Source organism: Halalkalibacter sp. AB-rgal2 (genome assembly GCF_041821005.1).
Taxonomy (GTDB): Bacteria; Bacillota; Bacilli; order Bacillales; family Bacillaceae_D; genus Halalkalibacter.
Genome location: NZ_JBGUAV010000033.1, coordinates 1 through 49,025, shown reverse-complemented (window position 1 = coordinate 49,025; position 49,025 = coordinate 1). Strand labels below are relative to the sequence as shown.

At 36.6% G+C, this 49,025-nt stretch carries 41 protein-coding genes, 7 tRNA genes and 2 pseudogenes; 7 read left to right on the top strand and 43 right to left on the bottom strand.

The features are described from left to right. The first annotated feature begins 592 nt into the window (after positions 1-592). From ACERJO_RS19040 to ACERJO_RS19030, 3 genes are read left to right on the top strand one after another with little or no spacing between them, the layout of a single operon-like run. Entirely contained in the window at positions 593-1,330 is a 738-nt protein-coding gene (locus tag ACERJO_RS19040; RefSeq protein WP_247107529.1) for a MerR family transcriptional regulator, read from the top strand. Continuing rightward, positions 1,327-2,262 carry an ABC transporter ATP-binding protein gene (locus tag ACERJO_RS19035; protein ID WP_373648534.1) on the top strand — a complete coding sequence of 312 codons (936 nt, stop codon included), beginning with the start codon at positions 1,327-1,329 and terminating at the stop codon, positions 2,260-2,262. Before ACERJO_RS19040 ends, ACERJO_RS19035 begins: the two co-directional genes overlap by 4 nt. Next, positions 2,262-2,993 carry an ABC transporter permease gene (locus ACERJO_RS19030; RefSeq protein ID WP_247107527.1) on the top strand — a complete coding sequence of 244 codons (732 nt, stop codon included), beginning with the start codon at positions 2,262-2,264 and terminating at the stop codon, positions 2,991-2,993. Before ACERJO_RS19035 ends, ACERJO_RS19030 begins: the two co-directional genes overlap by 1 nt. Here the strand turns inward: ACERJO_RS19030 and ACERJO_RS19025 are convergent. The 7 genes and pseudogenes from ACERJO_RS19025 to ACERJO_RS18995 all read right to left on the bottom strand — a co-directional run bounded on the left by ACERJO_RS19025 (position 2,974) and on the right by ACERJO_RS18995 (position 9,049). Further along, the gene (locus ACERJO_RS19025) at positions 2,974-3,321 is read right to left on the bottom strand and encodes a hypothetical protein (RefSeq protein WP_373648533.1); all 348 of its coding nucleotides are present in this window, start codon (positions 3,319-3,321) and stop codon (positions 2,974-2,976) included. The two genes, ACERJO_RS19030 and ACERJO_RS19025, sit on opposite strands and share 20 nt — an antisense overlap. Positions 3,322-3,520: 199 nt before the next feature. Continuing rightward, complete coding sequence (locus ACERJO_RS19020; protein WP_373648532.1) at positions 3,521-5,371, bottom strand: FtsX-like permease family protein; 1,851 nt, start codon at positions 5,369-5,371, stop codon at positions 3,521-3,523. Then, entirely contained in the window at positions 5,361-6,122 is a 762-nt protein-coding gene (locus tag ACERJO_RS19015) for an ABC transporter ATP-binding protein (protein WP_373648531.1), read from the bottom strand. Before ACERJO_RS19015 ends, ACERJO_RS19020 begins: the two co-directional genes overlap by 11 nt. A 114-nt stretch (positions 6,123-6,236) precedes the next feature. Further along, complete coding sequence (locus ACERJO_RS19010) at positions 6,237-7,232, bottom strand: sensor histidine kinase (RefSeq protein ID WP_373648530.1); 996 nt, start codon at positions 7,230-7,232, stop codon at positions 6,237-6,239. Further along, on the bottom strand, positions 7,229-7,921 hold the full coding sequence (locus tag ACERJO_RS19005; RefSeq protein WP_373648529.1) for a response regulator transcription factor: 693 nt from the start codon (positions 7,919-7,921) through the stop codon (positions 7,229-7,231). The genes ACERJO_RS19010 and ACERJO_RS19005 overlap by 4 nt, the downstream gene beginning before the upstream one ends. 37 nt (positions 7,922-7,958) lie before the next feature. Then, positions 7,959-8,329, bottom strand: a pseudogene (locus ACERJO_RS19000) (Mu transposase C-terminal domain-containing protein); the annotation flags it as partial. A 384-nt stretch (positions 8,330-8,713) separates the two neighbouring features. Next, positions 8,714-9,049 carry a winged helix-turn-helix transcriptional regulator gene (locus ACERJO_RS18995; RefSeq protein ID WP_373648528.1) on the bottom strand — a complete coding sequence of 112 codons (336 nt, stop codon included), beginning with the start codon at positions 9,047-9,049 and terminating at the stop codon, positions 8,714-8,716. Positions 9,050-9,165: 116 nt separating this feature from the next. Between ACERJO_RS18995 and ACERJO_RS18990 the strand changes: the two genes are divergently transcribed. Further along, on the top strand, positions 9,166-10,194 hold the full coding sequence (locus ACERJO_RS18990; RefSeq protein ID WP_373648527.1) for a zinc-binding alcohol dehydrogenase family protein: 1,029 nt from the start codon (positions 9,166-9,168) through the stop codon (positions 10,192-10,194). A 253-nt stretch (positions 10,195-10,447) separates the two neighbouring features. Then, positions 10,448-11,126 (top strand): annotated as a pseudogene (locus ACERJO_RS18985) (IS3 family transposase); the annotation flags it as partial. Positions 11,127-11,489: 363 nt separating this feature from the next. Here the strand turns inward: ACERJO_RS18985 and ACERJO_RS18980 are convergent. The 15 genes from ACERJO_RS18980 to sigW form a co-directional block, all read right to left on the bottom strand. Further along, entirely contained in the window at positions 11,490-13,517 is a 2,028-nt protein-coding gene (locus ACERJO_RS18980) for an Eco57I restriction-modification methylase domain-containing protein (protein ID WP_247107390.1), read from the bottom strand. After that, positions 13,504-15,048 (bottom strand): hypothetical protein, encoded by a 1,545-nt coding sequence (locus ACERJO_RS18975; protein ID WP_247107391.1) that lies wholly within the window; start codon positions 15,046-15,048, stop codon positions 13,504-13,506. The genes ACERJO_RS18980 and ACERJO_RS18975 overlap by 14 nt, the downstream gene beginning before the upstream one ends. Positions 15,049-15,066: 18 nt before the next feature. Beyond that, positions 15,067-16,767, bottom strand: a complete 1,701-nt coding sequence (locus tag ACERJO_RS18970) for a hypothetical protein (RefSeq protein WP_247107392.1) — start codon at positions 16,765-16,767, stop codon at positions 15,067-15,069. Between the two features lie 18 nt (positions 16,768-16,785). After that, complete coding sequence (locus tag ACERJO_RS18965; protein ID WP_247107393.1) at positions 16,786-17,550, bottom strand: hypothetical protein; 765 nt, start codon at positions 17,548-17,550, stop codon at positions 16,786-16,788. A 230-nt stretch (positions 17,551-17,780) separates the two neighbouring features. Continuing rightward, entirely contained in the window at positions 17,781-19,343 is a 1,563-nt protein-coding gene (locus ACERJO_RS18960) for a Tn7-like element transposition protein TnsE (RefSeq protein ID WP_373648526.1), read from the bottom strand. Positions 19,344-19,347: 4 nt separating this feature from the next. Next, the gene (locus tag ACERJO_RS18955; RefSeq protein WP_373648525.1) at positions 19,348-21,207 is read right to left on the bottom strand and encodes a TnsD family Tn7-like transposition protein; all 1,860 of its coding nucleotides are present in this window, start codon (positions 21,205-21,207) and stop codon (positions 19,348-19,350) included. 9 nt (positions 21,208-21,216) lie between these two features. Continuing rightward, positions 21,217-22,821 carry an ATP-binding protein gene (locus tag ACERJO_RS18950; protein ID WP_373648524.1) on the bottom strand — a complete coding sequence of 535 codons (1,605 nt, stop codon included), beginning with the start codon at positions 22,819-22,821 and terminating at the stop codon, positions 21,217-21,219. Further along, positions 22,814-24,961, bottom strand: a complete 2,148-nt coding sequence (locus ACERJO_RS18945; protein ID WP_373648523.1) for a Mu transposase C-terminal domain-containing protein — start codon at positions 24,959-24,961, stop codon at positions 22,814-22,816. Before ACERJO_RS18945 ends, ACERJO_RS18950 begins: the two co-directional genes overlap by 8 nt. Continuing rightward, positions 24,958-25,779: a TnsA endonuclease N-terminal domain-containing protein gene (locus tag ACERJO_RS18940; protein WP_373648522.1), complete on the bottom strand. Its 822-nt coding sequence runs from the start codon at positions 25,777-25,779 to the stop codon at positions 24,958-24,960. Before ACERJO_RS18940 ends, ACERJO_RS18945 begins: the two co-directional genes overlap by 4 nt. 167 nt (positions 25,780-25,946) lie before the next feature. Next, on the bottom strand, positions 25,947-27,746 hold the full coding sequence (gene glmS / locus ACERJO_RS18935; protein WP_373648535.1) for a glutamine--fructose-6-phosphate transaminase (isomerizing): 1,800 nt from the start codon (positions 27,744-27,746) through the stop codon (positions 25,947-25,949). Between the two features lie 449 nt (positions 27,747-28,195). Continuing rightward, positions 28,196-29,542 carry a phosphoglucosamine mutase gene (glmM, locus tag ACERJO_RS18930; protein ID WP_373648521.1) on the bottom strand — a complete coding sequence of 449 codons (1,347 nt, stop codon included), beginning with the start codon at positions 29,540-29,542 and terminating at the stop codon, positions 28,196-28,198. Positions 29,543-29,568: 26 nt separating this feature from the next. Continuing rightward, the gene (locus tag ACERJO_RS18925) at positions 29,569-30,804 is read right to left on the bottom strand and encodes a CdaR family protein (RefSeq protein WP_247107400.1); all 1,236 of its coding nucleotides are present in this window, start codon (positions 30,802-30,804) and stop codon (positions 29,569-29,571) included. Continuing rightward, on the bottom strand, positions 30,797-31,642 hold the full coding sequence (gene cdaA / locus ACERJO_RS18920) for a diadenylate cyclase CdaA (RefSeq protein ID WP_373648520.1): 846 nt from the start codon (positions 31,640-31,642) through the stop codon (positions 30,797-30,799). Before cdaA ends, ACERJO_RS18925 begins: the two co-directional genes overlap by 8 nt. 282 nt (positions 31,643-31,924) lie before the next feature. Continuing rightward, a complete protein-coding gene (locus tag ACERJO_RS18915) occupies positions 31,925-32,551 on the bottom strand; it encodes a zf-HC2 domain-containing protein (protein ID WP_373648519.1) in 627 nt (208 codons plus the stop codon). Positions 32,552-32,567: 16 nt separating this feature from the next. After that, on the bottom strand, positions 32,568-33,131 hold the full coding sequence (gene sigW / locus ACERJO_RS18910; RefSeq protein WP_247107403.1) for an RNA polymerase sigma factor SigW: 564 nt from the start codon (positions 33,129-33,131) through the stop codon (positions 32,568-32,570). Positions 33,132-33,667: 536 nt separating this feature from the next. Here sigW and ACERJO_RS18905 point away from each other — a divergent pair. Further along, positions 33,668-34,450, top strand: coding sequence for an SHOCT domain-containing protein (locus ACERJO_RS18905; RefSeq protein WP_373648518.1), 783 nt, complete (start codon positions 33,668-33,670; stop codon positions 34,448-34,450). A 189-nt stretch (positions 34,451-34,639) separates the two neighbouring features. On the opposite strand, the gene ACERJO_RS18900 is transcribed toward ACERJO_RS18905, so the two are convergent. The 7 genes from ACERJO_RS18900 to ACERJO_RS18870 all read right to left on the bottom strand — a co-directional run bounded on the left by ACERJO_RS18900 (position 34,640) and on the right by ACERJO_RS18870 (position 35,260). Then, positions 34,640-34,712 (bottom strand) — tRNA-Ala (locus ACERJO_RS18900). A gap of 10 nt (positions 34,713-34,722) precedes the next feature. Then, positions 34,723-34,794: transfer RNA gene (locus ACERJO_RS18895), tRNA-Gly, on the bottom strand. Between the two features lie 11 nt (positions 34,795-34,805). Beyond that, positions 34,806-34,878 (bottom strand) — tRNA-Lys (locus ACERJO_RS18890). 32 nt (positions 34,879-34,910) lie between these two features. Beyond that, positions 34,911-34,985: transfer RNA gene (locus ACERJO_RS18885), tRNA-Gln, on the bottom strand. A gap of 11 nt (positions 34,986-34,996) precedes the next feature. Continuing rightward, a tRNA-Tyr gene (locus ACERJO_RS18880) sits at positions 34,997-35,081 on the bottom strand. A 20-nt stretch (positions 35,082-35,101) separates the two neighbouring features. After that, a tRNA-Val gene (locus tag ACERJO_RS18875) sits at positions 35,102-35,177 on the bottom strand. An 8-nt stretch (positions 35,178-35,185) separates the two neighbouring features. Continuing rightward, positions 35,186-35,260 (bottom strand) — tRNA-Glu (locus ACERJO_RS18870). A gap of 292 nt (positions 35,261-35,552) precedes the next feature. Between ACERJO_RS18870 and ACERJO_RS18865 the strand changes: the two genes are divergently transcribed. Continuing rightward, a complete protein-coding gene (locus ACERJO_RS18865; protein ID WP_373648517.1) occupies positions 35,553-36,236 on the top strand; it encodes a hypothetical protein in 684 nt (227 codons plus the stop codon). Positions 36,237-36,424: 188 nt separating this feature from the next. Here ACERJO_RS18865 and ACERJO_RS18860 read toward each other — a convergent pair whose 3' ends face one another. From ACERJO_RS18860 to ACERJO_RS18795, 14 genes are all read right to left on the bottom strand, one after another. Next, positions 36,425-37,570, bottom strand: coding sequence for a peptidoglycan-binding protein (locus ACERJO_RS18860; RefSeq protein ID WP_373648516.1), 1,146 nt, complete (start codon positions 37,568-37,570; stop codon positions 36,425-36,427). After that, on the bottom strand, positions 37,570-37,794 hold the full coding sequence (locus ACERJO_RS18855) for a phage holin (protein WP_373648515.1): 225 nt from the start codon (positions 37,792-37,794) through the stop codon (positions 37,570-37,572). Before ACERJO_RS18855 ends, ACERJO_RS18860 begins: the two co-directional genes overlap by 1 nt. Then, the gene (locus ACERJO_RS18850; RefSeq protein WP_373648514.1) at positions 37,791-38,072 is read right to left on the bottom strand and encodes a hypothetical protein; all 282 of its coding nucleotides are present in this window, start codon (positions 38,070-38,072) and stop codon (positions 37,791-37,793) included. The genes ACERJO_RS18855 and ACERJO_RS18850 overlap by 4 nt, the downstream gene beginning before the upstream one ends. Before the next feature lie 307 nt (positions 38,073-38,379). Then, complete coding sequence (locus tag ACERJO_RS18845) at positions 38,380-38,814, bottom strand: hypothetical protein (RefSeq protein WP_373648513.1); 435 nt, start codon at positions 38,812-38,814, stop codon at positions 38,380-38,382. Beyond that, the gene (locus ACERJO_RS18840; protein WP_373648512.1) at positions 38,811-43,343 is read right to left on the bottom strand and encodes a phage tail protein; all 4,533 of its coding nucleotides are present in this window, start codon (positions 43,341-43,343) and stop codon (positions 38,811-38,813) included. The genes ACERJO_RS18845 and ACERJO_RS18840 overlap by 4 nt, the downstream gene beginning before the upstream one ends. A gap of 33 nt (positions 43,344-43,376) precedes the next feature. Beyond that, the gene (locus ACERJO_RS18835; RefSeq protein ID WP_373648511.1) at positions 43,377-44,072 is read right to left on the bottom strand and encodes a distal tail protein Dit; all 696 of its coding nucleotides are present in this window, start codon (positions 44,070-44,072) and stop codon (positions 43,377-43,379) included. Next, a complete protein-coding gene (locus ACERJO_RS18830; RefSeq protein ID WP_373648510.1) occupies positions 44,069-45,619 on the bottom strand; it encodes a phage tail protein in 1,551 nt (516 codons plus the stop codon). The genes ACERJO_RS18835 and ACERJO_RS18830 overlap by 4 nt, the downstream gene beginning before the upstream one ends. 108 nt (positions 45,620-45,727) lie before the next feature. Beyond that, on the bottom strand, positions 45,728-46,288 hold the full coding sequence (locus tag ACERJO_RS18825; RefSeq protein WP_373648509.1) for a Gp15 family bacteriophage protein: 561 nt from the start codon (positions 46,286-46,288) through the stop codon (positions 45,728-45,730). Positions 46,289-46,298: 10 nt separating this feature from the next. Then, positions 46,299-46,679, bottom strand: a complete 381-nt coding sequence (locus tag ACERJO_RS18820; RefSeq protein WP_247107414.1) for a hypothetical protein — start codon at positions 46,677-46,679, stop codon at positions 46,299-46,301. Between the two features lie 94 nt (positions 46,680-46,773). Continuing rightward, entirely contained in the window at positions 46,774-47,211 is a 438-nt protein-coding gene (locus ACERJO_RS18815; RefSeq protein WP_373648508.1) for a phage tail tube protein, read from the bottom strand. Beyond that, entirely contained in the window at positions 47,204-47,596 is a 393-nt protein-coding gene (locus ACERJO_RS18810; protein ID WP_373648507.1) for a hypothetical protein, read from the bottom strand. Before ACERJO_RS18810 ends, ACERJO_RS18815 begins: the two co-directional genes overlap by 8 nt. Before the next feature lies 1 nt (position 47,597). Continuing rightward, a complete protein-coding gene (locus ACERJO_RS18805; RefSeq protein WP_373648506.1) occupies positions 47,598-48,122 on the bottom strand; it encodes a DUF4355 domain-containing protein in 525 nt (174 codons plus the stop codon). 144 nt (positions 48,123-48,266) lie between these two features. Further along, a complete protein-coding gene (locus ACERJO_RS18800) occupies positions 48,267-48,680 on the bottom strand; it encodes an ArpU family phage packaging/lysis transcriptional regulator (RefSeq protein ID WP_373648505.1) in 414 nt (137 codons plus the stop codon). Positions 48,681-48,811: 131 nt separating this feature from the next. Beyond that, positions 48,812-49,025: XtrA/YqaO family protein (locus ACERJO_RS18795; RefSeq protein ID WP_373648504.1), on the bottom strand; the 214-nt coding region annotated here is incomplete at its 5' end.

Sequence of the window (49,025 nt, the reverse complement as noted above, 5' to 3'; positions counted from 1 at the left end):
TCCTAAAAACTTATTCCGTAATGACTATTATTCTTGATTTCATTTTACTAGATCTTTATAACTTTAGATAAACTGATACTGAATTGTAACGCATAACTTCATTATGTAGGAATAGAAATCGTACGACCTATACAGTGAGAATATTCACTTGATTGTTTATGAGATTGAATCCTCATTGAACAAGGATTGGAGGGATATTGAGCAAAAGGATCCAGCCTCGGTACTGTATCCTCCGTTAATACCTAAATCGTCTGCCACCTATATGGTACATCTTAATAAGCATGTTATCTTTCTTATTCTAAATAGTTGTTTTCTTAGAAAAATTCAAACTAACCTCTTACGGATATCATACCGAAGAGGTTAGTTTGAATCCACTTTATTTTTGTAGCTTTGAAACAAAATTCGATCAAAAACACCTCTCAAACCCATATATACCGTATATAAGTAAGATTCCATTTTGAAAACACTTTCTAATGTTGATCTTCAACAATGGCCCGAATCAAGAAGGGGGCTGATAAAATTTTTCATTTACCTATTGAACAGCACGTAACGTGCTGTTTTATACTATAGAAAATAAAGGTGAGGTGAAGTAATGTACACGATTGGAAAGCTCTCGAAGAATACCGGTGTTACTGTGAGGACATTGGATTATTATGATGAAATTGGTTTGATTAAACCTTCATCAAAAACGGAGGGAGGGCACCGCTTATACAGTGAGGATGACGTTATGCGGCTGGAACGAGTTTTAGCTTTAAAATATATGGGATTTTCACTGGAGCAAATTAAAGATATCCTGGAAAATTCCACTTCGACCTGGCAGGAGTCGATCCAGCAGCAACTGGAATTGATTAAACGGGAACAGGAACGTCTGCAGGTCCTGGAGCAATCACTGCTTGGTGTCTCGTATTCCATTGAGATCGAAGGTGAAATTAACTGGCAAATTATTTTTAGTATTATTCAGCTGTATCAACAGGATCCTGAAGATGCCTTACAGCAATATAAAGATTACTTGAGCGACGATGAAATGAAAAAAATCATGGATATGAATGTGCAAAATATGAGTGAGGAAGACATAAGGAATTGGATGAAGGTCATTCATGATATCAAAAATAATCTTACCATTGACCCGGCTTCAGAAAAGGCACAACAGATGGTGGAAAACTGGTTAAATCAAGCAGAGGAAATGTATGGAAATGACGAAAAATTACTTGGAGATATGTGGGGAGCACTGCAGAATTTAAAGGAAGGCATTGCTTTTTACCCTATGAACAAAGATGTTATCCAATTTATTGAAAGTGTTTTTATTGCAAAGGAGGAATTAAAAAAATGATTCTCGATATAAAAGGTGTTACGAAGGTTTTTCGTGGTAAAGAAGAATCCAAGAATGTTGCCAATGACAATCTCACATTTACGATTAATGAAGGAGAAATATTTGGCCTTCTTGGACATAATGGTGCGGGAAAAACGACGTTAGTTAATCAAATATTAGGACTGTTAACACCTGATCATGGTGACATTCATTTGCTGGGGGAATCAGTCATGCAATCACCTGCACGTGCTAGGTCCATTTGTTCCGTACAGCCACAATCCCAAGTATCATTGGGCTTACTTACTCCAAAGCAGGCAGTGACGCTCATAGGGAAAATGCGATTGGGGAAAAAGTTTGAACCAAAGCGTGTGGAAGCACTTTTTGAAGCATTGGATATGGGGGCTTGGGCGAATACAGAAGGCGAAAAGCTGTCGGGTGGAGTGCGAAGGCTGACAGCCTTTTGTATGGCGGTGATTGCCCCAGGTGAGTTAGTTATCCTTGATGAGCCAACCAATGATGTTGATCCGGTTCGCAGAAGTTACCTTTGGCAGGTGATACGTGACTTGACGAAAAACGGGAGCGCCGTTATTTTAGTAACGCACAATGTTCTGGAAGCGGAAAAGACAGTGGACCGTGTGGCTATTATGGATAAAGGAAAAATATTGACACAAGGGGATCCTTCGGAAGTAAAAAGTTTAGTAGCAGACCGGATGCGAATTGAACTTAGTCTGGAAAAGGAATTTAAAAATATCGAGGTTCCTGGCTGGGCACTTTCCCCGCATCAGAACGGAACCCGACTTATTTTCTCTTTAGATCCATCAAAAGTATCCTCCACGATTGATTGGGCAAAGAATCAGACAGATAAAGGCCTTGTTATAGACTATTCCCTGTCTCCAACTACAATTGAGGATGTTTATATTGAATTAACTTCTAAAAAGGGGGTAGTTTCTTAATGAATATGGTCAGCCATTATAAGTATGTTTTTCAAATGCAGCTTCTTAGAAATGCCGGGTTTTTTATATTTATGGCTTTATTACAAATACTAATATCCATAGGGATTGTTATAGGATTTTCCTATCTTATACCAAACCCCGATACGGAAACAATTCTATTTTTAGCAACAGGAGCCCCGACGATTATTTTGATTATTGCAGGAATGGTTATCCTGCCTCAGCAAATTGGTACGGCAAAGACAGATGGATATATGGAGTACATGCGTACCTGGCCTGTGAGACGCTCTGTTATCCTTGGGGCAGATACAACCATATGGTTATTGATTACCTTGCCGGGAATAATCGTTTCATCTATTGTTGCACACCTCATGTTCACTCCCGGATATGATATCTCCTGGACGGTCGTTCCGGTATTACTCATGATTGCATTAACTTCAATTGGTGTTGGATATGGATTTTCCTATCTGTTGTCACCTACAGCATCAATGGGTATTTCCCAGGTTGTTGTATTTGGAGCACTTATGTTTTCACCGGTAAATTTCCCAATGGATCGGCTGCCCGAATGGCTTCAGTCACTTCATGAAGTGTTACCCATTTATTCGATGGCAGAAGTGATGCGCGCTTCACTGGCTGCATCTACCTTTGATGCAACGATGGGAAATTATATTAATTTAATGGTATGGTGCATTTTAGGGTTTGGTGGAGCTATATTTATTTTAAATCGGAAGTAACGGTAAAAAAATATTCCATTTCAGATGAAAATAAGTGGGAAAGGGACTTGGAGGGAAGTCCTTTTTCTGTTTCTGGATGAAAATCATGAATTTGGTTAAGTAATTCAGTTGATAAATAAGGAGAAGAAGCTACAAGTCTCTTTTTTATTCGATTAAAATTTTCTTGTTTAGCAATAAAGAGCTTTAGATCAAATTCAAGATCTGTTAATATTTCTATCATCGTATAAATTTTATCCTTCTCATACTTTTGGTTATCTAATGTCACCCGGGTAAGTCTAAGCCCTTTCCTCCCACGTGCTTCCTTCAGATGCCACGTCACAATAGACACCCTTGCTTTCCACTTTCCTACTGCCTAGCCTGTAGTGAGCCCAAGAAGTTAGACCTATCGGGCACACAAAGAAAAAGCGTCCTCTAAGAAACGAAAGAACGCTTTGTGACATTACATTTAGTGAAACAACTTGTAACTTTTGAAAATAGAGATGAATCTTGCTTAGATTTTTGAAATCAAGATTAACATGTTTTATCACTTACTCTACCAATTTGTTCAAATATGCCTTGCGTATAATAATAAAGCTCAGAGTAAACAACAGCAAAATAATTCCTACACCCACCGTAGTCATCTGGAAAAAAGCTGGTGAAAGTACATCACGAATACTGAATAACACGATAAATAATAAAATCGTAGCAATTGTAAGAGGGACAAAAATCAGTATTGCTAATTCTCTTGTCACAATAACACTAATTTCTTTCATAGATAGCCCGATTTTGCGAATGCCCAAATATTTTTCTTTTTCTCCCGCTAAAGAGGTCTGCAAGTAAAAATAAAGAATACTCATGGCTGCACTTAAAAAAATCAGACTAAGCATAAAACCAATAAAGAACAAGATCCTCTTTACAAATAACTCAACATCATATAATGAAATTTTCGATGCGACATAACTCTCACCTGGTTCTGTCATGATTTGTGATTCTATTTTTTCTGCTACATCCCGCTTCTCTGTCCAGTCCTCTAATTCATAGGCAAACACATGATATTCTGGATAATTGATTTCTTCATAAATCGCATCTGGTATAACATAATATACTGCCCGAAAGCCTGTTGTAAGAATCATTCGTTCTTCTAATCCTACGTTCTGAAGCGGGTCATCCACATAATCCTGAATGGCATCCGTATTTGGAATTATTCCCTCATTTCCTGCCACAACATAATATTCATTATCGTTAAGTGTTATCGCTTGGTGTGTACCAAGTGCATTGAAATTAGCATTCGACAGGAAGCCAATCCTGCGGTCTTGGTCTGTTTTGAACGCAGATTGATACGCATCGAAATCTCCCACTGTTTGCTCAAGGGTTGTCTCCATAAATTCAATATCTTGCTGTTCTTTTTCTAAAGGATTATCTGGAAGTGAAATATATTGAAAGCTATACGGATATACAGCTTCCGTATTTTCTTCGACATTATAATACGAACTGTACAAAACACTCGTCGTAACAAATACTGCAAGCAGTAAAATACTGAGCAAATAAATGACATGAGCGTGTGAATTGCCTTTGGCTTGTAAATTCGATACAAATAACATATTGGTTTTTCTGTAATACGAGGAGCTTTTTTTCAATCTCCGAATCGTAAACCAGATTCCTTGGGTTAATACAATATAAATCGTCATTAACAAACTGATAAACAAAATAATAAAATAACCAATTCCTAAGCTTTCAATGATACCTGGGCTTACTTTAAAAAGTAGTAATAAAACTGTACTCACTAAGATGGATAAAAGGAACCTCCATGGAGTTGGAAGTATTAATTTTTCCTGTGTTACATCTGCTTTTAACAGTTGTACAGCTTCTTCTTTCTTGATAAATCGTGTCGTTATTTTGGAAACAATTAAAAATAAAACACTAAATAAAATGAATGTCATTGCAATAGCTTGTACGGGTACATACATTCCAAAGCTATCTGCCTCTAAGACATTTTTAACGACCATTAAAAACAGAGGAGAAACGATTAATCCAACAACTATGGCTATAATAATTGCAGCAAATGCAATCAGCATATTTTCTCGGAATACCATTTTCTGCACTTGCTTCGTCGATGCTCCAGAAATAATAAAGACGCCAAGGCTTTTCGTTTTCTTCTTTAAAAAAGCCAGCATCGAATAAATAATAAAAATAAAAGAAAAAATATAGACAATCATACTACAAAGAATCATAGTGATTCCAAGTGAGCTATGCGGATCGATTGCATTCATCATTGGATGAAATGCAGTAATCAAAAAAAAGAAAAAGACTAAAATAGAAAAGACGCTACTCAGAAAATAGGAAATATAGGTCCATTTATCCCGTAATATATTTTGAATGACAATATGATTAAAGCTCATGATATCCACCACCCAAAAATGTCAGTGTATCTACAATTTCTTGATAGAATTGCTGCTTGTGGTCACCTCTCTGTATTTCATTGTAGAGCATCCCGTCTTGCATAAAAATCACTCGCTCAGCAAAACTGGCAACATACGGATCATGTGTGACCATTAATAAAGAGGTTTGAAACGTTTCGTGAATGGATTGAAATAGCGTCATTACGCTATTTGCTGCTCTAGAGTCCAGATTCCCAGTCGGCTCATCTGCTAATAATAGACTAGGCTGATGAATAACTGCTCGTGCAATGGCTACACGTTGCTTCTGTCCCCCTGAAATTTCAAAGGTTCTCTTCTTCATTATTTCTTCAATTCCTAAAAACTCAACGACTTCCGCTAAACGGGATGTCATATCCTTTGCACTCACTGCATCGAGTGTCAATGGTAATAAAATATTTTCTTCTACGGTTAATGTGTGAACCAAGTTAAAATCTTGAAAAACAAAACCCAATTCACTACGTCGAAACTTTGCAAGACCTTCATCATTCAGTTCATATGGATTTTTTTGGTTAATTATAATAGAACCATTTGTCGGACGGTCTATGGTTGATATACAATTTAAAAATGTCGTCTTCCCACTTCCAGATGGGCCCATTACAGAGACAAATTCATTACGTTTCAGTTGAAAATCAATTCCTTTTAAAGCTTTATAGTTCACTTCTCCCACATACTCCTTATGGAGTTGTTGAACATTTAAAATGATATCTGACATATATATCACTCCTGTTCTTTCATTGTTACCTTTAATATACCGAAGTAGTCCATTCCTTAATATTTAAAAACATGACGGCAAAGTGACAATATTGACACATTCAAAACGGCTACCTCAATCGGCAGCCGTACTAATACTTTTGGAAAGATCAATGGTGAAAATGGTTTCTTGATGATGAGACGTTAACTCAAACGGATGATCTAGGGTAATCAAAATCCTTTTGACTAAGTATAAACCTATTCCTGTTGCTTCACTTCTTTTCCGTCCTTTTGAACCTGTATAGAACAAATTGAATAAGCGATTGATCTCACTTTTTGGAATGGTTTCCCCTCTGTTATGAATCGATAACTGACCATTCCTGTAATAAATATGAACAGTAGAGTACTTCTCACCATATTTAATCGCATTACTAAGCAGTTGGTAGACAACTACTTTCATCCACTTTCGGTCTGAATAAAGAATAACTTCTTCCGCTATTGTCACCTTGGGAAATAGTTCTTCCTCAATAAAGTAATCTTTTAAATCATTAATAACCTCTTGTATTACTTTCTTTAGTGGCATCGCTTCAATTTTCAAATCAGATAATATTTGGGTAGAGCGGCTATAAGTCAATAGCTGATATAACGAAAAGTTTATTTTATCGCATTCGGCTTTTACTTTCTGCCATTCTCCCAACGATTTGACATCGTTTATTTGATTCGATTGAACAAGCAATTGCATGACAGAAATAGGCGTCTTCATCTGATGCACCGCATGTGAAATAAGTAGCTGCTGCTCCTGTAAAAAATCTTGATACGTGTCCTGTTCTTTTAAAAGTAAGGAGGAAAATCCCTTTAATTGATTGGCATATGCTTTTTCTATTGGAGCATGAGGACGATAGACAAGAAAACCAGCTTGGTCCACATTTTCTTTCTTTAAATGTGTATACATTTTTTTGCGACGAAGATAGCGAATAGCAAGCAGAATCATTAATAAAGTAATGGCTAAAAAACTAAAATAATAATAATGATTTTCAAAACCATCTAATTGTTCAATGATAAAAGGCAAGCAGATAAAAGTGATCAGATACAAAAGAATAAAGCTGAGATGATCCTTTATAAATAACTTCATTCGCCTTTCTCCATTAATTGGTAGCCAATTCCCCGAATCGTTTTTAGTTCTAAGGAGGATTGGACATTTTCTAATTTTTTTCGCAATCTTTTGATATTCACTGTGAGTGTATTTTCTTCTACAAATCCTTCTTCGTCCCATATAACAGAAAGCAGCTGCTGTCTTGTGACAACATTTGGAAAAGCCTCAAAAAACATATTACAAAGCTGGAGCTCTTTTACCGTCAATACTTCCTCCTGTTTCGGTGTAGATAAACGTACTGTGTCCAAATTTAAGATGGTATTACCGATTTGTAATATTCGTCGTTCTGCGTTTTTTGCATACTCTCCATAGGTACGTCGAATTTGCCCATTGATTTTTGCTAATACGACATCCATTACAAAAGGCTTAGTGATAAAATCATCTGCACCATTTTCAATACCATATATCTGGTCTAGTTCGCTCATTCGAGCAGACAGAATCATAATTGGACATGTGGATATCTGCCTTATTTTTCTTGACCAGTAATATCCATCAAAGTAAGGAAGATTTATATCCATAATAACTAAATGCGGTTCTGTTTCTTGAAAAACATCGAGAACTCTTTTAAAATCTTCTATTGTATGACACTCATATCCGTATTTTTTAAGACGATTTTTTAATGTATTAGTAATACTTATTTCATCCTCCACAATTAATATTCTATACATAATATCCCCGCCTCTTTATTCTCAAAATTTTTATATAAACATCGTATTTAAGAATATGTCTATCAATTTTTCTTAGCCTTCCTGTACGATTTTGAATGCCCAATTCCATAAATTAATAGGCGTTGGAACTAATCCTTCGGCAACCATTTCTTTTTCATTAGGGTGTTTTTGATTGTGATGCAGCGCCATTGCAATAATAAGAGACGTAAATTCCTTTAAATTCAGCGTAGCATTTAAGCGATAATCCTGATCTCCACGCTCCCGGTATTCCTTTTGAATTGCTCCAGGTGCTTTTTGCTTGACCTTCCCGTTAAACGTACGGAATTTCCTTTCAACAATCCTTTTCCAATCTCCACGGTAAGCCGTAGTATTCTCAATTTTAATATTAAGATTATTAATTAAGTTGTCTGCCAGTTTTTATACCCTTTAATCTCGTTGACCGACCTAGTGAGGAAACATCTTGAATTTTTATCCATGGCTGATAATCTGCCCCACTGCCCGTTCCCCGACCTTCTTTAATCCATTTTTCGACTTTAGATATTCTATTCTTTTCACCACAAAAAAACCCTTTAGACAATCATATCCAAAGGGGTAAAACGTCGCAACTTTATTTCAAAGCCACAATTTTTGTGTAGCTCTGAAATAAAGTTTGATTAAAAATATCTCTCAAATTCACATTTTTGGGCAAATAAAAAGAATCCGTTTTGAAAAGAAGATTGATCAAAACGGATTCTTTTCTTGTGAATGGGTGTGAAGTTTTTATAAAAAAGTTTGATCATTTTCTATCTGGGGTTATTTTTGCATTTGGTTATACATTTCTCCCCATTTATTCATTTCCGCAATCAGAGGGGTTAATGTTTTTCCTAATTCAGTTAAGCTGTACTCTGTTTTCGGAGGAATCACTGGATAGACTTTTTTGGAGATAATATTGTCTGCTTCCAGTTCAGTCAGCTGCAAGGATAACATTCTTCGTGAACAGCCTGGCATATAGCGTTGCAATTCACTAAAACGACAGACCTTATGCTTGATTAAACGATATAAAATCACACTTTTCCATTTTCCAGATATAATCTGTAATGTACTTTCTACCGGGCAGCCTTCCATGCGATCATGGACTTTTCGTTCCATTTCAAAATCCCCTCTCTGCTGGTTACAAAACGGTTACTTTGTTACATATTTTACACGATTGAAAAACAATTTCATAATGTTAGAATCGGCTTATAAAGAGTTAAGGAGGAATTGGAATGAGCCAGACAATGAAAGCAATTGGACTTTATCGTTATTTACCGATTGATAATTCAGAAAGTCTCTTAGATTTAGAAGTGGAAAAACCAAAGCCAACGGGAAGAGATATGCTTGTTCAGGTAAAAGCTATTGCTGTGAATCCTGTTGATTATAAAGTCCGTTCACCAAAAGACAAGGTAGAGCAAAACCCTAAAATCTTAGGCTGGGATGTTTCCGGCATTGTAAAAGAAGTTGGAGAAGATTGTACGCTGTTTAAGCCTGGGGATGAGGTTTATTACGCAGGAGATTTCACTAGACCAGGTGGAAATAGTGAGTTTCATCTGGTGGATGAAAGAATTGCAGGTAAAAAACCGAATTATCTAGATTTTACAGAAGCTGCTTCCTTACCACTTACGTCTATCACTGCCTATGAAGCGTTGTTTGAGCGTTTAGCGATCAGTCATAACCAAGAAGATAATAAAGGGAAAACAGTTTTAATCATCGGTGCTGGCGGAGGCGTTGGATCAATAGCTGTTCAACTAGCTAAGACTGTTGGCTTAACCGTGGTTGGTACTGCTTCTAGACCAGAAACTGCTGAATGGATAAAAGAGATGGGTGCAGATTTTATTATCAATCACTATGAAGCCTTTTCACCACAGTTGGAGAAATTAAACATAACTAGCGTAAATTATATCTTATGCTTGCATTCTACAGAAAAGCATTGGGAAAATATGGCAGAAAGTATTGCTCCCCAAGGCAAGATTTGTTCGATTGAGGAGACAGACGAAACACTTAACCTAACACTATTAAAAAATAAGAGTGTCACATTTGCTTGGGAAACCATGTTTACCAAATCGATGTATCAGACGGAGGATATGATTAGTCAACACAATCTATTAAATCATGTTGCTGAATTGGTGGACAACAATCTAATCCATGCAACTGTCAACAAAAAATTATCACCAATAAATGCGGAAAATTTACGGAAAGCTCATGCTTGGCTGGAAACAGGAAAAGCAATTGGAAAGGTTGTTTTGAAAGATTTTTAATTAAGAATCAATGTGAAGTTTACTATTAATAGTAAAAGGAGTTATACTAGAACAAAATTACTTTCTGTATTAAAAAGGAGTGTTTACTAATTTTTATTAAAGCAGCACTCTTTTCATTCTAATACGCTACTTCTAGTCGGAATAAAATTTGTTTTTTACCATATTTTTATCAAAAATAAAGTTTAATCTTCACACTTAAAAAATCTCAAAGATACACATAGGTTATAAAGTTGTATTTGGCATGTAAAAAATGTATGAAATGGCATTTAAAATTGTAAGAGGTATTCTCAAAAATGATCATAAAATAAAAGTAAATCGAAAGACCGTACAAAAGATCATGCAGAAATATCATCTTCAGTGTCAAATCAAAGTAAAAAGAAAGGTTTATACGCTGGGGAAAGCAAATTTGTCGTCCCAAATCTTCTAAAACAGGATTTCAAGGCTGAGCACCCTAATCAAAAGTGGGTTACTGATATTACTTACTTACCTTATGGAGAGAAAATGCTTTATCTATCAACCATAATGGACTTATATAATAACGAAATTATAGCTTATAAAGTGAGTGATAAACAGGAGGTTAAGCTTGTCTTAGATACATTAGAAGCTGCATGTAAAGGCAGAGAGACAAATAATGTTATTTTGCACAGTGATCAAGGAGCTCAATACACTTCTTACAAGTTTCAAGAGCTAGCTAAACAAAAAGGCATTACCACAAGCATGTCCCGGAAAGGAAACTGCTTTGATAATGCCGTAATCGAATCCTTCCACTCCTCGCTAAAGTCGGAAGAATTCAACACTCTAAATAGAGTGCGCCTTACAAACTCTATTGTACTAGAAAAGTAGAATCTTACATGTATTATTACAACTATATACGACCATTTGCAAAACTAAATTGCCACAGCCCTGTTGAGTTCAGGACTATGGCAGCATAGGTGTTTTTTCTTGTCCCGTTTTAATGGGTCAGTTCAAATTATATCCAAAGGGGTAAAACAGTACAACTTTATTACAAACGGTATAACTTTCTTATAACCGGTACATCTTTATTTCAAATCTACAATTTGTGTAGAGATAATAAAGTTGTTTAATTTTAACCCATCTAAAAAATATAATACCGTTCAGATAATCAAATGGTATTATAGAAAGTTGTTTAAAAATATTTACTTACTCAGCAACTAATGAAAGATAATTAATAATAAAGTTGTTTAACTTATAGAGAAAAATGCACAAAGTTACACCTGTTTATAGCAAAATAAAAGTGCAGAGTCTTACATACTCTGCACTCTTAATTTAAAAGTTTATTTTTCGGACAAAAAATTTTCAATAATATCTATTTCTTCTTTTCTAAGCCCATATATCCTATATACTAAATCATCCACCTTCGTCTCTTTTTTCTCAATATCACCTTTCATTAATTTAGCTTCTAAGATATTATCAACGAGTGACACCATTTCGCAGTATAAAGTATCTTTTTTATCTAAGAAAATGATTGGATATCTTTTCATAATAGGAGACTGAAATCGGAATCTTTTTGAATTTAAATGGACAGGGTTTAATTGCTTGTGAATAAACAAAGTTAATTTACTATTTAATATCCCCAACAAAAATTTATAATCATCTAACGAGAAGTTAGCTTTAAGCCGAATCGCGTAAATTGTCCCGTTATAAAAGAATCCACTTGTATCTAATGAAAATCTGCATTCAGAAGATAGATCAGGGGTCAAAATTTTTATATTCTTAAATGTATTATGTGAACGTTCTACCCAAAGCTCGTACCATTCTTTACCGTTTCTTTTCTTTATATATTTCCTTTGTTCTAGCTCAGGTTTATGTGCTGACAAATATTTATTTACATTAGGGAAATCTTCTAAATTAATCCTATGAGTCATTCCTGATTTTTCAATATAAGGATATAAAACAAAAGTATCTGAACCTTCTTTATCACCTGTCCATTGATACGTCCATCTTCTTAAATTCTTACCTCTTAACATTGGGAATACTAAATTTTTCTCTAATTTATTTTTATTGATAAATTCATTGGTTATTTGTTTACAAAACACAGAATCTGCCGTACTTTGAAAACCAACTAGTATACTTTCAATATACTCACTTAAATATTTTACCTTAGGGTGTTCATTTATTTTTTTTATTACTCCTTCCATTAATGGAAAATTGTATCGCCAATAACTCCCCAAATTAACTGTACCCAGCTTATTTACAGACAAGGACTCATCTTGTTGCACCACTTTTTCCCAGATGGCAAATTCATTCACTTCTCTTTTAGGTGTTTCAAAAAAATATACAGCAGAAAGAACAGCTGCTTTAAAAGGAAAAATAGCACTTAAATCCAATACTTTAGATAAATAAACGTTATCTTCCACATACTCCCTTATCGCCTGCCCATAAGATGCACTCATAAATTTGTCAGAAGTTACAATTGCTATTTTCCCTCCCTTTTTATTTACAAGTTGAATTGATTTTTCTATAAATAGTGTATATAAATCATATTTGCCTTTTGCAGAATAATATTTCTTTTTATATAACTTTCTTTGGTTTACATTTAAAGAATGATACCTTAGGTAAGGTGGATTAGTTACAACTAAATCATACTGGTTCTCCCTTAGGATTTCACTTTTTTCATTACTCAAACTATCCAATTGATAAATGGGTATAGTTTTTTTCGGGTTATTCTGGCATGAATATTTAAAGATTAGCATCAATAATCGAAGCTTGGCGATCAGACAAGTATTTTTTTGTATATCTACTCCAATTATTTCTCCGCCATATAATTTTTCTATAATATTCCTTTTTAACACAGCATTATCATTAAATTTTAAAAGCAACCTATTTAAATATGCGACTAGAAAGTTTCCAGAACCACATGCCGGGTCTATTATCTTTCTTTCTATGTTTTCTTCCACTTTATATTCATTATAAATTAGGTTAACAAGATCCATTCGGGTATAATGCTCCCCTAATTTTTTTCTCTTTTCTCCTTCTGACAATATCAAATATATAGACCCTAAAATATCTTCGTCAGTTTCAGGAGGAGGATTTTTTATAAGCCAATCTAACATCTTTAACGCAGATAATGAATTCACATTAAGTGTATTAAAAATCTCTTCATTAAATTTACTCATAGCTTCTAATTTAATTTGTTCAATATTGTATGGCTTGTTTAATAATGAAGCTAATTCAACATATTTATTACAATACAAAAGTCCATACAGTAATGAGAAAGTATCTAATTCTTTTGATACAAATTTCTTTAGAAATTGTGAGGCATCTAATATATATGAATTAGTCATTTTACTATTCATATTCATTGGTCATCTCACTCAGCATGGTTATTGTATCCTTTAAATCACTTACCAAACTTTGAAAATTTGTATTAGCACACAAAAATAACGGCCTCTTTAGGGGCGTCTCATCGTGTCCCCACTTTACATCATCTTGCCTAGTTACAGAATCATTTTTATTAAAATAGGCTATCATTATAAATGCTTTGAAAATACGTGCATATCTTTGAGTAATCTTTTTTTCAATGTCTTTTTTTACATTACCAAACTCATCCGCATTCCTTTTTGCTTCGATCGCAACAATATACTCAGAATTTTTCCTATTATCTTTAATTCTAATTAATATATCTATGTCTCTAGAGCTACTAATGGGATCGCCGTCCCTTTTCAAATCAAATTGAGCATCAGTTTTAATATTTATTATTTTATAATTGCTATGTTCTATATTAAATTCTTCCTTCACTTTTTTCACAACTTCTTCTACAAACTCTTGATGCCAAAACATTCTTATATAGTGTAATAAATGATATGTAGGAGCATATATCTTCTCAAAAGAATTATTCTCTATAATTCTTTTAGGGTCTTCTCTATTTTTCTCATCAAAAATAAGACCTAATGATGGATCAATCCAGATACCTTTCTCTGGGAAATTGTTACTAATAAGCCTATGATAAGTAGACAAAAATTTGTTTATCTCTCTATCCGAAGAAATATTTTCAATATATTCTTTCTCGTTCAAGTAACCTTTATTTAATAATCTTTCTAAAACAAACGACATTTTACCTTCTAATGCATTTGCTTTTGTGATCTTCAAGAAAGATTTCATTAGTTCATTTGATGTAATATGTTCTTCAGCTATACGATAGCCTGAGGGTACACTTCTACTCATTAACCAATTCCAATTTATATTATTTTCCCACTTTACATTTTGGATCCACTCATATTTATGCAAATTATCTATAATATACTTTAACATATCATATTTAAATGCTTTTATAGTGACCCTAAACTCACTATTTATTTTCATATAACCAATAATAGCAAAACCCAGCGACAAAGTTCTCAACTTGAATATTGCAATATTACTACAACGAATATTATGGAATAGAGGTATCGGCGAATAATGTTTCACTTCATAATCTACGTTTGCTAGAAACTCAGATTCTTTATCATAGTTTATTACTTCGCCATCTTGAATGCGTACTAAATAATTTATAAAATCCTCATCGCTTATATCTTCCCCTACAATATTAAAACTAAATAAAATCTCTTGCGATTCATAGATTAAAAAATTCAAGGAGTCCTCATCATAGTCTGATTCATCATCAGACTTTTTATATTTTGCTAGGACAATTTGAGCTATCATTAACTTTAGTTTATCTACTTTATCAATACTTGGTTTATTGTTTGAATCAAAGACAATAACCTGGCTTATTAGAAATTTATACTTAAGTTTTAAAGAGTCCAATATCTCTACTACGTCTGATTCTTCTAGTTCAACACCTTCTGGAACAGAAAATTCAATAAATAACCAACTTTTCACTTCATCAGCAAGCACTTTAAACAACCTCTCCGTTTAATTAAAGTTAGATACAAATCTTTCAAACTTTGTTGATAACTTTTTCTTTAGAGCATTTGTGTTAGCATTACTGTAAGCAAGTAAATTTAACAATTCATTTTGATCTAAAGGCACATTTATTATATCTGGATGATTTCTAAAGTAATTTAAAACCGTTTCAGTTTCAGCTTCTTTTTGGTAAACGAAAACAGTAGCAAATTCACTCTCTTTTCCAACTTCACTTAGTTCATCTTTAAAATTTAAACACCGTTGAAATTTATTCCCTAGACTCTTAGGATTAGATGCAGTAGCAATATAAATCAATTTTTCATTAATATTTTCTCGAATATACAACACTGACGCTAATTCTTCTAGACCAAACTCTGTTTTAAACCTTACAATTTGGTAATTTAAATCTGAAAATATCTTCTCAAGTGAAGATTTTATTAGACCTGGCCTTTGATTATGATGTGCCTTCTGCCATTGTGCACTAACTTCATCTAAAATTCTTTCCTCGTCTGTTTTAACATTAGGTGGAGTTTTGATATCTACAATATTGTCTATAAGATTTGAACTGACTTGTTTCTCTTTTTGAAAATCGGATAAGTTTTTCCCTTTTAATCTTAAGTCGTCCATTATCTTTAACATATTTGAAATCGCATCTCGATAACTTATTGCCTGAGTTGTATCACCTAAGTAAGCATAAAATTGCTTTTTCATTTCTTTAGCATATTCAAGTCCTACGTCATATCCATAACCTTTTTGATATCTAACTGCCAACTCGTGAAATAATTCTTCGAATTCATGTACATCTGAAGGATTAAATTCACTTAATTCAAGCACATGATGTTCTAAACGAGTCCATAAGGCAAATTCACCTTTAGAAACCGCTTCTTTTAAATTCCCCTCATATTGTTCAGTAACAGATGTGATTAATGCAACTGATGGTGGTTCAAAACTTATAACCTTATCAATAAACTCTTTATAACTAATATAAAAATTTCTCCTTGCTGCAGTTGTTAATGCTGAAAAAGCATGTTCAAATTCATCTAATAGAATAAGAAGAAAACCTTCTTTCTTTTTTCCTTTTACAAAAAAATGTATTATATTTATATAATCAGTATTATTTAATTCCCTGATTCCTAATTTACTTATTTCTGTTCTGCCATGTGATGCCCCTAAAACTCTCATAGCTGCACTACTCTTATTTTCACCTTTGTATATTGTAAAAAAAAGAGTTGCTAAATTACTACTAACTCCAAGTTTTTCGCTGATTATACTTATATCTGTATCTCTATCTTGACTTTCAGTTATCGTCATATTATTAACTAGTTGTTTAAAGCAACTTGTAAAGTCACTAAAATGAAGTTGAAATAATTTGGAGACAACCATTCTTACAAAGCTATACTTTACGACATTGGTCTCTTGAACTTGAAATTTCATTGTATAATAGTTACCCTGGTCTTTTAACCTAGATTCTATCCAGTTTAAAAAATGAGTTTTCCCTCCTCCAACTCTACCAGTTAAAACTATATGTGCGAAATCCCAACCACTATCACAATCCAAAAGCTTTTGTGTAATTCTATCTTTTACTACTTGTTGGTTAATAATAAATGTTGGGGATTGAGGTGGCTGTGAATTTTTCATGCCAGTTAACTCTTTTCTAACGGTAGGAACTGATAAATCCTCTTCATTCCTAAATAATTTTTCAATATTCATTTATTTAGCCCCCATTTTTTAAAAAGACTTTTTAATTTTGATATAATAAAAGGTATCATCCTTAATTAAAAAATAATCTTTCTTAGCAAAATCAATATTAACAGTCGAAAAAGATGTGTAAGTTGCAAATATAGGATCACTATATAGCAAATCTAAATTCCTTTTGAAGTCTTCTCTTTCATAACCATATTTCTGTAACGCTTCAAAAAGACTAGTAATAGATGCATTTTTCCCATACCCACCTACAAGAATTAGATATTCCTTTTTCAATAATGAAAGGAAGTCTATATATTGTTCATACTCTAAAAAAGGGTTAAATACGCCTTCTCTTTGACTTGCTTTAATAAGGCGCTTTATTGCATATAATTTTTCAGTGACAGTCCGTATATTTTCCTCACTATAACCATGTTTTAAAACTTCTTTATATAATGATGGATTAGTCATTGTAATTTTGGGATCGATCTTACATATCAACTTACAACTTTCAAACAAGTCATTAATCTTATATACATTATGCACTAATAATTTATCTAGTTTTCTATTCAAATCAACATACAATTGTGCCTCCCATGTAAGAGTGACTACACTTCTCCCCTCAATTAAACCTAATTTCGCAAGATCTTTTATAAGAATATTAGTTCTTGACATACGTTTACCATATAATTGGCTAGCGATATCCCTTAATTTTTCTAAAGATAATGATGGACTTAAATCAATAAATCTTATTAATTCTTCCAGCTCTTCTAAAGAAGGAGGAAATTCATATATAGGATATAATTTCATTTCTACCCTCCTCTCATTTATTAATCGATAAGTAAAATTAATCGATAAATAAAGTTTATCGATTAAAGAATACGTTTGTCAATTTTATTTCTTAAAAAACTCATAATAAATAATACAGTAACTATGAAATCAAAGTAAAAGAGCGTTAATTCTCATTATCCCCACATAACAATGTTTTTACAACTGATCAAGTTGATAAATTTTCTCTATTCACGTACGAAAACACATTATTAAAAGATAATTCGTGCAATTCTACTTCCCCACTTACTAGGACTTTCTGTTAAGTGTCTTACTTTTATGTGTTGAATCGACCCCATAAAAGACTTACTCCAATTTCCACTAGAAAAAACTAACTTTGAAAGTAGTTCCATAATCCTGCTCTCATCATTCTGATAACTTCCTTCTGTAGGAATTATTAGTGTTGAAACAGTTCTATTATCCGGAACTGATACTTCAAGTATGTATGAAGTTTTAACAGAACTAGAAACTTTTGCAATCGCACACACTCTTCTTCTACCATCGGGGATATTTGAGAACTTTCTACCTAATGGGAGATAAACAATATTTAAGGAAACAGATAATTCTGGGTTGCTCTCTATTATGTAATTTATCATCTTAATAAAACCCTCAAGCCCATAACCTGAAAGTTCCCTCGCAATCTCCAATGTCTGAAACTCCAATGGCTTAATTGCACCTCCATAAATAGCTTCATCGACACCAACTACCTTCTCCTTCTTAGTTCCCCCACCGCTCCCCTTATTAGATACATATATATCCCCCTTATTTATTTCTTGTTCACACTTTCTAACTGCTTTTATTGCAGCTGGCTCTTTAAATCCTAATTGAATTGGCTCAGCTTCAATCACTGATTGATTTGTATCTTCCCTGGAGCGCTTTTCTTCATTTTCATTAAGGGTATGCTGCCCTTCTTTACTGTTTGACTCACCTAAACGATGCTTTCTAGGCGCATTTGTATATTTACGTTTCTTAATAGACGGGTGACTGTATTCAATTTGAGAAACTGGAATGGTTATATTATCAATACCTATTAACTCTAAAATCATTACTTCATGATTTTTTATTAAACCCCGAAATGCAATTTTATTGTTTTTTAGTGCAGGTACTGCAACTTCTAGAGCTAGATGTCCACTTCTTTCTGCAGCGTTAGCATAAATGTTGCTTTGAACTGAAGCAAAAGATTGCTTAATAGCCTTATTCAAATATAACCAAGCAAAGTAATGAACAAATTTACTGTTTATGACTGCAGCAGGAAGGTGATTGTTAAAATCGATGACGGCACTATTTTCTCCAAAGTAGGCTGCTTCAGAAATCAAAAAGTCTAATCCGTTCGGTCTTAACAATAAATTCGATAATGTTTTGTTCTTTGCAAATAGGGAGCGAATCAATTCAACTTGTGGAATATGATAAGTAATTTTATTTGATTGAAATGACCAGACTTTCTGATTCATTAATGTGGGTTCTCTATATAAAAAATAGTTAAACTTTCTACATACATCAATGGCATTTTGTACCTTACCATTTTGAAACTCTTTTACTCTTGCGTCGCCGTACGTCCCTTCCTTTTGCGTTGTAAATTGCAATCCGTTCTGATAATATTGGCCTACTCTAAGAATAGGAAGCAAACCAATAGGTAGAGTAATTATTTGAAGTTTATCCTTTACTTTAAATGCAACTTCAATATGCCACTGCTGGTTTGGCTTCATTTTGACATTTCCAATCCAATGCAGAGAGACAACTTCATCTTTAAAAGGCCAAGGTTTAATCTTAAGCATACTATCACTTCCTCTTATACAAGGATTCTTGCTGCAATAATGCTTGTTTTTGTATTGTTAGTTTAAACTCCTCATTCATCTGCTTTAAACCCGCTAGACGGGCTATTTTCCACTCAACAATGCACTCATTTCTTATTAACAGCTCCTGACAAGCCCATTTCACCCTTCTTAATTGAAACGATTCTCTTGATTCCAAATGGATATCCAGATAAGCTTTCGTTTTAGGAAACTTATTTAAATGCTTCTCGATAATTCCAAGCTGACCAATGCTCTTTCCCACTTGACTTCTATTTATAAAAACAGGCTTTTCTCTATTCTTTAACAGAGCAATCGCTGCCTTTACCTCGCTTAAAATATCTTCATCTCTATCATTCCAGTTTACTTTTACAGCTGGGGAAGTTCTTTTTAGTTTAGGAGAATGTTCCTGTAACCACTTCTTGTCATTACGATAGAGCCATGAATATGCATTATTGTTTGAATTTCTAAGTTGAGTTACGGATTTGTTTGGATGTGTTTCTATAAGCGTTAACCAAACCTTCCGATAGTCAGTTGCTTGTTGTGTCTCTTTATTACAGTCAGTACACTGAACAATTTGCTTTTGATTTCTATACTTTTTTACGGTTCCAATATCACAATTTAACTTTCTTGATATGTCGTAATTACTTAGACCTTGCGACACTAATTCTTGCAATTTATCAAACCATAGTTGTCCAAACTGTTTCACTCGCCCAATCTTAAACGTATCTTCACTATCAACATCAGGACCACGTCGAGAATAGATAAAGCCACATGAACACTCAAAAGTTCCTACTGGTCTTCTAGTATCTGTACATATTGTTATCGCGACCGATGAGATGACACGTTTTTGATAATGTTCAGCTGCTGAGTTTAAACAGTAATAAGGACTTTCTCCAAACGGAAGAAATTTCTCATTAGAAAATTGATAAAAGCTATTTATTGTTTCTCCAACGAAATTGATAAATAATAGATGTCTTATTGGATGAAATGCTTTTCGATGTTTTCTAGTAATACTTTTAAGCCAACATGACTCATCTGATGGTTCGACTTTCGATTGGACCAATTCTAAAAACTCATGGCCATAATATAAAATAAATTGTTTCGCTAATTTTTCTTGGTCAACAGTTCCTTTAAAATTCGCAAACGATTGTTTCTGAAGTAAATACCGATACCCAGCCTGAATGCCTTTCAACGTAAATTGAAAATCTTTATTTATTAGTTCTAAGCTCTGTATAGCCAATAGGTTGAGGAAGTACTCTGTTTTTGGATTTATTGTTTTGTTTACTAATGGAAAATAATTAGTGAGATTGACACCTGAAAATTGATGTTTATTATCCCCTCGAAAAGGAACGTCTGAACTAACTAACATCTCACTGTGTTTACAACAAACAAATACACCCGGTAATTGATGGGCTAGCCTCCAATAGGTTTCTCCCTTATTTTCTAAATCTTCTCGAATGCAACTTTGACATAAGCGAAAATATGCTATATCTTTTATAGAACTTGCCATTACACCAGTAGACATATGAATCGATTTAGAACTCATTCCCTGTGCCATTGCAGAATACACCTGATTTTTCTTACTTTTTGGAAGAAAAGACGTGTAGTATCGATAAAATGTATGATTTTCAATCCAACTTTGTACGTTAGGCACACCAAAATGCTGTATTTTGTCGTGTATTTTGGCTAACCCAGTTGGTAAATCTGGAACAGCCACCATATTTGAAACGCCATAGAGGTCTCTCATTGTTTGTTTAGGGCTTATATTAGAAGAGTGAAGATGATAACGGGCAAACCAACTGTATAACAATTCATCTTCATATAGTGTCGGAAAGTAGGTAATCATTTTGTCCTCCTACAAAGCAAAATCATTAAAGGGATATTTGATATACCCTGTATCACTTAATGATTCATAAGCCGATTGTTTTTTCTTTTGACCTTTTCCTATGATGTCTTTTAAAACACTTATTTGAACCGGTTTATCCTGCTTTTTTGGTGTATTCAGTTCCTCAATAATGGTCAACGCCCGCTGCATCAATTCAGTGTGTGCCACATCACCGGCTTCTTTGATTGCTTTAGTTGCTGCCTTTTCAGCAACATTTGCATTTACGTCAAGACTTATTAAAGTTGTTAATAACTTTTGTAACTTTGAAACCTCTACATTTTGACGCTTCTGTTCTTGCTCTGCTTTTTTCTTCTGAATAGTAGCTCTAAGGTCAATTTTGGACTGATGGTGCTGTAAATGCGTCTCAATATCCATTGGCATTATATCTTCGTATCGTTCCAAATCTGATAACTGTCCATTTTTTAATGCCTTTAACATAGGTTGAACGAGCTTCAAATCATCTATTGCAACTTTTTTGATAAGAGCTGGCGTTATTTTCTCTACACCTGTTTCAATTGCCCTGCCCTGAGATAATGCAAATAGCTTAACTGCGATATCAACAATGCCTTGACTTTCTTCATATAAAACTTGGTTTAACTCGTCTGTTAATGGGGTTTCATTCTGAATCCATTGATATCTCCACATGCTCTCAATTAATAAGTCCCAATCATCATCTTTTTTCATTTGCTGCCATACCATATCACCTTGTCCGCTTCCTCTTCGGGCCTGACGAAAATCTTTTTGTAGGATACTTTTTGCTCTCATCGTTCCAATCATCATCACTGGGACACCAATTTCATTCACAAGCGTGACCAAGAAATTCATCATTTTTTCTGAGTTATTATCACGCGTCGTAAGTAAATGTTGAATTTCATCAATAATTAATGCACCAACACAATGAATACGTGCTATCTGGCCCATTCTTGTCACCATAGAGCTAATTGAATTTCTTCTAGAACCAAAACGTTCGTAATAATTGGTACCTAATAGTTCATCCAGCTTCAAAAAGAAATCCATGCATAATGATTTTAAAGAGCCGTCATGAGGGCAATTTAACTTTAGCCACACGACTTGAGTAATATTTAGTGGATGCTTATGGATGATAAGTTTAGGGTATTGTTCTAACACCCTACCAATGGCTGTCGTTTTACCAATACCAGAGAAACCCATTAACGTAAAACTTGATGCAGTGGACCACATATGATTAGTATTAGGTCGCCCTTGTAATGTATGATGGGCTGATGATAATTGATTTTTGAATTCAGGTGAGTTTGGATTTCTACTAACATATCCTTGTCTTAACAGCCTAGAGAACCTTTGTTCTAAATCAATATGTTGCATGACCGGCTGAAAGAAACGAGCTATTCTTGAAATAGAATGATAGCGATAATGTGATGGTAAAAGCCGTTCTCCTTCTTGATAGTCAAACTCCGTACTCATAGCTTCGTAAGCTTCTTCTGGAGAAAGGATAGGGGGAAGTGCTTCTATTAAAGGATTTCCTTGATAATCAATCACTACTTGATGCTTATATTCAGCTACCTCAGCACTAGACAACTTGTCTTCAATACTACTCATCTTTGTTCTCTTTTCTCCTTCCTAAGAAATCCCTTATGTTTGGCCTAGCATATGTTTCTCCATTTTCTGGTGATTGTTCTAAATACACTACTTCACCTGCTTTGGTTGAAGGCCTCTCTTTTTCTGATTTTAAAGCTTCCGCTTTTCGAGTTTCGTCTTTTTCATGCTTTCTATACTCTTTGATTGCTCCTACTTTCTCAGCCTTACTTAAACTAGTATCCTCTTCAACTTTTCTCTTTTTTACAGCCTCTTTTACAATGGCTTCTACTTCCGAAATGTAATCTATATCTTTTTGCAATTGTTGGTGATTAACATTAACTTTCGAATGCTTCTCTTGCTCTTGTAGATAAATTATCTCGTCCAAACCTGAACTTTTAAATCGCTGTGAAATAGGGAGTAACGTACAAACCTCATATAAAGTTGGATCAGAATCTACAATATAAACGTTATCCATACATCTAGGGTCAAAAGCTACTTTTATCTTCCACGTCCCTTTTTGACGTGCTGTTTCAAACCATGACTCCTGAATTGCTCTATCACAACTGTAGAAGATACCTTTATAGTTAATTCCTTTATGAGTAACAGTAGCCATCTCCCTTTTCATAAGAGCTATTTTTACTGTGTCTTCAGGGAAATATTTTAATTTACCTGTCCTATTTTTCATGCCCCAATTCCAAATCTCTAAAGGAACAGGAGTTACATCATCTCGAACCATTTCTTCTTCTCTAACATAACCACTTAAATAATGCTTTTGGTTATAATGTAGGATTTGCTTAATTATGATTTTTGTAAAATCATCAAGTGTTAAAACTGCATCTAACCTGTAATCCCTGGCTCCTCTTTGCTGAAAATCCTTATCGACATAGCCTGGTAAGAAAGGTTTAACCTTTTTTTGTATTAGATCAAAGTGTTTCTCCACAATCCCTTTCCAATCAGCTCGATATGGGGCTGTATTCTCTACATGAAGACCGAATGCATCAATTAATCGTTCCACATTATACCCTTCAAATTCTCCGCGGTCTGCTAAAAGCGTCTCGGGTAAATGTTCACTTGGCCATTCTTCTCTATTGATGGTAATACCGTACTCAGCACAAAACTTTTCCTTATTTGAAACTGTATTAGCTATTGCCATCATCCCCCCTAACCACGAGGGACCTTCCAAACCAATGTACATTCCAACAACCATACGACTAAAAACGTCCATTACTAAATATATAATTGGTCTACCGATAACCCAATTCGGATTAAATTTTGATATTAGGTATACATCTCCAATCGTGGCATCAATTTGATAACGTGAACCAGGTCCATTTACCTCTGAATTTGATGTATTTAATATCGCTCTATAATCTTTGTTAAACTTTTTTTGTCCTTTTCTAGCAATCGTTGATTCAACAATGTTATATTCCTTGTTATACCAATAACGGAATTGAACTAATGTAGGGATCTTTTCCTTATCTTCTATAATGACTTTCTGAATGCCATCATCAAAATAAATGTCTTTTGCATAAAATTCTTTAATCATCATTTTATAAGCATCTGTGAGTTGATTTTGCTTTGAAGTTAAGTAATACTTCTCAAGGGCAACTCTAAAGATTTTTTTTGTTGAATCGTCCACATTTATACCAGTAGAGAAATGCTTTCTTGGTCGGCCTCGCTTCTTGTCCCCAGCTTCCCTTGTCACTCCTTTTGCACCAGAATTCTTATAGTCTGGTAAAAGTGCATTAATCGTTTTGCCTCTTTGCCAGTACTTCCTTAAATACTTTCGAACAGCTGGATAAGTAACGCCGTGGACTTTAATAGCTTTATTAATATGATTCGACCGTGGTTTTTTCTCAAAAATAGCGGGTTCATCTTTAATCATTTCTTCAATAACTTCCCATGATTGATTTCGCAATAATAAATACTTTTCGGAAACTTCATCTATATCAGGAAAAGCAAACGGCTCTTTTCGAATTTTTATAAGCAATTCTTGAATAACCTCATCTTTGATTTCTGAAATCGTCCTTTTAAAAGGTAATGCTTTGGTATCCTCTATATCTATTAAATAGGCAATGATATTTCCCTCATCGACCCATAGAATGCGAAATTGCTTATCAGTTTGAGAATCTCTTAATAGCTCATTAACAAAAAAATTCACGTTCCCCACCTCTCTGTTGTTGAACTCTCTGACATTGAAGTAAAGTCGATATTTAATTTTTCTAAATCAATTTTCTTAGTTAAATCAACCTTGAACCTTTTTTGGGCAATCAAATGTTTTAAGATGGACAACGCTGTTCCACCAGTTAATTGATACGTCGCGTCAAACTCATTCAATCCGTCAATTATTGTCCTCGGCTCTTTTAAAAGACTATTCATCAATAACTCTATTAAAGTAGGATTTATATCTTCTGATAGTTTCTTCGATGAGCGTAGCCACACTATATTATCTATGGCTTCCTTGTGTAGTTCTTTCTCCGTGACGATTCCCCAGTCAATATTCTTTTCTTCCCAATACACTCGTTCAATTTCAAATTTTTCAATAACTCTAGATGAATTAAGCTCTTTTGAGGGTTTGATTGTTCTTGCTAAGTTAATGACTTCATTATCAATTCTTGCAGTAATATAAAAGTCTGTTGTCATTACAAGAGGGGTCTTTGATGTAGAATCTTCGGGGTGTTTTATCCCTACTCTTTCTGCAATGGCTGTTGTAATTTCACGATTAAGAGGGAATTGTTCTCGAATGTCAATTACTTGATCAGACCATTCGGACAAATAAAAATAATTTCTTTCTAAATCTGAAAGAAGATGATGTATTCTTTCATTCTTTAAACCTGGTATGCGATGCGTCCTCCCCTCTGATGGAACATCATATGTGGTTAGCCACGGCTTATAATTAGAAAGTTCTCCTTGACCTCTTCCTTCTTTGATAAAGCGAGCAATTTTAGCTTCTGTCCAACTATATTTTCTTTTAGCCATACATAACCTCTTTTCTATACAAAAAAACTGCCAGCAGGGGCTTTGTTTGAGTAAGTCTTCCCATGCTGACAGTTTTTAAACAACTTTATTATTTTTTAAACGACTTTATTATGATTTAAACAACTTTATTATCATTCAACACAATTTGATGACAATCCACACAAACCCTACTCCACAGTCACACTCTTCGCTAAGTTCCTCGGCTTATCAACATCACAACCGCGATGTAGAGCGGCATAGTAAGAAATGAGCTGTAACGGAATGACAGTTGCCAGTGCCGAGAGCATTGGGTGTACGCTTGGTAGGACAAAAGCGTCTCCTTCTTGGTCTAAGCCTTCCATGCTAATAATGCAAGGTTTCGCTCCGCGTGCAGCGACCTCTTTCACGTTACCACGGATGCTTAAATTGACGTGCGCTTGAGTAGCTACCGCGACAACTGGTGTACCATCTTCAATAAGAGCAATCGTTCCGTGCTTTAACTCTCCACCGGCGAAGCCTTCTGCCTGAATATAAGAGATTTCTTTCAGCTTCAATGCTCCTTCTAAGCACACAAAGTAATCAGCTGCGCGTCCGATGAAGAAGCAGTTTGGCGTTGTGAGCAAGTAATCACTTGCGATTTGCTCAAGCTGATCTTTTTGACCGCATAATGTTTCCATTGCATTGGCGACAATTGCTAGCTCCTGCAATGGATCAAATGGGAGCTCAACGCCTCTTGCTCGTGCCGTATCGACTGCAAGTAGTGTCAGAACAGCCATTTGTGCTGTATATGCCTTCGTTGATGCAACGGCAATTTCTGGACCGGCATACGTATGAAGGGTGAAGTCAGCTTCACGCGAGAGCGTTGAGCCTGGTACATTCGTAATCGTTAGGGCTTGATAGCCTTTTTCTTTGATTTCAACAAGCACACCGCGTAGGTCTGCTGTTTCTCCACTTTGTGAAATGAAAATAAAGAGTGGGTTTTCGGAAAGAAGTGGCATGTTATAAAGAAATTCACTCGCAATATGCACTTCTACTGGACGTTGGGCAATTCGTTCGATTAACTGCTTTCCTACTAATCCAGCATGATAACTCGTTCCAGCTGCAATAATATAAATACGATCGGCTTCGCTCATCGCTTGACGAATGTTGTCATCAAGTCGAACAGTTCCATCTTCGTTTTGGTATTTTTGGATAATATTACGAATAACAAATGGCTGCTCGTCAATTTCCTTTAACATGAAGTGAGGGTACGTCCCTTTTTCAATGTCACTCGCATCTAATTCCGCTGTATACGGAGAACGAGTCACTACTGTGCCATCTAACGTCTTAATCGTCACTTCATCACGTCGAACGAGGACTATTTCTTCATCCATAATCTCAACGAATTGATCGGTTACTTGTAGCATCGCCATCGCATCTGATGCAACCACGTTCGCATGATCACTGACACCAATAAGGAGCGGACTCTTATTCTTTCCGACATAAACAACGTCTGCATCCTCTTTGTCTAGCAAAGCAATCGCATAGGATCCTTTTAATAGTGATAATGTCGTACGGAACGCTTCCTCGACTTGTTGATTTTGTGCAACAAAGTGTTCCACGAGATGAACGATCACCTCTGTATCCGTATCACTTTGCAGTTCAACCTCTAAATAGTCTCGCTTAAGCTGTTCATAATTCTCGATCACTCCATTGTGTACAAGGGTAAAACGTGACGTCTCACTCTGATGTGGGTGAGCATTCAACTTGCTCGGTACACCGTGAGTTGCCCAACGTGTATGACCAATTCCTACCGTTCCTTGCGCTGATTGGTCAACCGCATCGCGTAGCGTTGCAATGCGACCCTTTTCCTTATAAACTTGCACACCTTCGTCGTTGCGCAAAGCAATCCCCGCTGAATCATAACCGCGATACTCCAGTTTCTCTAAGCCACGTAATAAGATTTCCTTCGCTTCTTCATTTCCGATATAACCAACAATTCCACACATGTTGTAGCTACCTCCTATTGTGAAGGCAAGCTGCTCTTGAGGGCACACTTGCCCCCACTCTCTTTTTGTTTTTTTAGAAGGCATGTTGCTTCTGATTTTGTCCATAGAGTTACCTCTATGTTTTTTACAGAAGCTTGGCGGCTGTCATGCTACAACCGGAGGGCATCCGCCGAACAATCGATAAACCCTCTCCTCGTCAACTACACATTCCCTCGTGTAGTCCTGGCGCTTTTCGTTCCGAACCTTACGATCCACCTTTCTATTCTTGACTCACGGAACATCATACCTTATTGCCTTCTACACGTCAATAACCAATCAACCAACTTTCCAGATGATCTACAACGACCTTCTTATGTCTTCTTCCATCGATTATTTATCTTCTAAACCACTATTCTCTATAAAAATATGCATAAGCTCACCAATTGGTGCAGCTTATGCATCATAACAAACTATTCGTCTAGTCCAAGCTCTTCTTTTACAACCTCAGCAATTTGATTCACATAGCTTGCGCAAAGCTCTTCTGTCTTTGCTTCTACCATGACCCGAACAAGCGGCTCTGTTCCAGATGGACGAACGAGCACACGACCTTCGCCACCCATTTCTTCTTCTACTTGTTCAATTACTTTACGTACTTCTTCATTGTCCATTAAACCATTCTTATCAGATACTCGAATATTAACGAGCTCTTGTGGGAAGGTTTCCATTTCCCCCGCTAATTCTGACAGCTTTTTTCCAGTTGCTTTCATAATATTCACTAACTGCACAGCCGTCAACAGCCCGTCACCTGTCGTAATATGATCTAAGAAGATAATATGTCCTGATTGCTCACCACCGAGGTTATAGCCACCTTTACGCATTTCCTCCATTACGTAACGATCCCCAACAGCCGTTTGCTTCGCTTCAATTCCGATTTCCTCTAATCCTTTATAGAAGCCAAGATTACTCATCACTGTTGAGACAACCGTACCGTGGTTTAACCAGCCTTGAGCCTTCATATATTTTGCGCATATGTACATAATTTTATCGCCATCAACGATCTGACCTTTTTCATCTACAGCAATAAGGCGATCAGCATCTCCATCAAAGGCAAGACCAATGTGAGCTTCCTTCTCTAAGACAAATTGTGCTAATGCTTCTGGATGAGTTGAACCACAGCCTTCATTAATGTTAATGCCATTTGGGCTTGCTCCCATTGTCGAAAGGTCCGCTTCTAAGTCAGCGAATAAATGCGAGGCTAGTGATGAAGCCGCGCCATTCGCACAATCAAGCGCAACATGAATTCCGGTGAAATCCTCTTGAACCGTTTGCTTTAAGAACTGTAAATATTTCTGGCTTCCTTCAAAATAATCCGTCGTTTGACCGAGACTTCCACCAACAGGGCGAGGCAAGCCATCCTCTTGATCAAGTAAATGTTCAATTTCTTCCTCTTGTTGATCCAAAAGCTTGAAGCCATCTGGTCCAAAGAACTTAATCCCATTATCAGGAACAGGGTTATGTGAAGCAGAGATCATCACTCCTGCACTCGCACTTAGTGCCTTCGTTAAATATGCAACACCAGGAGTCGAAATGACTCCTAAACGCATCACTTCAGCACCAATGGAAAGGAGGCCCGCGACTAGTGCACTTTCCAACATTTCCCCAGAAATACGTGTGTCGCGCCCAATGATCACACGAGGCTTATCCTCTGCTTTTGTTAACACATATCCACCCATACGCCCTAATTTAAAAGCAAGCTCCGGTGTCAACTCACTATTCGCTACACCTCTTACACCATCTGTACCAAAATATTTACCCATTAATTATTCTCTCCTTCAAAAAATCATCACTCAGATTTGAGTTGTATTTGAACTGGAATTGTTTCGTCCATTATCTGAAAACGAATATGCGGTGGTCCATTAATTTGAATGTCAACATCATGCTCACCTCGAGATAATTGACTGACATCAACAAACGCTTGTATATCGTCAGCCGTCATTCTTTCCAATAGATCAGCTGCTCCTTGCGCGATGACCGTCGTCGAAGGTTCGATATCATCCATAAAAGTCACTTCATCCTCATCACTGCCACCGATTAAATCAATCGAAATATTCTCAAACTCCTCGGTTTCCTCTTCAGCAATACTCACTTCGACCGTGGCAATCTCTGGCGAAACACTCTCTACCCCATTTGGTAATGGGATCGTCATCTCAATCGTTTGACTCTCGTCTAAGTCACTTAAATCTAGCTCACCAACACTAATGACGTTAATGTTATCAATGACTTCTAGCGGTCCGTAGATCGTCACCTCTTCAGGTTCAATTTCTAGCTCATCAATACTCATACCTTCAGGCAAATCACCGACTCGAGTGACCCGTGTCGGCACGGTTCGGTTTGGGCTCGTAACTGGCACTGTAATATCGACAACAGCTGGCTCTACTTCTAGATCGAGCTCGTTGCCATTCTCATCATACAATTGGACAGGAGCTGCATCTTCAATCGTTTGATCAGCCTCACTCACATCAATATACGCTCGTGCATGCTTCACTTGGGAAACTTGATCCCTTGCTGCTGTCACTTCGATATTCACAGGAGAAACAATGGGCGTCCCTAAAGAATATCCTTCTACTACGTCATCCTCATTCATAAATTCCACTTGAACAGGCAAGGATACGGTTTGCTTCTCCTGTAATTCCACCCGAACATATTGAGGATCAACCGTAACCGATAAATCACTTGGGAACCCTCTGTGCTCTATACTTACAGTATGAGCCCCTTCACCACGATCTGATACATCAGCAATGACTTCATACGAGCCTCTTGCTAACTGAAATAACGTTATCGATGTTTGCGGACCCTTTAGCGTCACTTGTACATGCTCATGGTAATCGATCAATTCATATACCTCATCATTGTATAAGACAGATAACTCAACCTCTTCCAATGTATACGTTGCTTGATTCGTTGGAAGTAACCCTGCCTGATTTGTCATATCATCTATGTTCACCATTGTAAACAGCATTAACGCAATAAAAAAAGCAATCATTTTGACAAACCAATGATTATTAAATAGCTTATCCATCTTTCTTCCCTCCCCACTGCCAGCGTGAAGCGGTTGTAGGTTTCCCTTCTTCTAATAGTTCCTGTTCTAATAACTCACGCAGTTGCGGTTCATCAATATCGCGATGCAGCTCACCATTTTTCGTCAATGATATTGAACCTGTCTCCTCGGACACAATAATCGTAATACAATCAGTTACTTCACTGACACCTAGTGCCGCACGATGACGTGTACCAAGCTCCTTTGAAATAAATGGATTCTCCGACAATGGTAAGTAACAAGCTGCCGCTAAGATGGAATCTCCTTTTAACACAACAGCTCCGTCATGTAATGGTGTATTCGGAATGAATGTATTAATTAACAATTCGGAAGATAAATGCGCGTTCATTTTTATACCGGTTTCAACGTAGTCATTCATTCCTGTTTCGCGCTCGATGGATATAAGTGCTCCGATACGACGTTTCGCCATATACACTGTAGCCTTCACAATCGCATCAATCGATTGCTTCGTCGCGTCATGCTCCGGAATAATACGACTTGAGAAGAAACGGCCACGCCCCAGTTGCTCAAGCGCACGCCTTAATTCAGGCTGGAAAATAATAATAATCGCTAACAGTCCATAAATAACCGTTTGATTCATAATAAACTCTAGCGTACGCAGACCAAAGAAACGACTCAGGAACCAAACGAGCAAAATGACCGTGATCCCCTTCAATAATTGAACAGCCTTTGTCCCACGTATAAGCATAATTAATTTATAAATTACAAATGTCACAAGTAATATATCTACAATTTGACCAACATAGTTGAGCAAACGAATATCCCCTAATGCAGAAAACACGGCTCGGCCTCCAAACATACGTGAAATCAACTGCTGTCCATTATATCACAAAACGTTCCGACTTCGCCTACTAATTACATTTGCTGTTCTAAATAACATAGATAAGTCTCCACAAGCTACAAAGGGCACTGAAACAGTTTGCTTTTTAACTTTTTCGATACCCTTTAAGCAATGAGCGAAACCACTGCCTATTTTAAGAAGCCTGATACGAGTTGTTTTCTCGTATCAGGCGAGCAACGAGTGAAGCCATTGCTAGTCTAATTTTAACTTTTTCGGTGGCCTCGTTATTGTAGGGTTGCCTTACTTTTCACCATTTGTAATAGCTATAACATCTTTAAAGAACTTCTTCGTATGATACCAAATCCATTCAAGTGCTTGGTCGACCTCATGGATATCACCGGACACATGACCGGCAGAAGCGTAGTACGTTTCACTATTAATGAGTAGAACATTGCCTTGAATTTCACCATCTATTTGCAGCTTTCCATTTTGAATCGTTAAATCTCCTTCTATGACTTCTCCCTCAGGTACAATGACCACACCATTTTCCTGATTTATGGAGAGCTGTGAAGAGCCTCGAACGACTAATTCATTCTCATCGTTCCACATCGTTGATAAGCTCATCGCCATAAGTAAAAAAAACACAGCCGCCGCAACGATGACAGGATGCCTCCGTGTCCACTGCTTCCACTTTGACGTTTGCTTTCGTTCTGGTAACTGGTTCATAACCGCGCTTGTAAAGTTAGACGGCGCTGCAATATGCGAAGAACTTTGGACAAAGGCGATCGTCTTCTTCAACTCTTGAACCCGTCTTCTACACTCTTCACACTCAGCCAAATGCTCATTAAGCCGCTTTCGTTCTTCACTCGTTATTTCTTCATCAAGGTACGCTTGTATCAACTTGTCATATTGCTTTTCGCATGTCATCCAAAGGCCCCCCTTTCTACATGTGGCGCATTCTCTTACGTAACGCCTCTCTCCCTCTATGAACTCTTGTTTTCACAGTGGCAGGCGGCATATCTAATATTTCGCTTATCTCATTTATAGAGAGGTCTTCAATGTACTTCAATATGATAGCGGTTCGGTATTTGATCGGTAATTGATTAATTTCATTCTGAACCCAATCCTGCAGTTCCCTTGTTACGACTTGATCCTCAGGCAGCTCCTCATCTGCAGCTAGCTGTGATTCAAACGTCACGCCATCTGTCCCCTTCACTTCATCCTGCAAGTGAAAGTCTGGCTTCTTTTTCCGCAAGCGATCGATCGATACATTCGTCGCAATTCGAAAAAGCCATGTCGAGAACTTTCTATTTATATCATAGCGATCGATATTTGTATAGGCACGCAAAAATGCTTCTTGAGCGACATCTTGTGCTTCATGAACATTGCCGAGCATGCGATAACAGATTTGATAGACTTTATCTTTATATAGCTCAACAATTTCAGCAAATGCCTCTTGATCGCCTTTTCTCACTTCCCCAATTAATCGTTTAATTGTACTCTCCATCTCTCATATCCCTACCTAAACGGTTCTGACATCATATACGCATCAACCTTCATCAAGGTTTCAATCTTTTTAATAATATCATAAAATAACAGTATTTAGGTTAGGATTTCCTTCTTTTTTCCTGTCATGTTCACTCTATAGCTCTAAAAGGGGTTCTTCTTTCTAATAGAGTAAATTTTTGGAGGGAGGAGAGTATATTTCACCTGAATTCATATTATAAGCAACCTCAATTAACACACCAAATAATTAATTTTTCAGGGAGTATCTCCGAAAATTCGCAGACAACGTAATAATGATTACCTTCGTTTAATTATAGCTCCATCTAATTAACCCCCCTTCAAATGAACTAAGACTACCTTATCGTCTAAATCTCTAAGCATCTGCAGTTAATATGATTCTCTTTTCCCATGATGTTTTCATTAAGTAAAAGACGTTTGATTTAGTAATTGATAGCGCAATAGGAAAATGTTAGTATTTATTGTGATAAGTAAGAATTTGTTACTTAATTTTCGATACTTATAATAAGGAGTGATGTTATGGGTTTTTTTAGTTTAAAAGCAGTTTGTGCTGTATGTGATCAAGAGGCTGGTTTAAACAGATACAGAATAGCAGAAAAAAATTGGATATGCCCGAGTTGCTTTAAAAAAGCAGGCTTGAAAAAAATCGGACAAATGAACAAACCAATTAATAAAATGACCAAAGATGACGTAAACGCTGCTATTGAAGCAAAAATAAAAAATGAAATTGAACTCAGTAATTTTTCCCCTACCAAAAGCATCGGGAGTTTTATGGAATTTGATGACAACAACAAAAAATGGTTAGCGCTTTCTTCTTTTCTGGGAAAAAGAAATAAGTCTACCGTTTATAATTACAGTGATATCATAGACTTTGAATTATTAGAAGATGGAGAATCAGTGGCTCAAGGTGGACTAGGTAAGGCGCTTATAGGTGGAGCTTTATTCGGCGGGACTGGTGCAATAGTCGGTGGAATAACCGGCAAAAGAAAGAATACAAATGTGTGTAACAGCTTAAAACTAAAAATTACTGTTAATGACTTTCATAGTCCAACTGTTTATGTCAATTTTATTGAGTCCTCGACCAAAAGAAACGGATTTATTTTCAAAAATATATATGACAGTGCCCAGGAATGCTTATCAACCTTACAACTTATCTGCGATGGGCAAAAAAACGACAACCATCAAAATGAACACAAAACTTCTGATGCAGATGAACTTATAAAATTTAAACAGTTATTAGATGCAGGGGCAATTAGCCAAGAAGAGTACGACATTAAAAAAAGTGAAATATTAGGAACATAGCCTATTAATGCATGATGTAAATGTTGTTGTAATATAAATCCACCTGCTTCGCTTTTTAACTTGTTAATGAAAGCAGGAAGCTCACCTCTCTTTCATTAACAAAAGACTATCCTGGTTTATTACTAGTGCTCAACAAAAAGGTGTTTAAAAGGATCCGCACTCCTTTTAAACACCTTTTGTTTATTTAAGTGGAGCCTAGCGGGATCGAACCGCTGACCTCCTGCGTGCAAAGCAGGCGCTCTCCCAGCTGAGCTAAGGCCCCGTTATGTAGAAGCGGAAGACGAGATTCGAACTCGCGACCCCCACCTTGGCAAGGTGGTGTTCTACCACTGAACTACTTCCGCATTGTTAAAAATGAGCCATGAAGGACTCGAACCTTCGACCCTCTGATTAAAAGTCAGATGCTCTACCAACTGAGCTAATGGCTCGAAAGGCAATCATCTTGCCTAAAAGATAATCTTGGCTGGGCTAGCAGGATTCGAACCTACGCATGACGGAATCAAAATCCGTTGCCTTACCGCTTGGCGATAGCCCATTAAACAAACATGGTGGAGGGGGACGGATTCGAACCGCCGAACCCGGAGGGAGCGGATTTACAGTCCGCCGCGTTTAGCCACTTCGCTACCCCTCCACTATTATTGTACAATCTGATGGTGGAGGATGACGGGATCGAACCGCCGACCCCCTGCTTGTAAGGCAGGTGCTCTCCCAGCTGAGCTAATCCTCCAATATGTATGGTGACCCGTACGGGATTCGAACCCGTGTTACCGCCGTGAAAGGGCGGTGTCTTAACCGCTTGACCAACGGGCCAGCTTGTACTTTCATACTGACAAAAAATATTATAGCTAAATCGGTCATTGAAGGCAAGAGATTTTTATAAAAAATATGTAAAACCAATATGAATCTTTAAAATTCTTAACCAGCTAAACAAACATAATTTATATCCCCTTCCATTTGTATATTTATACCTATTATCAAACTCATCCTAATAATACTAATTTACCAATTATTATAAATAAAGAACTTTTTTTCCTTAAAAACTTCCTTTCAGTAGAAAATTAGTATAATCTATCATTTACAAAAGAGAAAGGAGAGATTTTTGATGAAAAAATGTTTGTTTGGCTTACTTTTCATTTTTCTAAGTTGCACAATCATTGCTTGTAGTAATGAAGATGCAAGCACCACTGAAAATGCAATTGAGGAAGACGATCATGATCATTCCTCAGAAGAGCGTACACTGGAGGATACTGAACACGAAGAAAATGCTACAGATGTAGAAGCTGCAGCCGAGAGTAATGACATTCCCGAAGAAAATACAGTTGAAAGTGATGAAGGTATATTTACATTACTTAAAATTAATGAAGACATTGAAACACTAGAAGTGGGACCATTGACATTGTACATTTCACACGTTGGGATCACAACTGGTCAACTTAAGGGAGATTTCTCTCAACATATGGGGACTGACTACATTGAAATTATTGACTTTGACTTTAGCATTGTAAACAATTCTGAAGAAACGGTTATCTTCAACACAGATAACGCTACTTTAACAACAAGTACAGATGAACAACTTGAAGTTGATTTAAGAATAAACGAATATTTAGATTCAGGTTCTACGGATGAAGAGTATGCTGGAGGTGAAAGAAAGCATGGATACATCATGTTTTCCCTTGAGAGCTCTTTAGCAGCGGATGTCGAATGGGTACAAATCCATATTGATGCTCCGATGGATGAAGAGAAGAATAAAATAGGCGAAGATATAGAGCTTAGAGTCGAATTTTAATACATAAAGGATTTCTATTATTCATTACGTTTCGAATTTAATTCATGCTTCCGTTATATAGGTGTTTTCCTTAAGTAGATTCTTACTAGAAACAAAAATCTTCTTTAATAAATAAGAATAGCTCCCAATAAAAAACTGATTCATAAAGAGTTGGTTTTTTATTGGGAGCTTTTTTCTATCTAAATTCCTCAATCAAACAACTGCCCCCACGTTTGTTGGCCTACAATCCCATCCACTTGAATACGTTGTGATTGTTGGTACATCCTTACAGCAGAACGTGTCCTATTACCATAGATTCCATCAATAGAACCAGGATCAAATCCAAGAACTTTAATACGACCTTGCACATATCGAACATCGTCTCCTCTCAATAGAGGAGATCCTACACGTAATAATCTTCGGTAATGAATCGCTTGGTGATACTTAACATATGGTGCATTGGCCGAGCACCAATCAAGGCTGCCTATATGAAATAATTGTCCTTGCTTGGCGTAAACCTTAACAATCATTCCCCGGGTTAATTGTCCAGTTACCGTCGATGTAAACGATGGCTCTTTACGTCTATTTAATGTTGATGATAGAACTTCAACGAATCCATTAATTTTCTTACTTCCTTTAACGTCAGCTTCAGATAAGTTAAAATTGATCACTTGACCGACACGTAATTGAGTAGGGTCCACATCAGGATTCGCACGTCTGAGATCGTCTACTGTCACACCAGCAGCACTTTCTTTATGTGCAATACTCCAATAAGTATCACCCTCTTGAATCATATAGGTTGATGGTACCTCATTTTTGGGGAAAGTGGATATGTTTGTTGTAATATTAATAACGTTTTGATAATCAAATCGACAGCACTGTTTCCATGAATACCCTGGGAATTCGTGGTGAGATTTATCTACCTGTCCAATCTTATCATCCACAAGTGCTTGCTGTAATTCTGCAATAGACATGATCGTATAATCGTCTAACTCTTCTGTTCGGTAGTCACCAGCCACACAAATGCCCAATGCAAATTGATTACTATTACCGACGTGATACGTACGGCGATCAATGTCGTGACAATACACAATACGAGCACGCCTCCCGTTAGACGTAGCAACGACATTTTGTGGTTCAATCACAAATGTATAGCCAACGCCTGGCCATCTTAATGACTCTACGTGATATCTCGCAAAACCAGCAGCTGTAGAGCCTGCTAAATCCTTTTTCGTTAACGAATGATGCCATGCACGATCGGTAATGACACGTGTCCGTTTAGAGTATAGTCCCTTTCTCGGTAGTGTCTTTCGTTGATCGGATAGTTGAGGAAGTCTTTCAAATTGATAGGCCATTATGCAACCTCACCTTTTTTTACTTTTTCAATGGCCATCTTTTGCTCATGTCCTTTTTTTGTAATGTAGTTATTCTTCCATGCAGCATAAACAGCTAATACAGCAATCGCTAAACTCGCTACTGCCTCAGTAACATCCTCTGGAACATGAATTCCAAAGTAGGCTAGCAATGCCGCGATTAGGCCGAAAAAACGCGTAACACTTCCAGAATCAAACATCATCATTGATCCCCCCCTTTTAAATGATCAATTCTCCTATGTGCTTGCTTTGTCGACTCCTCTACCCTCGTTATCCGTTCACCCATTTGTGCCATTTGCTTCTCATTTGCCCTAAGATCAATCTTGATATCATCCACTCCTCTACGAATATAGCCTAGCTCTGCTTTAACCTCCGCATTTTCCTGACTGTCCGTTTTCACCTCTTTTATATGAGTTAGTTGGTAAGCTAGATAACTGATGACTAATCCAGCAATCGCAACTAATACTCCTAGTTCGATTGACACTTTCCCACCTCATTTTTAAAAGGAGCTAACATTGACTCATGTTAGCTCCCTCTTTTAACCAAAATAAAAAAACGCGCAGCGTCTTTTATTAAAAGCGTCGTGTGCAGTCGTCACAATGGGTTGAAGTTATTCTGAAAGTGGGGTTCGTTCAGAATAACGTGTAACGAACGGAGCCGACGCACATCACTGAGTCTGCTTTCGTCTTCTTAATCCTCCACAGTACGTCTAAGATTTTATACTTACTTCTCTTTTAAAAAAGTCTACATCTTCTGGTTCAACCTCGGTATCCTCTTCTTCCCGTCAACCTTTATTCAGCACTCTCCTTTTTTTCAACATTTTCAAATGATTCGACTAATAAAAAATGAGCCTCCGCATCTTTATCGGAAAGCTCTTCGTTATAATCATTTACAATCTCTTCAACTGTCTTCAAAGCCGTTTCTAAGTTCTTATCACCTACTGTGAAATACTCTTGATACAATTCCTCTTGTTGCTGTTTGAACTCTCTCTTGTCTTTGTCCTCTTTAATCTTGAAACCACCTCCTTGGGCCTGTACTAATTCACCTTGATCATCAATTTCAGCGAAGGCCTTTAATAATTCAAGCTCTTCTTCAGCTAGCTTCTTATTCTGTTCTTCGAGCACCTTTACTACTCGCATACGATGCACTGATTCCTTTCCCTTTAATGACAAATTCTTCAAAAAATCTGCTGTCATTTTCAAATCTTTGTATTGTAAATTCATCATGCTATCTTCTCCTCTAATTTTTTAATTTTTGTTTTTAGATATTGATTTTCTAGTTTCAGTTTACCAATTTCACCTTTAAGTTCGTTAATGTTAGGAATTAATAAAGTCCAGGCCCGATCACTATAGTTTTCGATTTCACCCTTATCGTAAACTGCAAACTCACTTAAACCTATTTCACTAAATTCATCTGCAATTAATCCATAATAACGTTTAAGACCTTCGGTAGACCCACCGTTATTTCTTATTTCACCCTTGTCATACCAACTCTTAATATTTAAGTCTAAAATTTTCCTGTATTCCAAATCAGCGGCTACTTCAATTTCTTGTTTATATTTTCTAGCTGAAGTAGATCGAGCCAACCTTCCTGTACCAGAAAATATATGCAAATTGACTGAATTTGAAGTGGTGTTTTCATAAGCGCTTGGTATGCGTAAGGCACCACTAACATCAACTCGACCATTAGATGCAACTTCAAAATTAACGTTACCACCTGCATAAATCCTAAAATTACCAATATCTGTCTGTCTAATATAGTTATTTTGATCAAACTTCCACTGCACACTATTAGCATAAGGTTCAATACGTATGCTGTGATCTTGTGATCCAATTCGTAGTTCGTCATATATTCTCGTAAAGTTGTGAGCAATTCTCATCTTTGTTGAATAGGTACTACTGGAGGTGCGATGTCTAAAATACGTACTAGCATTTGTTCTTCTTCCAAAGCCGCCATACCATATATCAATGTCATTGCTCGTATCTGACTGATCTAAAATAATAGCTGGTTGGTCATGACTTGTAAACCTACCTTCCGAAACCTGTCGCCTGTTAGCAAAGAGTCTTAAAGTCGCTCCAGCATTTAAATTATTGTATGGCCCTGAAATAGTCGTCACGCTATCAACAAAATCTGTACGAAGAATGGCACGATATAAACCACCTTTTTCAAAACCAATATTTAAGATGTCATTATCTACTATAATACCTAACCCTTTTTTATTAGGATTGCTAGTATCTGATATAGGAATAATACGACCTAAAGAATCATTAATACGATTATAAAACTCTAGACTAAATTGGCCAAATCTCATGGCCAACTGATTATTATAATAACTTTCAATTAACCCTTGAGCCAGTTCTAACCTACGACCAGATGACTGTTGTGTAATCTTACCACCTGTAACATCACCTAAATTAGCAGAGACAGCCGCTAAATTTGCCACATTCAAATGATCAGCTGTAATCGTTCCAGCTGTAATACGATTACCGTTTAACGTGTTTGCTTGGATTCGGTTCCCGTGCATCGTGCCTGTTGTCACTTTCGCAGCTGATAAATTCTCAATATGTGAATTTTTAATTACCCCATTATTAATAAGAGTAAGGCCATCTAAATGAATAAGACTTCCTTTTATTCGTACACCTTCACTAGATAAATTAAGTGCACTAACCACACCGTTCACATCAACCTTTGCCGATATTTCATTAGAATGGATCGTTAATGTCGATTCTGCTTGCGTCAAACGATTCGAAAGGGAGTTAACCTCTGTTTTAGTAGCGCGTAGTTCGATTTGATCAGATAGCTGTGTGATAGAAGATTCTGCTTGCTCCACTCTAGTTTCGACTCTTTTTGTCGTACTATCTACATTTTCAAAGCTTTGAAACTCTTGTATATCGCTAACATGAGATGGCTCGACCCATAACAATTTTTCACCACTTGAGCCAATTTGACCGTAAAAGTTAATTCCATGAGTCCATGCATGAAATTGATTAGTAGGCTCGTGTCTTAAGGCGATATATTCATCGCCGTTATAAATACACGTAACGAGTGACCATCTATTTATCGTTTGAACTTCCATTAACTCAATAAAACCTGTACCTCTTGTTCCATCACTACTATTATTAAAAACAATGTCAATTTTCCCAGCACTCATATATCCACTTACACGCTTACCACTTAAAGTACCTAAGACGTAATTATGTTCTCCACTTAAATTAGAGCGACACAGAAGAATGAAATAATCAGTTGATGCTTCTTGTGTCCCATGTACTTTGTATTCTTCTACCATACGATCATTTATCTCATCGACTGCATAATCGAAAGCAGTAGTCGTTACCCGTTGTTGGATCCTATCGGCGTTTTGCACAATTTCGCTTTCTGCTGAATCTAAACGACTAATGATATTATTTTGGTCTGTCGTATACTCAATTAAAGTCACTCGCTGCTCAATCAACCCTGCTTGGACTGTAATCGCACTTTCTGCATCAGACACCCTTCCCTCTATCGTCTCTACCTCTGATTTTGTCGCACGAAGTTGGATTTCCTCGGCATTTAGGTTAATCCAAGTTTCATGGGCTGTTAAGGTCGTACCTATACTTTGTAAATCACCATCAATTTCCTCCATCTTATTGTCATACTCAAGCTGTTTTACTCGAAGCCGTATGTCTGTTTGACTTTGTGATATGTGTGAGTCGTTACTATCGAGCCTTGTAATAATTCCTTGTTGATCTGTTTCGTACTCCGTTACACTTACGGCATTTTCAAACTGATCATCTATCTCTTTTTTAGTATAAACTGTGCCAACATTTACTTTGTCAGCCAATTGCCCGTTTACAAATGTCAGATCAGCCTTTCCATCCAACAAACCCTCTACCTCAGTCATATTAGCCTTGTCTGACAACCAATTAAGCATGTCGGCTTCATCCGCCTTGGACTGTAGATCATCGATCATTTGTTGTCTCTGATCATCATATGTGTCTTGATCTACTTTTAGCTGCAGCTTTCCATCGACATATTCAAGGCCTGCCTTTTTAGCGATTTCTTGCATAAGCTCTTGACGCTTCTCTTCGATCTCAACATCGGTGTATTGCTTCGCCTCCTGATGAATCGTCTCTTTTGCCACTTCACTAATCTGGTCAAAGTCAACTCCATTTTCTCCGATAATCCGACTAATCTCATTAAGCTCCCTTAAACGAGCTGCCATATCTTCACCAAATAATAGATCATCCGTTATGACTCTGACCGTAGACGCTGTTACTTCATCCGTAAAATCAGAAGCTGTGCCGTGTGTATTCACTGCTCGTATACGGTAGTACCACTGTTGATCCGTCTCTACATTATGAGCAAATGCACCGACTTTTCCTCGCCATAACAAATGCTGACGATCAGGTACAAAATCTTTAACCTGGCTACCATACACCTCGTAGTAATGTACGTACACCTCATTAGAATAATCCCAATAAAGTTGAATGACCTGAAAACCACCTTCTGCCCTCGCATTAGCCGGTGTTTGTGGCTTAATATTAGGGTAACGCTCATTCGTAATGGGCTTCGCTTCTGAATCCCACCTTCCACGGTTTCGATCAATATCCGCTTCGATTCTGTCAATTCGATCATCTTCCTCATGAACAGACAGAAATTGTCCCATCTCCACCATCGCCGTTCCCTCTATATCGATAAGGTCATATTCAACAGCAATAATGCGTGTTTGTATTTCAATAGGCTTGCTAAACTGTCGATCAATGGCTCTAGCTGTATCACCAAGACTTACTTTTTCATGATCATAACCAGCCATATGTTCAAGTAAATGAACAGACAAACGATAATGGACTTCAGGTACACTTACTTTCGGAAGGTGCTCCCACGTTTTTTGTAAAAGTAACTCTGGATCTTCGATGTCTTGATCCTGCCAAATTCCCTCTCGATGCAATAGCTCTCCGTCGTATTGTCGACCATACTTCTGTAATGCTTGTGGATCACCCACCCAAGCTTGTCCTAGTGGTTTATTAGTTGGATCTCCGCTTGCCGTATTCCATTCAACATTTGTAAAATCAAGATACTGAGTATCACCTCCTTCATCACCCTCTGAAGACAAAGAGGCACCTTGCCCGTACAATGCAGTAACCGGATACGATAAAATGGTCCGTTGTATTTCAGTAATATCATGATCAATCTCAAAGCGCTTGCCGTTATCTGCACCAAGCCTCTTCAAAAGCTTGACGTGACGAGCAGCAATATGATTTTGCTCGTCAAATACAACAACGTCCTTTATATCACCTCCCCATACTTCAAGAACATTCCAAACCGCAACCGCTGATGAAATGTAATGAAACTGAGTCGACCCTTGACCAAACTCCCCTTCAACAACACCAGTCCACCGCGTTCCGACAAGAGCTGCATCTAGCGCAACCTGCGCCAACTGATTAACAATGTTTTGCTCTACGACAATATGCTCTTGTAACTCTTCCGCAAATGCTGGCATACAAATAGCTGTCGTTTGTGGGCCATCTTCATCATCCAATTCATCTAACTCTTTAATAATAAATAAACGAAGGTCGCCTTCCTTATCACGAAAGACAACCTGATTTTCTTCTACAATATACGACGCTTCTTCTGTATTTGCTTCAACAGTAAATGAGAAGGGCTGATTTGAAATACGATTCAGCTCTTCTCGAAATGGCGCTTCTATTAGTCCCGTTTCTTCAGTGATCACCGTTAACAAACGATCATCCTGATCTAGAATGTATATTTCAGCCAATTAGAGCTCCTCCTTTCTATACTTAGATTCATTTTAATAAAATCGCTCTGTATACATGACGGTTGTTGGTTGGTTCGTTCTTAACGTATTTTCTCCTGGCTTAAGCCAAAACCAGTTTGACTGTAACGATAGGGCAACTGCTAAATTCTCACCATTTAACCGAATTCCTCGTTTTGTGTAGTCTATTTCTAATACGTCATTTTCTATAAATCCGTAATTTAAACGAAGCATGCCACCCTGATCATTTTCAAAAGTAAAACTAGACTCAGCATTCGTAAAGACTGTCCGACTTTTCCACGGCACTTCGATCTGACCTGTAATAGGGAAGCTTGTAAATGTTGAATGAATGTCGATTTGCTTATCCTCACCAAATCGACAAGCGATTGGCAAATAGAAACGAATATGTCCCTTGGCAAACGTATAATTCTCCTCCAGCTCCATATCGTGATACAAAGCAAGATAATAGCGTTGTGGTGAATCTTTAAATAGTAGCTTTTTGGGTTGGTCATGAACTAACCAAGTAGACAATTCCTCTTTTCTTTCCTCAATTCTCTTATTCCCTGTTATTGTAATCGGAACCGTTAATTCGGCACTAGTAAAGCTCTTTTTCCTCACCCGATCACCACCGGTTAACTTAGGGGTTGTTAAGAATTCAACAGGAGGTGTTGGAGGTCGAAATAGCTCGTTTGTCACGCGAATGTATTCTTTTTCAATTCCATTAAAGATCACACAAAAGCCCCCTTTTGACTTGGTACTCGCTGCTGTCTCGATTTATTTCTTTCTTGTAATTCCGTTACTATTTTCCACTGCATCATACCTACTTTTCTATTGTCTAAATAAACATCACTTTGCTTTTCCGCAATTCTTTCTAGTAACCTTTCTACATGATCCATATTTAAAGTACTTCCATTGCTTTGATTGATAATGCTTGTATTATTAGATAGGCCTTGTCTCATGTTAGGAATTGCATGTTCTACTTGAAAAATTTCTGGCTTCATCCATTCGGCAGCCTCATCTGATTTTTTGAGCACATTTCTTTTTTCTTTATCAATTCCAATTTCAAAGCCTTTCATTAGATTGACACCAATTTGATCTCTCATCCACCTCGATGGAGAACGAATATTAAAGAAGCTCTTAAAACCATCCTTGATGCTGTTACCTATATTTTTCACGGAATCCCAAACAGCACTCCCCATGGATGAAATACCATTTATTAACCCACTTATAATTTCCTTGCCTGTGTCAGATAGGTTAATAGCTTCAAAAAATTTAATGAAATTCTGAATTATATTTTCTGCCGTCTCTTTTATTGCTTCCCAAGCGCCTTCCCAATCGCCCTTAATTAACGCCATTACTGTCTTTATAATACCCATGACAAGGTCAATCCCATTTTGCACGTTTGTTCGAATCATAGCCCAAGCTACAGTAAGCACCATGCTAATGACATTCCAAATATCTTCCCAGTAAATATTTATAAAATCTAATACATTTTTAATGGCTGTCCAAAGCAAATAAATATACACACCTATCCGACTAATTATAGCACCCCAAATAAACTCAATAATTGTCATAATCGTCTCACCATGCTTATCCCAAGTATCTTCGATGATACCTATAATGCCAGTCACAATCATAACAATCGTCTCACCTATCGTTTCGATGACCGTTTCAATAAACCCCCAAACTAAACCAACATAGTACATGACCTCCTCACCATGGACTTCCCAAAGTTCTCTAATCGTTTCTAAGATGGTTCCAACAAAATCGGACAACCACTCCATTACAACCGTTACGATATTTTGAATAAATTCTAATGCAACAGCAATATATTCCTGTATTTCTAACCAAATACGATCAACTTGCTCTTTAAACCATTCATTGTTGTTATAGAGGTAAATAAATGCCAGCACTAATGCGGTTATAGCTGCTATCACCCAAAACCAAGGGCTAGCAATCATCGTTTTCCCAAAACTGTCCCATACATTTTTGACACGATCTACTATATCTTTTAATGAATCCAATGCTGTAATGGTTTTGTTGAATTCTGTAATAAAAGTAGTGAATGCTCCTATCGCTTTAATAGTAGCGTCAAATCCAAATACAATTCCTTTGATTGCTTCTTCCAACCAGTTTAAAGACGTAGCAGCATTTTCACTATTTACTGTAATCGCTTCAATTGATTTTATAACATCAATTGAAATAGAGTCATATTCTAAACTCTCCACTACACTTTCAGCATCTAGAGTAATATGAATACCTATTTTTCCATTTGCCAATTACCTCACCTGCCTTTCAAAAATCATATAAAAATAACCACTCGGTCGTGAGTGGTTTTAATTTACTTTTTATTTACCGTTAATGGTTAATATAAAGCGATACGGATATCATTCTTTTAATTGATACACTTTTTTAGCTTTATTGATTTGTTCTCGTTGTTTTGCACTTCCTTTTCCCGTTGGCAATTCCATCGTTCGTATATTTACTACTTCTTTAAAACGTGTGTCTCCTTTTAAGCCATCAAGTAACGCTAAAAACTTACGCCAATCCAATTTCCCTTGTTCCTCGATTAAATCAATCCCATAGTCCTGCATAAACGAAGCATAAATAAATGCAGCATCTTGTTTAATGGAATAAGGCTGCTTTCCTTCGTTTCCTGCTATTGGCATAGGGTTCCCTTGAATATCTACAGCTGGCTGTGTCGATTTTTCGCTTGCAATTAATCCATAATGAATTTTTTGTAAAATACTCCACTTCGTTTGAATGTCGTATTTAAGCTCACACCCTATTAGCATTCTTAAAGCCGCTTCAACCTGTAGTACATCATGAATGTCATCATCATTTAGCAAATCATAATAACGTAATATATTATCAAAAGACATGTCCACTTGATAAATAGTACCGTCTATCTCAATCTTAGTTTCCAATGGATAAAAAAGGGTAAACACAATCTATCACCTATGATTTTTTCATATATTTTTTGAGCTTTGCCTTTTGGGATTGATCGACTCCAAAATGAGATAATTCTTCTGTTAACGAATTGGCCAAATCCATAAAATACTTAGATAATAAATGGATAGATGCTGTTTGTTCATATAGCTTGTCAAAAGCTCCATCACCTAGGATAATGTCATAGCTTTTCTTGAGAACTTCTTTCGTTTGTTCAAAATCTGCTTCATAATTACTGTCCTTTGCCTTCATAGCTTCTATTTCATCTAATAAATTTTTGTGAGCATCTCGTAATCTTAACGAAGATTCATCAGATGCATCCACCGTAAATTCTAACTTTCCAATGACAACAGGGATCTCTGTTTTCTGTGTCTCAATTTTAATAGCCATCCTATCACTCCTCACTTGATATAGGAAGGGGGATTCCCCTCCCTTTACTTATTCCTCTTCTTCCTCTAATCCCCCATCATGCTCTGGAGGTTCATCAGGGCGTAGCTGTAATGGTTGGCTTACGGTCAAATCCAATCGTGCAGCTAAAGGTAGCAAACTCGGTCGCTTCTCCACCACTTGTAATCGGTACGGTCACCGTAGCTGGACCTTCAATTTCCGTCCCATCTGAATCGACTTTCTTAAACATAATTTTGCGGCCTTCTCCCACTTCACGCTTAATACTATTAATAAAAGCCATCGCAGGGTCATCCTTGTCAAACATCCCTTCAAATGAGTACTGTTCAAGACGAGCTGTGACATCCGTTGTTGGATTGCCATCCCCATCATAATAGCCTGTAGCCTCACTCGTTTCATCTGTATCATCGGTAACAGATGAAATCCACTTTGCCAGCTGCATGTATTCTGGCTCCTCACCATTTGATGGCATAGAAGCCACAAAATATCCTGTTAATGCGTTCTTTTGTCTAGTCATTATTTACCACTCCTCTAATGTATAAATCGGCACTAAATTGTGCCCCAAAAATATAATATTGATCTGCTTGTACAATCTTCTTAGGATCTTCTGTTATTGTTATCTTCTTAAAATCATACGAATCACTATTTGAAGCACCTTCTGTTTTCAGTAAATCATTTACTATTTGTAGTAACGTTCGATATGCTTCAAACTGTACATCATGTCTGACTAACACTTGAAATAGGAAAACTTTCTCTTTTGACCCATCATAATAATGACGATACTCATTTGTAGACATTCCCATGACTGCAATGCTATTTTCTTCGAGAAGAATAGGTGATACGACAGGTAAATCATAGCTCTGTTCATTTAATACATCTAAGACCAGTTTCTCTACATTCATCTTAAGCACCTTCTTCCCTACGTTGGATAACAGGGCTTACTTTAACCGCCTCTTCTACTGCACGATTGAAAGCTATTTGAAACTCATCGATATGTCTCTCAATCTTTTTGACATCCTGATCTAACAAAAAGTCTACAAATGTAATAGGTAGCTTTCTTTCGTTTAATAGATAAATTGTTTTAAGCTTTCGTTCGGTTTGTTTTAAAATCTCTTCTAAAGTAGACATGTCCTTTTCAGCTTTTTCGCGTATCGCTTTCTCTCTGGCTTCCATAGAAACTTGGGCAGCTTGTATAGCATCTGATCTTTCTTTATAAAGCTTTTGCTTATATTCCTCTTCCCATTTTGCTTTAGCCGTTTGTAGAGCCATCGTTACGCGTTTATCTCCTTCAGACTGGAGTGCCTTGCGATATTCTTCAATCGTCTTTGGAAGTGTACATTGCCACTTCTCTCTCTTTCTACTTACATTAGCATCGCTATCTTGAAGATGCATGATCATAGGATGCTGATTCTTAAACGAAACATTCATGCTCAGTTCCTCCTTTTTGCCCCTAGAAGTAACACCGCCTACTAGTTGCAAGTTCATTTTGTTTTTTTATGAAAACTTAACTTACTATCATCTTAATCGTTTTTTCACGTTATGCTCTGCCTTCATTCTGCCAAATGTCTGCCATCATAGCTGTAAGATAAATGCTAGCTTATGAATAGCTTTGCTTTTTATGCGATAATACTGCCTCTCACTTAAGCTGAGCTCATTATATACTTGATAGTCAAAGGTATCTCCTTCTGTTAGATATCTTTGAATAATAATGGCTCTTTCTTGTTCCGGTAGTTTATTAATGGCTTTTCTCATCCACTCGATATATTCACCATATTGCTTTCTCTTTTCAATATTTTCGATTGCTGCATGCTCTGTGCTTGAATAGAATTCATTTGTTTTAGTTGGTGGAATTAAAGAGAAGGATTGTGTTACTTTTGGTGTCACGTCTTCATCCAACAATAAGACGTATAATTGATACTTTTCTAGCGCCGCTTCCACGGCCTCCTTAACCTTGTTTCGATTTGCTTGTGTGAATGGCTTTGTCATATGGCTACAGCTCCTTTATTTTTACTTATTTCAGAAATTTTCAAGTACAAAAAAGGACACTAAAGGATATGGTTAGACCATCATCCATTAGTGTCCTCCAGCTGACTGGTAGAACGGTTATTCCGTAATCCTTAAAAATCCTCTCCTTCATCAAATTTAACTCGTTTCACTTTATTCTGATGTGTAACAATACTCGTTACACCAAAGGCAGGTAGCTCCGTAGTTTTCACACGTCCATCTGAAACCATTACAACAAAAGGCATATCATCGTTTCCTATTTCAATTTCTATCTTTCCAGATGTAGGATTGGCATTTATATGTTTAAGTCGCATCCTCTTCTCCTTT

What these genes read in the sequence shown, in the direction of transcription:
- ACERJO_RS19040 (WP_247107529.1), top strand. Translation starts at nt 593, where the DNA reads ATGTACACGATTGGAAAGCTCTCGAAGAATACCGGTGTTACTGTGAGG.
- ACERJO_RS19035 (WP_373648534.1), top strand. Translation starts at nt 1,327, where the DNA reads ATGATTCTCGATATAAAAGGTGTTACGAAGGTTTTTCGTGGTAAAGAA.
- ACERJO_RS19030 (WP_247107527.1), top strand. Translation starts at nt 2,262, where the DNA reads ATGAATATGGTCAGCCATTATAAGTATGTTTTTCAAATGCAGCTTCTT.
- ACERJO_RS19020 (WP_373648532.1), bottom strand. Translation starts at nt 5,371, where the DNA reads ATGAGCTTTAATCATATTGTCATTCAAAATATATTACGGGATAAATGG.
- ACERJO_RS19015 (WP_373648531.1), bottom strand. Translation starts at nt 6,122, where the DNA reads ATGTCAGATATCATTTTAAATGTTCAACAACTCCATAAGGAGTATGTG.
- ACERJO_RS19010 (WP_373648530.1), bottom strand. Translation starts at nt 7,232, where the DNA reads ATGAAGTTATTTATAAAGGATCATCTCAGCTTTATTCTTTTGTATCTG.
- ACERJO_RS19005 (WP_373648529.1), bottom strand. Translation starts at nt 7,921, where the DNA reads ATGTATAGAATATTAATTGTGGAGGATGAAATAAGTATTACTAATACA.
- ACERJO_RS18995 (WP_373648528.1), bottom strand. Translation starts at nt 9,049, where the DNA reads ATGGAACGAAAAGTCCATGATCGCATGGAAGGCTGCCCGGTAGAAAGT.
- ACERJO_RS18990 (WP_373648527.1), top strand. Translation starts at nt 9,166, where the DNA reads ATGAGCCAGACAATGAAAGCAATTGGACTTTATCGTTATTTACCGATT.
- ACERJO_RS18980 (WP_247107390.1), bottom strand. Translation starts at nt 13,517, where the DNA reads ATGAATATGAATAGTAAAATGACTAATTCATATATATTAGATGCCTCA.
- ACERJO_RS18970 (WP_247107392.1), bottom strand. Translation starts at nt 16,767, where the DNA reads ATGAATATTGAAAAATTATTTAGGAATGAAGAGGATTTATCAGTTCCT.
- ACERJO_RS18965 (WP_247107393.1), bottom strand. Translation starts at nt 17,550, where the DNA reads ATGAAATTATATCCTATATATGAATTTCCTCCTTCTTTAGAAGAGCTG.
- ACERJO_RS18960 (WP_373648526.1), bottom strand. Translation starts at nt 19,343, where the DNA reads ATGCTTAAGATTAAACCTTGGCCTTTTAAAGATGAAGTTGTCTCTCTG.
- ACERJO_RS18955 (WP_373648525.1), bottom strand. Translation starts at nt 21,207, where the DNA reads ATGATTACCTACTTTCCGACACTATATGAAGATGAATTGTTATACAGT.
- ACERJO_RS18950 (WP_373648524.1), bottom strand. Translation starts at nt 22,821, where the DNA reads ATGAGTAGTATTGAAGACAAGTTGTCTAGTGCTGAGGTAGCTGAATAT.
- ACERJO_RS18940 (WP_373648522.1), bottom strand. Translation starts at nt 25,779, where the DNA reads ATGGCTAAAAGAAAATATAGTTGGACAGAAGCTAAAATTGCTCGCTTT.
- glmS (WP_373648535.1), bottom strand. Translation starts at nt 27,746, where the DNA reads ATGTGTGGAATTGTTGGTTATATCGGAAATGAAGAAGCGAAGGAAATC.
- glmM (WP_373648521.1), bottom strand. Translation starts at nt 29,542, where the DNA reads ATGGGTAAATATTTTGGTACAGATGGTGTAAGAGGTGTAGCGAATAGT.
- ACERJO_RS18925 (WP_247107400.1), bottom strand. Translation starts at nt 30,804, where the DNA reads ATGGATAAGCTATTTAATAATCATTGGTTTGTCAAAATGATTGCTTTT.
- cdaA (WP_373648520.1), bottom strand. Translation starts at nt 31,642, where the DNA reads ATGTTTGGAGGCCGAGCCGTGTTTTCTGCATTAGGGGATATTCGTTTG.
- ACERJO_RS18915 (WP_373648519.1), bottom strand. Translation starts at nt 32,551, where the DNA reads ATGACATGCGAAAAGCAATATGACAAGTTGATACAAGCGTACCTTGAT.
- sigW (WP_247107403.1), bottom strand. Translation starts at nt 33,131, where the DNA reads ATGGAGAGTACAATTAAACGATTAATTGGGGAAGTGAGAAAAGGCGAT.
- ACERJO_RS18905 (WP_373648518.1), top strand. Translation starts at nt 33,668, where the DNA reads ATGGGTTTTTTTAGTTTAAAAGCAGTTTGTGCTGTATGTGATCAAGAG.
- ACERJO_RS18865 (WP_373648517.1), top strand. Translation starts at nt 35,553, where the DNA reads ATGAAAAAATGTTTGTTTGGCTTACTTTTCATTTTTCTAAGTTGCACA.
- ACERJO_RS18860 (WP_373648516.1), bottom strand. Translation starts at nt 37,570, where the DNA reads ATGGCCTATCAATTTGAAAGACTTCCTCAACTATCCGATCAACGAAAG.
- ACERJO_RS18855 (WP_373648515.1), bottom strand. Translation starts at nt 37,794, where the DNA reads ATGATGATGTTTGATTCTGGAAGTGTTACGCGTTTTTTCGGCCTAATC.
- ACERJO_RS18845 (WP_373648513.1), bottom strand. Translation starts at nt 38,814, where the DNA reads ATGATGAATTTACAATACAAAGATTTGAAAATGACAGCAGATTTTTTG.
- ACERJO_RS18820 (WP_247107414.1), bottom strand. Translation starts at nt 46,679, where the DNA reads ATGGCTATTAAAATTGAGACACAGAAAACAGAGATCCCTGTTGTCATT.
- ACERJO_RS18815 (WP_373648508.1), bottom strand. Translation starts at nt 47,211, where the DNA reads ATGACTAGACAAAAGAACGCATTAACAGGATATTTTGTGGCTTCTATG.
- ACERJO_RS18810 (WP_373648507.1), bottom strand. Translation starts at nt 47,596, where the DNA reads ATGAATGTAGAGAAACTGGTCTTAGATGTATTAAATGAACAGAGCTAT.
- ACERJO_RS18805 (WP_373648506.1), bottom strand. Translation starts at nt 48,122, where the DNA reads ATGAATGTTTCGTTTAAGAATCAGCATCCTATGATCATGCATCTTCAA.
- ACERJO_RS18800 (WP_373648505.1), bottom strand. Translation starts at nt 48,680, where the DNA reads ATGACAAAGCCATTCACACAAGCAAATCGAAACAAGGTTAAGGAGGCC.